Below are 45,961 nucleotides of genomic sequence, written 5' to 3'. Positions count from 1 at the left end.
GCCGACGTGCTCGACCGGCAGCAGCTCACTGTCGAAGGTACGCAACTCCCGGCCGTCCCGCTGGAGGTGAGCCCGAGATCGTCGACTGTCGACAATCTCACCGTCACGCTCGAGGGCACGCCGGTCGCCGACCAGCAGAGCGACCTGCACTTCCGATTCGAGGACAGCACCGGGAAGGTTGTCGACGATCTACAGCCCTACCTCGGCGCGGCCGGCCACGTCGTGGTCATGAGTGCGGACGGCGAGACGTTCGTGCACGGCCACGCCGAAGGCGACGAGCTGGCGGTCCCCGGCGCCTCGTTCGGGCCCGAGCTCGGGCTGCACCTGGACGTACCGAAGGCCGGTCTCTACCGCCTCTGGGCTCAGTTCCGCCTCGGCGACGGCGAGGTGATCACGGTGCCGTTCACGGTCGAGGCCGTGGATTCGGCCACCGAAACCGCTGGTTGATACCCTGACTCGTCCCTCTCCACAGACGGAGATGGGACATCGCATCAGCCCTCCTGCCATGGAGAGACCATGGCCGCCGAGTCCGTAGGAGGTGGAGAACGCTATGCGCGCCTATGAAGTAATGGTGATCCTCGAGCCCAGCCTCGATGAGCGCACCGTCGCCCCGACCCTTGACAAGTTCCTGAAGGTCGTCACCACTGATGGTGGCACCGTCGAGAACGTTGACGTCTGGGGACGCCGTCGTCTGGCCTATGAGGTCAACAAGAACGCCGAGGGCATCTACGCCGTCGTCAACCTGACCGCCGAGCCCAAGACCGTTCTGGAGCTCGACCGCCAGCTTGGCCTCAACGAGCAGATCCTGCGTACGAAGGTCATCCGTCCGTCCAAGTGACGCGGATGTCACCGTCGGAAAATGTCGGTGCGGGGTCCTATGTTGGGACCCACACGGCCAGTTCGAAATTTATTTGGAACTCCTGAACCGACACCGACACCCAGATCAGACTCAAGGGAGATCTCATGGCAGGCGACACCGTCATCACCGTGATCGGCAACCTCACCGACGACCCGGAGCTTCGCTTCACGCCGTCGGGTGCAGCCGTTGCCAACTTCACGATTGCTTCGACGCCCAGCAGCTTCAACCGTCAGACCAACGCGTGGGAGGACGGGGAGACCCTCTTCCTGCGCTGCTCGATCTGGCGCCAGGCTGCTGAGAACGTCGCCGAGTCCCTGCAGCGCGGCATGCGTGTCGTCGCTCAGGGTCGCCTGAAGTCGAGGTCCTACGAGACGCGTGAGGGCGAGAAGCGCACTGTCTTCGAGCTCGAGTGCGACGAGATCGGTCCCTCGCTCCGCTACGCGACCGCGAAGGTCACCAAGGCCAGCCGCCAGTCCGGCGGCCAGGGTGGCGGCGGCGGTTACAACCAAGGTGGCGGCGGCGGTGGCTACAACCAGGGCGGCGGCTACGGCGGCCCCCAGGGCGGTGGCCAGCAGGCTCCGGCCGGTGGCAACGACCCGTGGGCCTCGCCGGCTCCGCAGCAGCCCGCCAACGCGGGCGGCGGCGCGCCGGCCAACGACCCGTGGGCGACCCCGGGCGTGGGCAACGACGAGCCTCCCTTCTGATCAACAGATCCACATTCCGAATCCCTCAACCATTCCGGTACTCAACCCAGATGCCGCTCCGCGGCTGGGGCCGGGCTTCTAGAAAGGAAGCACCACAATGGCCAAGGCAGTGATTCGCAAGCCTAAGAAGAAGGTTTGCCAGTTCTGCAAGGAGAAGGCGACCGGTGTCGACTACAAGGACGCCACCCTCCTCCGTAAGTTCATCTCCGACCGCGGCAAGATCCGCGCCCGTCGTGTGACCGGCAACTGCGTCCAGCACCAGCGCGACGTGGCCATCGCCGTCAAGAACGCGCGCGAGGTTGCTCTGCTGCCCTACACCTCCACCGGTCGCTGAGGAGGATCGACATGGCTACCAAGATCATCCTTCAGCAGGAGGTCACCGGGCTGGGTTCCGCCGGTGACGTCGTCGAGGTCAAGGACGGCTACGCCCGCAACTACCTGATCCCGCGTGGCGACGCCATCCGTTGGAGCCGCGGCGCCGAGTCGCAGGCCGACTCGATCAAGGCTGCGCGCTCGGCTCGCTCCGTGCGCGACGAGGCTCACGCCGCCGAGATCAAGGGCAAGCTCGAGGCCAACACGGTCAACGTGAAGGTCCGCTCCGGCAAGGACGGCCGCCTCTACGGCGCCGTCACCGCCGCCGACATCGCCGCCGCGGTCTCCGAGACCACCGGCGAGTCGATCGACAAGCGCACCATCGCGCTGGGCAACCCGATCAAGGCGCTCGGTGCTCACGAGGTCTCCGTCAAGCTCCACGACGAGGTGTCCGCCAAGCTGGCCCTCAACGTGGTCCCCGCTTGATCTAGGGATTCCACACAGGCCCGCCTCCTCCGGGAGGCGGGCCTGTTCGTTTTCGCCGAGGCGTCAGGTACGTCGGCCGAGACGTCACTCAGGTCGCCCGACCAGTCACCTGAATGCCATCTCGGCCGACGCGAGTGACGCCTCGGCCGACCTGGGTGACGCTTCGCGTCAGAACTTGTTCGCGATGTCGGTCAGCTTCGCGACGTACGCCGTCCAGTCGTACTCCGGCGGGATGTTGTCGCCCGACTTGCGCCAGCCGACGGCGCCGTCGGCATCCTCGCGGAGGATGTCGGCCTGTCCGCCATGGCCGGCGAGGTCGGCGAAGAGGTGCACCAGCATCTGGTGCAGGGTGACTTCCTCGTTGCCCCAGTGCGGCACATGCCCGATGGCGTCCAGCGACAGCGCCTCGATCGTCTCGTCACCGTGGGCGATGACCCGACGGTAGAGGTCGATGATGCCCTCGATCGTCTCGTCCTCGGTGGCGTACCAGTCCGCCTGCGGGTCGATGTCCCACTGCTCCTCCGAGATCAGCTCCCCGGGATGCGGGAACGGGCGCCCGAACGTCGCCCCGAGATAGACGGCCTCGACCCCGGTGACGTGCTTGATGATGCCGAGAAGGTTGGTGCCGGTCGGCGTACGCGGCAGTCGCGCCTCCCGCTCCGAGAGGCCCTCGACCTTGGAGATCAGCGCCTCGCGGCGAGCGTCGATGTACGTCTTCAAGGTGGTCTTCGGGTCGGTCGCCATGGGATGACCTTGGCCTGCGTCCGGGCCGGGGCACAAGTGAGTATGTGGGACCGATGCCTGGAAACCGGGCTCAGGCGCCGGTGACCAGCCAGCGGTCGCTGCGCGCACGCAGCGTCAGGACCACGAAGCGGGCGCCCATGAAGCCGACCGCGAAGGTGATCCACACCCACACCAGCCCACCGCCGAGGGCAACGGCCAGCGCGACGAGGGGGACATAGGCGACGAGGGTCCAGACCCCACCCCAGGCCAGATAGCGTCCGTCGCCGGCACCGATGAGCACCCCGTCGAGCACGAAGACGACGCCCGCGATCGGCTGCGCGATCGCCGCCACGATCACCACCGGGACCAACAGCTCCCGCACCGCCTGGTCCTCGGTGAAGAGTGCGCCGAGGAACGGGGAGAGAGCAGCCAGGAGTACGCCGGCCACGACTCCGATCACCACGCCCCACCACACCATCCGGGCCGTGATGGCCCGGGTCTCTCGGGTGTCGCCGGCCCCCAGGGACCGCCCGGTCAGCGCCTGTGCGGCGATCGCGATCGCGTCGAGCACGAACGCCAGGAACGTCCACAGCGTGAAGGCGATCTGGTGGGTCGCCAGGGCGACGGCCTGGTCGCCGACGGCGAGGTGGGTGACGGCGTACGTCGTGACCAGCAGCGCCATACGCAGCGTCAGCGTTCGGACCACGAGGGCCACGCCGGCCCGCGCGGAGGCCCGGATCCCGGGCGCATCCGGGCGCAGCGGTACGCCTTGGCCGCGGGCGGCCCGCACCACGACGTACGTCAGCATCCCGGCGGCCAGCACCTGCGCGATCACCGAGCCGATCGCTGAGCCGGCGATGCCGAGCCCGGCGCCGTAGACGAGGGCGAGGTTGAGCACGATGTTGAGTACGTTGGCCACGACCGCCGCGACCAGCGGCGTCTTGGTGTCCTGCAGGCCACGGAGCACGCCGGTGGCCGCGAGCATCATCAGCAGCGGTGTCACCCCGAGGACGGCGATCCGGAGGTAGGTGGTCGCGGGGCCGACGACCTCGTCGCCCGCTCCGACCGCCCGGCTGAGCGGCTCGGCCAGGACCATCACCGGGATCGTGACGACGACCCCGATGATCACCGCGAGCCAGATCCCGTCGATGCCCTGCCGGAGCGCGCCGGCGGTGTCGCCGGCGCCGATGCGGCGGGCGACCGATGCTGTGGTGCCGTACGCGAGGAAGACGCAGAGCCCGACGATCGTCTGGAGCACGACGCCCGCGACGCCGAGGCCGGCGAGCTCGCGGGTGCCGAGGTGGCCGACGATCGCAGAGTCCGCCAGCAGGAAGAGCGGCTCGGCGACGAGGGCCAGAAAGGCGGGGATCGCGAGCCGCCAGATCTCCTTGTCGAGGCCTCGGCGGTCGGTCTTGGAGTAGCTCTTCGCATCCGCCCGGCTCGTCACGGTCTCAAGGTTAAACACCGCCCGCGCGGGGCGTTGTTCAGGGCAGGTGGAAAACCTGTGGAAAACGTCGTTGCGGCGCTATGTCGACAAAACGCCCAAGGGGGTACGACGATCTCGGCGGAGAATCCCGGCGGGGGGCCGACTTTCTTTCGTCCACAGCCTATGGATTGTAAAGTTGCAGGTCAGACCAACTTTACTGATCCTGCGGAACCAGTTATGCACAGGCACTTCCCCAGGCTGTTCACATTGACCAGGGTGTCGTCCACCGCTATCCCCCGGTTATCCCCAGGGCCTGTGGATAACCTGCTGTCGCCGATGTGGGATGCGACGTAAGGTCGCAGAGACTTGAGGGTGTCGTCGAGGGTCGGCCCAGGACTGCGCGAGCAGAACTGTCGGTGCCCGCCCGTAGCGTGGGACCGAATCGACCGAGGTCACGCCGCGACGATCCGCAGACCACGGAGGGCAAGGGAATGAGCGTCACTGAGACCGGCTCGATGGGCGGTCCGGGCGACTTCCCGGAGCCGCCGTTCGAGGAGTGGGGCGACGGCCCAGCGGCGTACGAACCGGGCAACGCCCCGCGCGCGGTCAACGACCGCACGCCACCGCAGGACATGGCAGCCGAGCAGGCTGTCCTCGGCTCGATGCTGATCTCGAAGGACGCCATCGCCGACGTCTCCGAGACTCTGCGGGGCACCGACTTCTACCGCCCGACGCACGAGACCATCTACGACGCGATCATCGACCTCTACGGTCGCGGCGAGCCCGCCGACATGGTCACCGTCGCCGACGAGCTGCGCCGCAAGGCTGAGTTGGAGCGCATCGGTGGGGCCCCTTACCTGCACACTCTTGCCTCCAACGTCCCGATCGCCGCCAACGCGGGCTACTACGGCGAGATCGTCCGCGAGAAGTCGGTCCTGCGCCGCCTGGTCGAGGCCGGCACCAAGATCGTGCAGATCGGCTACGCCGGCGAGGGCGAGGTCGACAACATCGTCGACGAGGCCCAGGCCGAGGTCTTCAAGCTCACCGACAAGCGCTCGGGTGAGGACTACTCCCCGCTCGCCGACATCATGGACGGCGTCCTCGACGAGATCGAGGCGATCTCCAACCGCGAGGCCGGTCTCTACGGCGTACCCACCGGCTTCGCCGACTTCGATGAGCTCACCAACGGCTTCCACGGCGGGCAGATGATCATCGTCGCGGCTCGTCCGGCTATGGGCAAGTCAACCCTCGCCTTGGACTTCTGCCGCGCGGCCTCGATCCACAACAACCTGACCAGCGTCTTCTTCAGCCTGGAGATGAGCCGCTCCGAGATCACCATGCGTCTCCTGAGCGCCGAGGCCAAGGTGCCGCTCAACCACATCCGCAACGGCAACATGTCCGACGACGACTGGAACAAGCTGGCCCGCAAGATGGGCGAGGTCTCCAGCGCGCCGATGTTCATCGACGACAGCCCCAACATGACGATGATGGAGATCCGGAGCAAGGCCCGAAGGCTCAAGCAGCGCCACGATCTCCGGCTCATCGTGATCGACTACCTCCAGCTGATGAGCTCCGGCAAGAAGGTCGAGTCCCGTCAGCTCGAGGTCTCCGAGTTCTCCCGCCAGATCAAGCTGCTGGCCAAGGAGCTCGAGGTCCCGATCATCGCGCTGTCCCAGCTCAACCGTGGTTCCGAGCAGCGCGCCGACAAGCGCCCGGCCGTCTCCGACCTCCGTGAGTCAGGCTCGCTGGAGCAGGACGCCGACATGGTCGTCCTCCTCCACCGCGACGACGTCTACGAGAAGGAGTCGACCCGCCCCGGCGAGGCCGACGTGATCATCGCCAAGCACCGTAACGGCCCCACCCGCGACCTCGTCGTCGCCTTCCAGGGCCACTACAGCCGCTTCGTCGACATGGCCCACTGACTCGGGCGAGGACTCGCCAGAGCCGCGCTTCAGTTCCGTTGCTCGAGTGGCACGTACTCGAAGGTCGGACCGGCGGTGGTCTTCCCGTCGCCGGTCGGCATCTTCATCAGCGCCATCGCCTGCTTGCGGAGCCCGAACATGGCGCCGACGGCGTCCTGCATCTGGCTGGGATCGCCATTGAAGGCCTGCTCGAGCAGGTACAGAACCAGGCTGTAGGTCTGGTTGAACTCCTCCTGGGCGACGCGGATGGGGCTGCCCTCCGGATAGTCGGCGGTACGCGGGTTGGGCCGCATCGGCAGGACACCGTCGAAGTCGATGGCGATCTCCTTGCCGGTCGGCCCGGACTGCGGTGTGTCGCCGGTCTGGTAGCGGCGGCCTAGGCGGAGCTCCTGGAACCTGTAGTAGTGCGCGACCTCGTCCCGGTCGGGGTGGAAGACGTCGCGGTCGCCGTCCCACACGTTCGTACGCGCGGCGCCCTCGCCCTGCTCGACGATCTCCGCCAGCGCGGCCGACGCGGATTTCAGGTCGACGACCGGCAGCACCCCGCCGCCTCCGCCCCGGAGGTGGAGCTCGCCGATCTGCCGGGCCGGGTCGCCGCTGAACACGTTCTCCTCGCCCAGCTGGTCGCACAGGGTGCGCAGGCCGGCCTCGATGGCGGCGTAGAACTGCCCGATCGTCTGATACTCGTCACCCTGCGGAGGCGCGTCGACCGACGCCGGCTGCTCAATGCGTAGGAACAGGTCGAGCGCTTCGGGGCCGAACGGGACGAGATGGACGTGGACGGATCGGTCGCCGTGAGGCAGCGGATGCGGGTACGCCGGAAGCAGCTCCGGTGCGTCCAGCTTGGGAGAGCCGCCGACGGCGTTGAGCAGGTTCGCGGCCAGCGCCAGATGGATCATCTCCTCGGCAAGGACCGTGCCCACGACCTGGGCGGCCTCGGGGTTGCGGGCCGGGTCCAGGGAGTAGAGCGCGCACAGGTAGGGAGGAATCGTCGCGTGCTCGAGCTCGATCGCCCACTGCAGGTGGCGGCGGAGATCGTCGATCGTGTCGATGGCGTGGGCGCCTGGGGTGTCCATTGCGTACCTCGGTTCGTCAGGTCGGTGTCTGCAATCAGGACCGGACCAGCCCTCGGTTTGTGACAGAGGTCCGGCGACGGGTGATCGCATCCGCCGTCGGACCTTCTGTCACAAACCGCAGGCCTGTCCGGTCCTGACTGATGAGCGACGTTCCGGATCGGCCGGGACGCGAGATGGAAGGAACACCATGAAGATCGTCGTGATCGGCGGAACTGGCCTGATCGGCTCGAAGCTCGTCCGGAAGCTGGCCGAGCACGGCCACGAAGCGGTGCCCGCGTCACCCGACTCGGGCGTGAACACCCTGACCGGCGAAGGGCTGGCCGAGGTGCTGGAGGGCGCTGACGTCCTGGTAGACGTCTCGAACTCACCTTCGTTCGCCGACGATGCCGTGCTGGACTTCTTCCGTACGTCCACCGGGAACCTCCTCGCCGCCGAGGAGAAGGCTGGGGTCGGACACCACGTGGCCTTGTCGGTGGTCGGCACCGAGCGTCTCGCGGAGAGCGGCTACTTCCGCGCGAAGATCGAGCAGGAGAGGCTGATCAAGGAGTCCGGACGGCCGTACTCGATCGTGCACGCCACGCAGTTCTTCGAGTTCGTGGGCAGCATCGCCCAAGCGGCCACCGAGGGAAACACGGTCCGTCTGTCGGATGCGCGGATCCAGCCCATCGCAGGCGAGGACGTGGCCGCCGCGGTTGGCCGAGTCTCCGTGGGTACGCCGCTGAACGGCACCGTCGAGGTGGCCGGCCCCGAGCAGTTCGGTCTCGACGAGCTGATCCGCACCGGGCTGAGCTCCCGCGGTGACGCCCGTGAGGTCGTCGCCGACCCGGAGGCGCGCTACTTCGGTGCCGTGCTGGACAAGGACATGCTCCTGCCGGGCCCGGACGCGCAGCTGTCGGACACCCGATTCGCCGACTGGCTGCCGCTGAACCCGCCGCCGGCGAAGTGACCATGAGCGATCACGATCGTCGTGCGGCAGCACTCTGAGAGCCTCTAGAGTTTGGCTGGTGCCGGACGGCGATCGAGGGACGACGGTGGGGGCGTGGGATGACGGATTCCGAGGTGCGTGAGCTCGGTGACGCGGAGGATCTCGAGGCGGCCACCGCTGTCTTCACGCAGGTGCGGCCGCGCCTGTTCGGGATCGCGTATCGCATGCTCAGCAGCGTCACCGAGGCCGAGGACCTCGTGCAGGACGTGTGGCTGCGCTGGCAGGCGTACGACCGGTCCACGGTGGTCAACCCGGAGGCGTTCTTGGCGACCACCACCACCCGGCTGGCCATCAACGTCCTCCAGTCGGCGTGGAAACGGCGCGAGACCTACATCGGGCCGTGGCTGCCCGAACCGGTTGACACCGGGGCGGACCCGTACCTGGGTGCCGAGCGGGCCGAGGCTCTGCAGTTCGCCTCCCTGCTGCTGATGGAGAAGCTCACCCCGAGCGAACGCGCCGCCTACGTCCTGCGAGAAGCCTTCGAATACTCCTACGCGCAGATCGCGGACATCCTGTCCTCGACCGAACCAGCCGTACGTCAGCTGGTCAGCCGGGCACGCAAGCACATCGCCAGCGAGCGGCGGGCGCCGGTGGCCGCGGAGGAGCAGCAGGAGCTGCTGACCACGTTCCTCACCGCTGCCCGCGCCGGCGACCTGACCGCGTTGGAGCGGCTCTTCACGCCGGACGTGACCAGCCTGTCCGACGGCAACGGCCGGACCGGTATCGCCCGTACGCCGCTCGTCGGCGCGGAGCGGGTGGCGAAGTTCCTCAAGGCGATCTCCACCTGGTTCTGGGACGGCGTCGAGGTGCGCTGGACGACCACGAACGGACAGACGTCCGCCGTACTCGTCCGCGACGGCTCCGCGTACGGCCTGGTCACCGTCGGCGCCACCGCCGAAGGCATCTATCAGGTGCTCTGGCTGGTCAACCCCGACAAGAACATGGGCGTGTCCGCCGCAGGCTGAGTCGCCGATGGACACACCTGCGACCGCGAGAGAACGGGGCACGATGTGCGTACATCCTGGGGTCCGCTCGATCGGCACGACGTGGTCGTCCGCAGGTTCGCCGAAGCCTGTGGCGGGGGAGACGTCACCGCACTCACCGCCGTCCTGGGCGTCGAGGTCGTCGGCACCTGCGACGCCGGCGGACTCGTACCCGGCCCTGACGAGCCTCTGCACGGTCAGGCGGAGGTCGCCCATTTGGTCACGACGCTGTGCGGGCAGGCCGGTGTCGACCTGGCCGTCGAGTCCGTCAACGGCCGCGCCGGGCTGGTCCTGCGCCATGGCTCTCGTGCTGTCGCGGTCATCGGCGCGGAGACGGCCGGGTATGAGATCGCGACGCTGTGGATCGTGGTCAACCCGGCCAAGCTGGGCGACTGGCATCGCAGCTGACCGGGCCCGTACGGCGTGTGCCGTACGGGCCCGGTCAGTTCAGCTCCGGTCAGTTCAGCTCCGCGACCATCCCTTCGCCTGGAGTTCTTGCTCGGACACGAACTCGAGCATCGGCTTGCCCGGTTCGCAGAGCATCGTGACGGTGAACCGCACCGGGATGTCGTCGCGGCTGTTGCCGTCCTGGTAGTGGATGACGTCGCCACCGGGCTCCCAGAAAGCCTCGCCGGCACGGACGACCCGCGGCGGCTCGCCCTCGAGCTCGAACACCATCTCGCCCTCCAGTACGTAGCCGAAGGCCGGTCCGGGGTGGCGGTGCGGCGGGGTGCCGGGGTCGCCCGGCGGGTACTCGATGACGATCGTCATCGCGTGCGCCCCCTCCGGGATGAAGGGCGGTTTCGCTTCCTGAAGCACGGTCAGTGACATGGGAGTCCTCCTCGATGAACGGTGCATTCGTTAGACCGGACAGCGAGGCGGTCTGTGACTCCCGGCTCCGCGACACCCACGGGGACCGGCCGCGTGGCGCAGGTGGCTGGTTCAGCTCGCCGGCGCTTCCTGGAGGGCGCGTACCTCCACCCGGCTGCCCAGCGCCCGCGAAGCCCGCTTCGTCCACTCGATAGCGTCGTCGTCGTTGTCGGCCTCGATGATCCAGAACCCACCGAGGTACTCGTCGGCCTTGACGAACGGGCCGGGGGTGAACGTGGGGCTGTCGGAGGTGGCGTCGACGGTGGTCGCGCTCGAGGGCGGCTGGAGGCCGCCGGCGAAGAGGAAGGCTCCGGTGTCCTGGAGCGCGGTGTTGAACGCGTCGACCTCCGCGATGAGCTTCTCCAGTTCGGCGGGGTCGATGTTCTCCATGGTCGGCTCCTCGCTGGAGTCGTGGGGGAGGCTGAGGAAGTACTGCGTCATGGTGACTCTCCTTGAGTGGTGCGAACGTTTCTTGGGCTGAATCCCTGTGGAGAACGCTAAGGAGAGTGAGCGAGACGGCGCATCAGTCACGATGACTGATCTCTGGGGCCGATGACCGGTGGAGGGTCAGCCGGAGGCATCGGAGCTGGTGAGCTTGGCCAGCTCGCTGCGGGCCGTGACCCCCAGCTTCGGATAGGCCTTGTAGAGGTGGTGGCCGACCGTGCGGGGGCTGAGGTAGAGCTTGGCGGCGATCTCCTTGTTGGTGTGCCCGGCCGCAGCCAGCTGGACGATCTGCCACTCCTGAGGGGTGAGCAGGGTGAGCGGACCGCCGGCGCGCTGCTCCTCCCGAGCTCCACCCAGCGCGGTCAGCTCGCTACGGGCGCGCTCAGCCCACAGCCGCGCGCCCAAGCGGTCGAACTCCGAGCTCGCGGCCTCGAGACGGGCTCGCGCCTCGGTACGGCGCCTGCGCCGGCGCAGCCACTCGCCGTAGACCAAGCGAGTGCGGGCGAGATCGTACGGCCCTGCGTGCGCTTCGTGGAGTCGCAGCGCCTCGGCGTACAGCCCGTCGGCTTCGGCGTCGTCGGTCAGGAGTGCGCGAGACCGCAGGAGGAGGCCGGTGGTGACCGGACGGTCCACGTGCTCTGCCCAGCGCGCGAACTCCGTCAGCGCTTCCCGGCACCGGTCCGGTGCGTCGCTACGGGCGGCAGCCTCCACGAGGTCGGGGACGGCCCGCCTGACCACATCTCGGCGGGCGGGTCCACGGCAGACCTCGTCGAGACCATCGAGAGCGGCGCCGAACCGGCGAGCCGAGAGGTCGAGCATGGCCATGCCCCAGCCCGCCAGCTCAGCGTTGACCCGATGACGGGTCCGCGCCTCAGGCAGCACCCGCGCGGCGAGATCGCGGCAGCGGTCCTCCTCACCCCGTACTGCGTGCAGCCAGACCTCGATCGACCGGTGCGCCAGACTCTCGGTCGAGTTGCCGAGCTCGTCCGCGATCTCGACGCCCTCGGCGACGCACGCGTGCGCATCGGCGAACTCCCCGCGCTGCAGCCTGGCCAGCGCGAGCGAGTTGAGTGCGTACGGCACCCACGCCAGCGCACCCGACGCGCGGACCTGCGCCAGCAGCTCCTCCATCTCGGCGACGACGTCGTCCTCGTCACCGATCAGGAGTCCGCCGATACCGGCGGTCATCCGGCGCATCAGGCTGGCCTCCTCGCCGCCACCGGCCGCTTGGAGGGCACGCATCGGTCCGACGGCCAGGTCCGGGCGGCCGGCGAACAGCTCCGCCCAGCCGACGAGAGCATCGACCACCGGTGCCCAGTGCGGTGGCGGGGTCAGGTCACGCATCAGCTCGGCAGCCTGATCCAGGAGATCGTGGGCGGCGCCGTGGCGAGCGGCGTGGACCGCCTCGTACAGGGTGAGCGCGGCGCGCTCGGGATCGGTCTCGCGGACGAGCGTGGCCGCTTCGATGGTCAGCTCCGCATCGGTCCGTGGCGACGCTCGCTCGTACGCCACGGCGCCTCGGACATAGATGGCCTCGGCCCGGACACCCGGGTCCGTCGCCAACGCCAGGGCTTCTGCGGCCAACCTGGAGGCCCGATCGGGTTTGCCGGCGTCGAAGGCGGCCTGCGCGGCTCCCGCGATGCGCCGGCCCATCGACTGCTGGCCGACGCTGAGTCGCCCAGCTCGCTCGAAGGCCGCCGACACCGCCATCGCAGCACCACGTCGCCGTGACCGCTCGGCGGCGGCCTCGAGCTCGGCGGCGACGGCTTCGTCAGGAGCGGTCGTGGCTGCGGCCAGGTGCCAGACGCGACGGTCTGCGTCGGTAGCGGCGGAGAGGACCGCGGCGTACGCGTGGTGCACCTCGATCCGCCGGTGCAGGGGCTCGCCCTGGTAGGCCGCCGCGCGCACCAACGGGTGCTGAAAGGTCACCTTGCTCCCGATCTGGATCAGGGCGGCCCGCTCGGCCGGCTCCAGATCGACGGCGGCGCCGCCCAGGTCCTCGATGACGCGCAGCATCGTCGTCAGCGGTGCCCCCGCGTCCGCGGCAACCACCAGGAGTGCGCGACGGGTGTCCACGGGCAGCGCTGCGATCTGCCGGCGGAACACGTCCTGGACCCGGTGCGCCACCGGCAGAGCGCCGACGCGTCCGGCCGCCTCGGCGTGATCGAGGACGTCGTCGTTGGCCGAGCTGAGCTCGAGGATCGCCAACGGGTTGCCGTGGGACTCCTCGATCACCCGGGCTCGCAGCGGATCGGCCAACCTCGGCGTACGCGCGTCGAGCAGCCGGCCGGCATCGTCGGCGTTCAGCCGCTGGAGGTGCAGCACATCGATGCTCGGGGTCTCGAACGGCAAGGAGGCCTCGCGTACGGCGAACAGCATGGCGACGCGATCGGCACTCAGTCGACGGGCCGCGAAGAGAAGAGCCGCCACCGACTCCTGGTCGATCCACTGGAGGTCGTCGACGACGCAGAGCAGCGGCGCCTCTTCCGCGAGGTCGGCGAGCAGGCCCAGCGTCCCGGCCGAGACCAGGAAGTGGTTCGCCTCGTCCCCCTCAGCCAGGCCCAGAGCGACCCGCAACGCCGCGGCCTGCGGTGCCGGCAGCGTCTCCACGCGGTCGAGGTGCGGGTAGAGCAGCTGGTGCAGGCCGCCGTAGACCAGCTTGGCATCGGACTCGACTCCCGTGCCCCGAACCACTGCCATCCCCTGCTGCTTCGCGACCGAGACCGCGTAGTCGAGCAGGACCGACTTGCCGATGCCCGGCTCTCCGCGCACCGTGAGGGCACCACCGTGCTCCTTGCAGGTCTCCGTCAGAAGCCGATCGACCTGCTGCTTCTCCTCGTCCCGGCCTACGAGCATGAGGCCACCCTAATGAGACCAACCCAGCCGGAAACACCGATATTCGCCGATCCGCTCATGGCGTGAAGAGCCGGTCCAGGTGCTGGTCGATGGCCGCGAGCGCGGCCTCGGATGTGACGACGCCGAGCTCCAGCAGCGGTGTGAATCCGGTCAGCGAGAGGATGAGGTCCGTCTCGATCGCAAGGTTGCGGTCGGCGGAGATGTGTCCATCGGCCATCGCCTCTCGGATGAGACGCTCGACCATGTCACGACCCTCGCGCAGGCCGACGCCGGCCATCTCGCGCAGCTCGGGGTCGTGCAGCGCCTCGAGGACGTACGCGGCGTTCATCCGGCTGGTGGCGCGCGCATCGGGATGCAGCGGGAGCATCTCGGTGAGCACCACCCGCAGTACGTCCCGGGGGTGTGGCGGCTGGTCGAGACCCGTCAGCCCGCGCGCGACCCGCTCTGAGGTCTGTTCAGCTGCGAACTCCATCGCGAACGTCAGCATCGCGGTCCGGGACGAGAAGTAGTGCTGAAGCTGCCCGAGAGAGACATCGGCTTCGCGGGCGACCTCGCGCATGGTCGCTCGGGGCCAGCCCTGTTGTTCGACCACCCGCCACAGCGCATGCGCGATCGCTTCTCGTCGCTCGCGGTGGTCGACCTGCTTCGGCATCGCCTGTCCCCTTCGTCGTTTCAATACGCGTGACATAATACAGGTGACTTATATCCGCAGTCGATGGAGTGGAGGTGACCAAAGGTGATGCACCACGACCCGTACGCCTTCGCGATCGACGACGCCGTCGCGGTCGCTCTGCTCGCCGACTTCCAGGTCCGCAAGGCGATCGCCCGCGGCGACTTCGACGACCTGCCCGGCAGCGGTGAGCCGATCGACCTACCGGACCAGCACGACCCGGAGTGGTGGATCAGGAGCCTCATCGAGCGTGAGCACGTTGTGCTGCTTCCGCCGTCGATCCAGCTCCGCAAGGATGACGCCGCACTGGACGGGCGCCTGGATCAGCTGGCAGACGAGAAGGCCGTACGTCGCGAGATCGACGACTTCAACGCACAAGTGATCCGCGCCCGATATGAACCCCCGGCGGGGCCGCCGCTGATCACGATGCCACGCGACCCCGACACCACGGTGGCCGAATGGGCCGCCCGCCGCGCGGCGCGAGCGAGGAGACCTCGCGAACCGGCAGGCGCGGATGGTCGGCGAAGCCGTCGGTTCCGGCTCTTCCGTCGCCGCTGAGCGCCTCGGCGAGCGCGATGCGTTCGGTACGCTCGCTCAATGGCCGACCTCGATGCCGTCGAAGACCGGATCTGGGCGCTCCTCGCCCGTTACCGCAACGAGCTCGAGGACGCGACGATCTACGGGATGCCGTCGTTGCGCTGGCCCGGGGCGGGCGCCCATGACTACTTCGCGGCGGTCAAGCGGAGCGCGCAGAAGGTGAGCCTCTACGCGATCGCTGTCGACACCTGGCCGGATGCGCTCGAGGGCTCATCGGAGGCCTTCCGCAAGCGGCGTACGGGCAAGGCGACCTTCTCCTTTCCCACGTTGGACGAGGAGATGGCCGCCGAGCTCGAAGGGTTCCTGGAGCGGCTCTACCGGCGCTACCGCGAGCATCACGCCGGCTAGCGGACCGCCCGCTTCACCAGCTCGGTGAGCTTCTTCTCGACGGCCGGGGTCATCGACGTGACGGCGAATACGGTCGGCCAGATGTCGCCGTCGTCGAGGTTCGCCCACTCCTGGAAGCCGACCTCGGCGTAGCGCATCTTGAACTTCCCGGCGCACTTGTAGAAGACCACGACCTTGCCGTCGGAGTTGGCGTAGGCGGGCATGCCGTACCAGGTCTTCGGGGCGAGGTCGGCCGCGTGCGTGGTGACGATCCGGTGGAGCGTCTCGCCGATCGCGCGGTCGTTGTCGTCCATGGCCTCGATCTTCTCGAGGCAGTCCGCGAGGTCGGCCGCGGCCTTCTTGCTGCCGGTCCCACGCTTGGCGGCCGTCCGGCGCTCGGCGGCGGCCTCCTTCATGGCGGCCTTCTCTTCCTCGGTGAACGTGGTGCTCTTCGCCATCGGTCTTTCCTTCCTATCGGGTCCGTTGAGACGAGCCTAAGGAGGCAGAGGCTCCCTACGCTTCTTCGTTCCTGATCAGTCGGGGAGAGGTTTCCGGGCGAAGACGATCGCGCCCGGGACCTCGTCGTCGGGTCGCATGAGGAGCTCGGCCTCGATGCTGAACCCGGCCTCGCGCAGCCGTTGGGAGATCTGCTCGGGCGTACGGCGATGGGTGTCGACGTTGATCGCGCGCCCGGTGTAGCCGGTGGTCGAACGCTGAGTCTCGTCGCCGACGTGGAAGCCGACCAGCACCGAACCGCCGGGCCGCAGCACCCGCCGGAACTCCTCGAACACTCCGGGCACCGCCGCGTCGGGGATATGGATGACGGACCAGAAGGCGAGTACGCCGCCGAGAGACCGGTCCGCCAGCGGCAGATCGGTCATCGACCCGACCTCGAACCCGAGATCGGGATGGTCCTGCCGGGCGATGGTGATCATCTCGGGGGAGAGGTCGATCCCGAACGCGTCGACGCCGAGGTCGTGCAGATGCCGGGTGACGTACCCCGGGCCACAGCCGACATCGGCCACCGGCCCGCCATCGCGCACAGCCTCGGCGAACACCGCCAGGCCGGCGCGGAGGTACGGACGATCGTCCAGCAGGCCGCGTACCTTCTCGGCGTAGCCGGCGGCATCGGTGTCGTACGACTCGCGGGTCTCGTTCAGCCAGTTGTCGGGCATCGAAAATGACTCTAGGGCACGGCGAAGCGCGAGATACTGAGGCGAGCCGCGTGGGGGCACGGCAGCCAGCCGGTCTGAGAGACGAACGGACACCACCATGACCACGCATGACCGCCCGAGCAGGGCCGAGCTCCACGACCGGCCCGGATCGCTACGGGGCACTTCCTGGGAGCTCTTTGAAGACCCGTGGCGCGGTACGCCGTCGTTCGCGGACGAGCAGTGCGTGGTGGCCGCGGCCGAACTCGTCCAGCTGGGCGAGACCTATGGGCTGGACTACCCGATCGACGCATTCATGCCCGGGATGTCCAGCACCGAGAAGCCGGCCGAGCACGTCATCTACGGCAACGACCCGGCTCACCGCGCCGACTATCTCGGCGGCTACTACCTCCAGTCCTCGACCCAGGTCGACGGGCTGCGGCACCGGCGCGCCGACGACGTCGGGTTCTACGGCGAGACCGCCGACGAGCTGATCATCCCGGGGACCGAGGAGATCGGCATCCAGGTCTGGGCCGACCGACCCATCGTCAGCCGGGGAGTCCTGGTGGACATCGCCGGCCTGCTCGCCCGGCGCGATGAGACTCTCGACCACGAGGCCGGCCAGCCGATCCCGTACGACTACATCGACCAGGCTCTCACCGCGCAGGCGATCGAGCTGCGTGCCGGCGACATCGTCATGCTCCACACCGGGTGGTGCGAGTGGTTCCTCGAGCTGACTGCCGAGCAGAAGCTGGCTCAGCATGCCCTCGGTCGCGCCACGGGGATCGAGCAGAGCGAGGAGGTGCTCGACTGGGCCTGGGACTCCGGTCTCGCCCTGCTCGCGGCGGACACCTTCGCGGTCGAGTGCCTGCCGGCCGTGCCCGGCTCGCCCTTCGTCCAGTCGGCGCCGAACGACCGCGGCATGATGCACCAGGAGTTCCTGGCCAAGCTCGGTATGCCGCTCGGTGAGCTGTGGCGGCTCGGGCCGTTGGCACGCCGGATGGACGCGCTGCAGCGGTGGGAGGCCTTCCTCAGCGTCAAGCCGCTCAACGTCACCGGCGCGACCGGCTCACCGGCGAACGCAGTCGCGATCATCTGACGTACGTTGGACGGGAACGCAGCACCGGAGCGAGGGGAGTGCCGTGCGCAGCTGGGTGCGCAGGTCCTTGTGGGACGTCGTGCCGCGCGATCACCGTCAGAGCGACGCCGGCTTGCGGCGCCGCCAGGCGGTCACGGTCGGATTCGTGGTGCTCGGTGCGTTGGTGCTCGGCGTATCGCTCCGCATCGAGCCGGGCAGCGTCTGGTTCTATCCGGCGACCTTCGCCCTGGCCGGTGTCTGGGCCGTCGGCGCCTTCGCGTCCGGGCCGCTGCACCTGGGACGGATCGGCACCTGGCGCCGGCAGGACGCCGAGGACAGACGGCGGCTCGTACGTCCGGTGCTGCCGCCGATCCTGCTCGGCCTCGGTCTGGCCGGGATCTTCGTGATCGGCGGTCTCGTCGTGCGCGAGATCCCGTGGCTGGACCGGCAGGTGCGCTCGGTGCTCGACTTCGCCGACCAGGGCTCGCTCCCGATCCTGGTCGTGGTGACGGCCGTCAACGGGGTGGCGGAGGAGCTGTTCTTCCGCGGTGCGGTCTACGCCGCCCTACCTCGCCATCCGGTCGTCTGGACGTCGGTGGCCTATGTGATCGCGACGCTCGCGACCGGCAACGTGATGCTGGCCTTCGCCGCGATCCTGCTCGGGGTCGTGGTCGGCCTCGAGCGGCGTGCGTCCGGCGGCGTACTCGCGCCGATCCTCACCCACTGTGCGTGGTCGCTGTCGATGCTGCTGGCGCTGCCGCTGCTCTTCGGCTGAGGTCTCAGACGCCCTTGCCCTCAGCCAGCCGCTCGGCCAGGGCACGTCGCACGGCCTCGCGGTAGGGCAACGGCTCGCCGGGCACGACCTCGAGGATGCGCCGGTCCTGCGCGACCACCTCGGTGGTCATCGAGTCGATCAGGTTGCGCCCTGTGGTCAGGTCGACATCGGTCACCAGCGCCAGCCAGTACGACGACAGTCGCGGTGTCAGCACCGGCACCGGGACGACGGGGATCGTTCGGCCGGTGGCCACCTCGGAGGCGACGGTCAGCATGTCGACGTAGGTCATCGCCTCGGGACCGCCGATCTCGAAGACCTCACCGAACGCGTCCTCGTTGTCGATGACACCCGCGAGGTAGCGGATCACGTCGTCGACGGCGATGGGCTGGGTCCGGGTGGCGGTCCACCTCGGCACGACCATGGCGGGGAGGTTCTTGACCAGCTGCCGGGTCAGCTCCCAGGAGACGCCGCCGTGGCCGACGACGATCGCGGCCCGCAGCACCGTGACCGGGACGCCGGCCTCGCCGAGCAGGGCCTCGACCTCGCGGCGAGAGCGCAGGTGGGGAGAGAGGTTCCCGTCATCGTCGCCGAGGCCGCCGAGGTAGACGATCTGGCGCACCCCGGCCCGAGCCGCGGCGGCTCCGAAGGACCGTGCGGCCCGGGCGTCGCGCTCCTCGAAGTCGTCGTGATCGAGCGAGTGCACCAGATAGACCGCCACGTCGACCCCGTCGAGCGCGGCCGACAGGGTGCTCGGGTCGTCGACGTCGGCACCCACCGGCTCACCGGGGCCGTCGTAGTCGTCCGGGCGCCGGGTCATCGCGCGCACCGTGGTGCCGGTTCGGGTCAGCTCCGCGACCAGCCGCCGACCGATGAAGCCGGTCGCGCCGGTGACGAGCACGGTGGGCGAGGTCTCCATGGGTCGAGCCTACGGACGCGGCGAGTCGACCGGTCGGCAGTCCTGCCCGCAACCGTCCTCGGAGACCGGCCCGGAAGCGTGCGATGCCGGCCGATGCAACACGGCACCGGTCGGCGTCACCAGGACGTCGGACCCCTCGACGCGGCCGGTGCCGTCGACGATCAGCGCGTGGTCGCGCGGCGTGAGCGGGGCGTACGTCAGGGTGAGCACCGGATTGGTGGCCAGGTTCGCACGGGTGCCGCCGCCGGGATCCGAGATCCGCAGCGTCGAGCCCTCGACGACCGGGTCCACGACCACGACCTTGATCCGCTCGCCCGCGGTGGTCAGCAGGAAACCGCTGCCGAACCGGTCGAGGGTCGAGGCGAGATCGGGCAACGCGACCGGGATGCTCATGTCTCTCACCCTAGTTCGCGGCGAGGACCGCGAGAGCTGCTTCCGTCGACGAGCCGGGTTCGGGGACGTACGTCACCAGGTTGGTGCTGCTGCCCGGATCGACGGAGAGCGACTCGAACGGCAGGTCGAGGTCGCCGACCACGGGATGGTGCAGCTTCTTCACCCCGGTCGTGTGGATGCGTACGTCATGCGCAGCCCAGCGCACCCGGAACTCTTCGCTGCGGGTGCTGAGCTCGCCCACCAGATCGGAGAGATCGCGGTCGTAGGGGTTGCGGCCTGCCTCCGCGCGCAGCAGGGCGACGGTGTCGTCGGCGGCGTTTCCCCACTCGCGGAAGAAGGTGCCGGCGGTCTCCTCGAGGAACACCATCCGGGCGGTGTTCACCGGCTCGCCGGACGCGTACCACGGAGAGAACACCGCTCGCCCCAGCGAATTGATGGCCAACACGTCGAGGTGCGCGTTGAGCACCATGGCCGGCACGCCGTTCATGGAGTCCACCAACCGCTCGATCGTCGGACGTACGCTCCGGGGCGCCGTGGACCGGCGGCGCCTGGCGACCTGCGCCGGACCGCCCGCGGTGCGGATCAGGTCCATCAGATGCGCGCGCTCGGCCTCGTCGAGCTCGAGTGCCTGGGCGATGCCGTCGACGACGCTCTCCGAGACCCCGGTGGCATCGCCGCGCTCCAGCCGGATGTAGTACTGCGGCGAGACCCCGACGAGGAGCGCGGCCTCCTCGCGGCGCAGGCCGGGCACTCGCCGCCGCTCGCCTCCGTAGCTCGGAAGACCCGCCTGATCAGGTGTGATCCGAGCACGACGCGTGCTCAGGAACTCCCGGATCTCGGCTCGCGCCGCATCGCGGCGACTGGGCACGTCGGAGGTCATGCCCTCCACTGTAGGAGCCTTCGAGCCCGCGTGAGGGTCACTGCCGGTGACCCCACCGAGCGGGCCTTCTTGCGACCCTTCCGTGCTGGTTCAGTGATAGGTGGCGCCCACCAGGGCGCCGACGAACGAGAAGGAAAGCGCATGACTGAGAAGACAGAGAAGACCGAGAAGAACGTCTGGCTCGTGACGGGTGCGGGCCGCGGCCTGGGCGTCGACATCACCCGCGCGGCCCTCGCCGCCGGGCACGCAGTGGTCGCCACCGCCCGGAACCCGAAGAGCGTCACCGGGGCGTTGGGCGAGCACGACGATCTGTTGCCCGTCGCCCTCGACGTCACCGACCCGGCAGCGGCCGAGGCCGCAGTCCAGGAGGCGGTCGAGCGATTCGGCCGTCTCGACGTACTGGTCAACAACGCCGGCAGCTTCCAGGCCGGCTTCTTCGAGGAGATGACGCCCGAGGCGTTCCGCTCCCAGATCGAGACCACGCTGTACGGCCCGATCAACCTCATCCGAGCCGCGCTGCCTCAGCTCCGGCTGCAGCGGGACGGCCTGGTGATGACGATCTCCTCGACGGCCGGCATCGCTCCGGCGGGTGACTTCCTCACCGCGTACGCCGCCTCGAAGTTCGGTGTCGAGGGGTTCATGGAGGCTCTCGGCCCGGAGATCGCTCCGTTCGGGATCCGGACCATGCTCGTCGAGCCCGGCTTCTTCCGCACCGAGCTGCTCACCCCGCAGTCCACCCATTACGCCGTGCCGTCGATCGCGGACTACGCCGACCGCTCGGCCGCGACCGTGGAAGCCTGGCGAGGCATGGACGGCAAGCAGGGCGGTGATCCCGCGAAGCTCGGCGCCGCGCTCGTTCAGCTGGCGGCTCTCGACGAGCCGCCGCTGCGCTTCGCTGCCGGTGCCGACGCCGTCGAGACGTTCGAGACCAAGGCTCGTACGTTGCAGGAGCAGGCTCACGCACACCTCGACCTCTCCACCAGTCTCGCCCACGAGATCGGGTGACGTGCGTCACCGAGCCACGCTTTTTGGAGCACTGCTCTGTTACTCTCGGTGGCCAACGGCCCGGTGCCGACGCCGGTCACGACTTTAAGGAGCAGCAGCATGGTCACCATCTCCAGCGACGGACCGGTATGGACACTCGACCTCGGGGACGGCGAGAACCGCTTCTCGCCCGACTGGCTCGAGGCGGTCGGCTCTGCCCTCGACCAGATCGAGTCGACGACCGAACCGGCGGTGCTGGTCACGATCGGTGGCGGCAAGTTCTACTCGAACGGGCTCGACCTGGAGTGGCTGGGGCAGAACCTCGACCAGCACGACACGTACGTCGCCCGGGTCGAGGACCTCTTCGCCCGCATCCTCACGTTGCCGGTTCCGACGGTCGCCGCGGTCAACGGACACGCGTTCGGCGCGGGCGCCATGCTGGCGATGGCGCACGACTACCGCGTGATGCGTGAGGACCGCGGCTACTTCTGCTTCCCCGAGGTCGACATCCACATCCCCTTCACCGTGGGGATGAATGCCCTCGTCACAAGCAAGCTGACCCCGCGCACGGCGCTCGACGCGATGGCGACCGGGCGCCGCTACGGTGGAGCTGACGGGACGGCGGTGGGCATCGTCGACGCCACCGCTTCGTCGGAGAAGCTGTTCGAGGCGGCCGCCGGCTTCGTGCGCGATCTGGCGGGCAAGGACCGCGCCACCCTCGGCACGATCAAGGCCCGGATGTTCGCGGATGTCGTCACGGCGCTCGGCGCCGGCAACGACGACCCTGCCTGATCGCGGTATGGGACGTCCACGGCAGTACGACGTCGACGACCTTCTGGCGCATGCCCGGGATCTCTGGATCGGGCGAGGCGTCGACGGCCTGACGATCCGAGCGCTGAGCGCGGCGTCGGGTGCGTCCAACGGAGCGGTCTACCACGCGTTCGGGTCCCGCGACGGCCTCCTGGTCCGGGTCTGGGCCGAGGAGGCCGGCCGCTTCCTCACGTTCCAGCGCGACCGTGTGGCGGAGGCGATGCGCGAGGGCGATGCGACGCGCGAGGGCGATGCGACCGCGGCGCTCGTCGCAGCCGCGCTCGCCCCCGCCGCGTACGCGAAGGACAACGAGGACGGCGCCCGGCTTCTGCTGGCTGCGACCGCGGACGATCTGCTGACCTCGGAGCTCGACGCGGAGGGACGTACGCAGTTGCTCGGGCTCCAGAAGGAGCTCGGTGCGCTCCTCGTCGCGCTCGCCTCCGCGCTGTGGGAGCGGCACGACCGTCCCGCGGTCACGATCGTGCGCCACTGCGTCGTCACCCTGCCTGGGGCACTGCTGCTGAACGCCGACCGCATCACCGACCCGCTTGCTCGGCACGCCCTGGAGCATGCGGTCCGCGGCATCGCGGCCGCGCCACCGGCCGGACCTACTCCGGGACCCCGATGATCCGCCGCATGCCCTGGTAGGCGCGGTCGGCGGCCCGGGTGTCGCCGTGGAGGAGGCGGGCCGGGGTGATGAACGAGGCGAGCGACTCGATTCCGAACACGACCGACTCGATGTCGGTGTCCTCGGGCAGATCACCGGCCTCGACAGCGGTGGTGAGATCGGCTCGTAGCGTCTCGCGCCACTGGTTGCGGCCCTGGAGCAGTCGCTCGTGGACGGCGCCGTCGCGCCCGTCGTAGTCGTAGGTCACCTGGGTCATCAGGCATCCGCCGGGGTAGCCGGGGTCGGCGGCGTACTCCGTCCAGGCGTCGCATGCCGCCAGGAGCCGGGGGAGACCGCGCGGGAACCGCTTGACCGTCTCCCAGACCCGGGTGCGGAAGTCGGAGAAGACCAGCTCGACCGTCTCCAGCTGAAGTGCCTCCTTGGTGCGGAACTGGCCGATCACCCCCGACTTGCTCATCCGGACGATCTCGGCCAGCCGCCCGATCGTCACGCTGTCCAGGCCCTCGACCGACGCGAGGTCGGCGGCTGCCTTGACCACGCTTCGTCGGGTCTCGAGTGCCGCCTGCGCGGATGCACGTCCTGCCATGCGCCGAGTTTAGCGCACGAACGATCGCTATTGCATAACGTACGATCGTGCGCTTAATCTGATCGAGCGTCCGCCAACCAGACCACGAAGGAGACGCCGATGACCGAGATCCGCGAGCTGCCCGACCGCTTCGACCTGGAGGCAGCAGATCCCTACTGCACCGACCCCGAGACCGCCACCGAACGGCTCCGCCACCTGCCCTGGCAACGGCTCGCCGTGCTGGGCGACAGCGTCACCGCCGGCGTGCGCGGCCCGCTCGACGGCTACCGCGACGAGTCCTTCGCCGAGCGCCTGGTGAGCGCGCTGGCGAGCACTCGCCCCGGCTTCGAGGCGGTGAATCTCGCCGTCCCGTACCTGACCGTCTCCGAGATCCGGGAGGTGCAGCTCGAGCCGGCCCTGGCCTTCGCCCCCGATGCGGTGCTCGTCAGCGCGGGCGGGAACGACGCCTTCAATCCGTACGATCCGGACCGGCTGCGCGAGGAGCTCGAGCTGCTCCTGGTGCCGCTGGCCGAGAGCGGCGCCGTCATTCTCACCGTCGGGCTCTTCGACCTCGCTCGGTCCGGGCTGGTGCGGGCCGAGGACGCCGCGGACATGGCCCAGCGCTTCGACACCCTCGACCGGATCACCGCCGAGATCACCCGGAGCCTGGGCGGCATCCACATCGACACCCATCACCACCCGCTGGCGGCCGACCCGGACATCTACGCCCGCGACCGCATCCACGGCAACGCTCGCGGCCACGCGGTCGCCTTCGCGGCCATCGTCGACGCGCTCGCCTGACCGACGTGCGGCTGCGGGAGGATGAGGAGGTGACCCGCCCCGACTCCGCGTACCGCTCGGACTGCTCCCGCTGCGCCGGCCTGTGCTGCGTCGCGCTGTCCTTCACCCGCTCGGCGGACTTCCCCGAGGACAAGGCGGCCGGCGATCCGTGCCGTCACCTCGGCCCCGACTTCGGGTGCGGGATCCACGACCGGCTGCGCGACCGCGGCTACAACGGATGCACGGTCTTCGAGTGCTCCGGCGCCGGTCAGCAGGTCACCCAGGTGACCTTCGGCGGCGCGGACTGGCGTACGGAGCCAGACCTGCGGCAGAGCATGTTCGACGTCTTCGACGTGATGCGGCAGCTCCACGAGATGCTGGCCCTGCTCGAGGAGGCGGCCTGGCGCGGCACCGCGACCGACCTCTCCGAGGCGACCGAGCTGGTGTCCGCGGCAACGGCCGGCGCTGCCGAGCAGGTCCTCGCCACCGACGTTCCCGCGCTCCGCACGGTCGTCGGGAATGCGCTCCGGCAGGTGAGTGGGGAGGTACGCCGCCCCGCCGGCCCGGCGCTGAGCGGTGCCGACCTCGTCGGCCGGGACCTGCGCCGGCGAGACCTGCGGCGCGCCGATCTCCGGAGCGCTCTCCTGATCTCCGTCGACCTGCGCGGTGTGGACCTGGCCGATGCCGACCTGCTCGGCGCCGACCTCCGCGATGCCGCGGTCGCCGGTGCGGACCTGTCCCGAGCGCTCTTCCTCGGCCAGGCGCAGGTCAACGCCACGCGTGGAGACGCGAGCACGCGCCTGCCGGACGGCCTCGCCCGCCCCGCGCACTGGGGATAAGCCGAAATGGCGAGAGCGGCAGCCGGACCTGGATCCGGCTGCCGCTCTCGCGTGGTCGTGAAGATCAGGCCAGCGTGGCCGTGTCGATCACGAAGCGGTAGCGCACGTCGGAGGCCAGGACCCGCGCGTACGCCTCGTTGATCTGCTCCGCCGAGATCACCTCGACCTCGGAGCCGATGCCGTGCTCGGCGCAGAAGTCGAGCATCTCCTGGGTCAGCTCGATGCCGCCGATCATCGAGCCGGCGAAGTTGCGCCGGTTGGTGATCAGCGAGAACACGTTGACGCTCAGCGGCTCCGCGGGGGCGCCGACGTTGACCATGGTGCCGTCCACGGCGAGCAGGCCGAGGTAGGCGTCCAGGTCGATCTTCGCGCTGACGGTGTTCACGATCAGGTCGAACGAGCTGGCCAGCTGCTCGAACGTCGCCGGGTCGGAGGTCGCGAAGTAGTGGTCCGCGCCGAGCCGCAGCCCGTCCTCCTGCTTCTTCAGCGACTGCGAGAGCACGGTGACCTCGGCGCCCATCGCGTGGGCGATCTGGACGCCCATGTGGCCGAGGCCGCCGAGGCCGACGATCGCGACCTTCTTGCCCGGGCCGGCGCCCCACTTCTTCAGGGGCGCGTACGTCGTGATGCCGGCGCAGAGCAGCGGCGTCGCGACCGCCGCATCCATGCCCTCGGGCACCTTGAGCGCGAAGTGGGCGTCGACGACGACGTGGGTCGAGTAGCCGCCCTGGGTGAACGAACCGTCGCGGTCCTTCGCGGCGTACGTCCCGACGCCGCCGCCCGGGGTCGAGCAGTGCTGCTCATCGCCGTTGCGGCAGTTGTCGCACTCGCGGCACGAGTTCACGAAGCAGCCGACGCCGACACGGTCGCCGACCTTGTGGTTGGTGACCGACGAGCCGACCTCGGTGACGCGGCCGACGATCTCGTGGCCCGGGACGACCGGGAACGGCTGCGGGCCCCAGTCACCGTTGACGGTGTGGATGTCGGAGTGGCAGATGCCGGCGTACTCGATCGCGATGAGGACGTCGTTGGCGCCCACCTCACGGCGCTCGATGGTGATCGGGGCCAGCGGCTCGCCGGCGGAAGGTGCTGCGTACGCGTTGACGCGCATGGGGGTTCTCCTGAGTCTGAGATGAGTGGTGGATCAGTGGTTCTCGCGGCTGCGGATCTGATCGGCCAGCGTGTGTGCCTGCTCGCCGATCTCCTCGGCGCGCGCCTCGTCGCCGGCCGCGACGGCTCGCCAGTAGTCGGTCTTGAGACCGACGTAACGCCGCCGCAGCTCGAGGTTCTCGGCCTCGCGGGCGAGGTGAGCGGCGTGCTCGGTGAGCATGTCGATCTGCTCGGCGGCACCGTCGCGACCGAGGCGGCTGTTCGTGACGTACGTCCTCATGTCGTCGATCGAGAGGCCGATCGCGGCCAGGCAGGCGACGCCGGTCAGCTGGTCCAGGTCGGTCTCGTCATAGACCCGGTGCCCGCTGCTGGCGCCGCGACTGACCGGCGAGATCAGCCCGATCGTCTCGTAGTAGCGCAAGGTGCTGGCCGGCAGTCCGGTCAGCGTCGCCACCTCTCGGATCGTGTACGTCCGAGTCGTTGATGCAGTCACGCCAAAGACGCTAAGAACTTCAAGTACTTGAAGTCAAAGGGATGATTTATCGACATGTGTATTTGGCTTGCCGGGCGCCCGCGGCCCGGGCGTACATTGCGATCATGGCCATCCGCACCCATGCCGGCGTCGACAGCTACCTCGACGGTCTGCCGGAGTGGCAGCGCGACATCTGCCGCGATCTGCGCGAGATCATCCACGACGCCGACCCGGAGATCGAGGAGACGATCAAGCGGACGGTCCAGCCCTACTTCGTGCTGCAGGGCAACGTGTGCGCGCTCCTCGCCACCAAGGACCACGTCAACCTGTTCCTCTACGACCCGACCGTCCCCGATCCGGCTGGGATCATCAACCAGGGTCACGGCAACGCCACCGGGCGAGCCATCCAGATCTACCGGGACGACCCGATCGACCGTCCGGCGCTGACCGAGCTGCTGCGCGCCATCGTCGCCAACAACCGGGCCGGTGGCTGGCGCCGCCTGCAGAAGGAATGACCGCGCGACCAGCGCATTTCGCACTCCTGTCGGGTCTGATCAGGCCCAGCGGAAAAGATCCAAACTTCCGCTTGACCTTGACCCAGCGTCAACCCTCGACGCTATTCGACATGAACCCGACACCAGCAATCGAGATCGCCGGACTGACCAAGTCCTACGGCGACGTACACGTCCTCCAGGGCGTCGACATGAGCGTCGAGAAGGGGAGCATCTTCGCCCTCCTCGGCTCCAACGGCGCCGGCAAGACCACGACCGTGAAGGTCCTGACCACGCTGCTCAAGGCGGACGGTGGCCAGGCGACGGTCAACGGCTTCGACGTCGCGACCCAGGCCGACGACGTACGTAGTTCCATCAGCCTCACCGGCCAGTTCGCCGCCGTCGACGAGATCCTGACCGGTCGCGAGAACCTCATCCTGATCGCCAAGCTGCTCCGCCAGAAGAACCCGGGCGCGGTCGCCGACGAGCTCCTCGCCCGGTTCTCGCTCACCGAGGCCGGCAACCGCAAGGTCGCGACGTACTCCGGTGGCATGCGCCGCCGCGTCGACATCGCGATGAGCCTCATCGGCAACCCGTCGGTGATCTTCCTCGACGAGCCGACCACCGGTCTCGACCCGGAGGCCCGGCTCGAGGTCTGGCAGACGGTCAAGGAGCTCGCCGACAGCGGCACGACGGTCCTGCTCACCACGCAGTACCTCGAAGAGGCCGAGCAGCTCGCCGACCGGATCGCGATCCTCCACGAGGGCCGCATCATCGCCAACGGAACCCTCGCCGAGCTCAAGGCGATGTTCCCGCCGGCCAAGCAGGAGTACATCGAGAAACAGCCGTCCCTCGAGGACATCTTCCTCGCCATCACCAGCAAGTCCAACGGCAAGTCCGCCAGCACGAACAACCTCAAGGAGTCACGATGACCACCCGATTCTTCGGCGACACCGCCATCTTGACCGGCCGCTCCCTTCGACACATCGGCCGCAGCCCCGACACCATCGTCACCACCGCGATCACCCCGATCGCCATGATGCTCTTGTTCGTGTACGTCTTCGGCGGTGCGATCGACACCGGGTCCACCGAGAGCTATGTCACCTATCAGCTACCCGGCATCCTGTTGATCACCATCGCCTCCGGCATCGCCTACACCGCCTACCGTCTGTTCCAGGACAAGAACGGCGGCATGTTCGACCGGTTCCAGTCGATGCCGATCGCCCGGTCCGCGGTTCTGTGGGGTCACGTGCTCACCTCGGTGGTCGCGAACATGATCTCGCTGGTCGTGGTGGTGCTCGTCGCCCTGCTGATGGGCTTCCGCACCGGCGCGAGCGTGCTCGACTGGCTCGCGGTCGTCGGCATCCTGGCCCTGTTCACCCTGGCGCTGACCTGGCTCGCGGTGATCCCGGGCCTGACTGCCGGCACGGTCGAGGGAGCCAGCGCGTTCTCCTACCCGCTGATCTTCCTGCCCTTCCTCAGCTCGGCGTTCGTGCCGACCGACACCATGCCCGGCCCGGTGCGAGCCTTCGCCGAGCACCAGCCGGTCACCTCGATCGTCGACTCCATCCGGGCGATCTTCGCCGGTCAGCCGCTGGGCAACGAGCTGTGGATCGCGCTGGCCTGGTGCGTCTGCATCCTGGTCGTCGCGTACGTCCTGGCCACCGCTGCCTACCGTCGCAAGTTCGCCTAAACCACGCGACAAACCCGGGCGTTCCCGCCACTATTCGGGGATGCTCACGATCAGCCAGGTGGCTGCCGCCGCCGGAGTCACCGTCCGGGCAGTGCGTCACTACCACGCCAAAGGGTTGCTACTGGAGCCCGAGCGCGACCACTCGGGCTACCGACGCTACGACGCAGCTGCCGTCGTCGACCTGATCAAGATCCGCATCCTCGCCGACGCCGGCGTCCCGCTCTCCCGTGTCAAGGAGCTGCTGGACGCCGGCGACGACGATTTCAAGAAGGCGGTCGCCGAGATCGACAAGCGCCTCCGTCTCGAGATCCGCGAGCGCCAGGGCCACCGCGAGCGGATCGCCCGGCTCGTCCACGGCGACGGACTGGCCCTCCCGCCCGAGGCGGTCGCCTATCTGGAACGGATGCGGGAGCTCGGCATCCCGCAGCGGATGATCGACGGCGAGCGCGACGCCTGGATCCTCGTCGCGGCCCAGCAGCCGCGGAGCATGGAGGCCTTCATCCGCAGCAAGGTCGGCCAGCTCGACGACCCTTCGGTCGTGGAGACCTACCAGGAGCTGGATGCCATGCTCGACTGGCTGCCCGGTGACCCCCGCCTGGAGGCCATGGCCGACCGGATCGTCTCGCAGCTCGAAGCGATCTCTCCCGAGGACTGGGCCGCGTACGTCGAGGACGACCAGGCCATGCCCACCGAGCTCGTCTCCCTGCTCGACGCCATGTTCGTCGAGCAGGTCCCCGTCGCCCACGACCTCATGCGCCTGGTCGAGAAGCGCGGCTACACCGGCTGGACCAAGCTCGAGCGGATCCAGAAGTAGAGGACGTACGCCGGCTGGTCGAGTCTGCAACTAGAAGGTTGCAGATGGGTCGTCGAAGTGCAACACTGAGGTTGCACTTCCACTACCCGAGGAGGACCCATGGTTCACAGCACCGAAGAGCTCGCCGAGCTCGACAGCATCCGACGCCAGATCGACATCGACGCCAGCGCCGAGAAGGTCTGGTCCCTGATCACCCGCCCCGGGTGGTACGTCAACGACGGCACCGTCCTCGACGACCCGGACACCCGCGTCGAGACCGCCGATGACGGCACCGAGATCGCCGTGGTCACCCACCCGACGATGGGCGAGTTCCGGTTCCGCACGATCGAGCTCGACGAGCCGCGCTACGCCGCGTTCCGCTGGCTCGGCACGCCCTACCGCGACGCCACCGAGGGCACGCTGGTGGAGTTCCGGATCGAGGAGAACCCGGCCGGCGGCGTGACCCTCGAGGTCCTGGAGAGCGGCTTCTCCACCCTGTCCGAGGACCCCGCGGTCTGGCTCAAGGAGCGCGAGGGCAACGACGGCGGCTGGGCCCAGGAGCTCGAAGCGGCCAAGACGTACGTCGAGGCGCGCGCGTGAGCGCGACGCCCACCCTCCCCGAGATGTGCGCGGCGCTGGGCGACCAGACCCGCTGGGACATCCTCACCCGGCTGGGGCAGGAGACCATGTCCGCCTCCGCCCTGGCCCGGGTGCTCCCGGTCAGCCGCCAGGCGATCGTCAAGCACCTCGACGTACTCTCCGAGGCCGGCCTCGTCACTGCCGAGCGCCGCGGCCGCGAGATCGTCTACGCCGCCCTCGGCTCCCGCCTCAACGCCCTCGCCCACGAGCTCGACCGCATCGGCAACGCCTGGGACACCAGGCTCCGCGCCCTCAAGTCCCTCGCCGAGTCAGCGGACGACTGAGGCCGGGGTCTGGCTCCTGGTTGGGCACTCGCGTTCCTTACCCGTGGGTGTAGGTGAACTGCAGGTCGAGAGCGCCCGTCTCGGTCGGCCCGGCGTACACGAAGTAGTACTGCCGCCACGGGTAGGACCAGCTCTTCCTCGACCAGAGCCGATCGAAAGGCACCGGACCGACGTACGTGGACGTGGTGAAGGCATTCGGAGGGAAGCCATACGCGGCCCAGTAGGGGTTCTGGTCGGAGAAAGTCGAGCGGGTCGCCCGCATCTCGACCTCTCCCAGCTGCGTTCCTGGGCTGTAGTCCACGAGCATGACCTGCCCCGGTTGTGCTGCCTCGACGGTGACCTCATGGGTGTCGACGGTCCTGCCGGCCCCGTCGACGGTCGAACCTGTCAGTGACGGTGTCGCCATGGTGACGGGATTGAGCCGGATGCTTCCTGTAGTCGAACACAGGCGTGCCCGGAGCACGATCTCGGCTGTGTTGGCAACCTTGAAGACGGCCGGGTGGTCGCCGTTCATGATCCACTCGAACCCGCTCCAGTCGGACTCGACGCTCGCGTCGCCGGAGCAGTACTGGCCGGCATCGTCGAGGATCTCGAAGCTGAGCAGCTGTCCGGCGGTGACGGGGATCGTGACATTGGCGTTTCGACGGGGAGCCGGCCCGCGGACGTACGGTGTGGTGGCCTCCGGGGACGCGGCTATGTCGAGAGGAGTGCTGGCATAGAACTCGAGCTCAACCGGGACCGTATTCGATACGAAGAGGGTGTAGGTGCCCGCCTTGGTCGAGCGAATCTCGTGACTGTTGGAGGAGTGGCCCGACACCTCCTGGCCGTCGGGGTCGTAGAGCGACTGACTGGGACCCGAATCTCCGTTGCGCGAGACGAGAAGATCGATCCCGGCCGGCACTTCCACGGTCACGATCCCTACGCGACCCGGGCCGTCGAGACTGACCGGCGCGGGAGACCCGTCGAGGACCATGGCGCCTTTCCTGGCCGACAGGACTTGCTCGCCTGGTCTCGTGAACCTGTCTCCTGCATTGGGAGCGAACCGGATCGTGTATCGGCCCGTCTCGTTCAGGTTCCCGATCCGCCGGTAGTAACCGTCCCATCCGGCGACGACGTCGCCGGATGGATCGATAAGCGTTTCCGACGATCGCCTCGGGCCCTGAGGTGTGTATTCGGAGATCGTCGAGCCTGCAGTGCCATCGAACCGGAGGTCGACGACCTGCCCGGGCAGCTCATTCGCCAGGTCCATGGCCGGTGCATCGATCGCGGAGTCGATCACGAGCGGAGTGCTGAGCGTGATATCGACCGACTCGGCGTCCCAGTACGCCGACTTGGTCAGCGTGATGATGTAGTCGCCCGTGAGGGGAGCGACCCGCGTCGTTCCGTGGTCGGACGGACCGAAGGCCGGCACAGTGTTCCCAGAGGGGTCGGTGACGCTCTCCGTCACCACGTACCAGCTGTAATAGGTGAACGTCTGACCCTTCTCGAGCGCGACGACCAGCTGTCGCCGGGTCGCCTCGCTCGGAAACACTACGGGTGTAGTGGTGTTGAGCTCGACGCGAGTGGGACTGCCCTGAGCAACCTCGAACGGCGCTGACGTGGCGGCTCTCCGGAGACCGTCACCGGGGGCGTAGACACGGTACGACAGGGACATGTTCGGCTGGAACGTCATGGAGAAGGTGCCGTCTGCAGCGACGGTGGCTCCAGCGTCGAGAGAGTGCCATCCGTCGGAATAGAGCACCTGCAGGCGTACCCATGCGTCACCGGTCAGACCCGTGGAGTCACCGCGCAGCGACGCGTCGCCGGTCTGAGGAACGAGTGCGGCGAATGCCGTGACGGTCGGAGTCCAGTGCCCGTCGACGACGAACGAGCTGCTCGCCTTCGCGAGCCGGGATCCATAAGCAGGAGCCACGTAGCGGAAACGCTGGCCGTGGCGGCTGGAGAAGCGGTCACGCCAGGTCTGGTCGGACGCGACGCGCACACGACCGTGCAGCGCCCACGTTCCGTCCGAGCGCTGCAGTTCCCGGCGCAGCTCGAAGCCGGCGCTCAACCGTGTCGTTCGACCGTTGGTGCTGGTCGTGACCGCGCCGGTGGAGTAGTCGACGACCTGGTGCTTCACGGTCCCGAGCGTGACCGCGGGACGCCAGGTCACCTTGATGGTCTTGGTCGCGGACACCCTGCCGGGCTGACGCAGCTGAGCCGGCTTCACGACCCGGTACTTCTGATAACCACGCGGAGGAGTGGTGGTGAAGCGGTATCGCCGGGTGTCCACCAGTTTGCGGGACGCCACGACCGCCCAGCTCCCGTCGGTGCGCTGACGCTGAAGACGTACGACGCTGCCCAGGCGCGCGTCGATCGCTCTGCCGGTGAAGGTGACCGCGGAGCCTTCGGGCACGGTCGATGCCGAGGCGTAGATGGTGACCGACAAGGCGGCGTGCGCCGGCGGGCTCACCAGCGCCAGGCCGGTCAGAGCTCCCGCCAGAACAAGCAGGGACGAGGCCAAGCGACGCATTCTGTCTCCCGATGATGAGGCACCCACATGCTGAACATGCCCCCACAGGAGCCCCCGAGACCCGAATTGGACCATGAACTGCCACGGGCGACAACCCACCCGATGGCGAGGCGACCTCTACTCCTGGATCCCGATCGTCGTCCCGCTTGTCGGTGGACTCAGCGGTGCCGGAGCGTACAAGGTGTTGATCACACGCTTCTTGCCCACCGAGGAGGAGGCTGAGGAGACCAGCGACCTGCCTGCCGCCGCCTGACCACCGATCCCGGAAACAGGAACCGAAAGGACCGACATGCCCGACTACGTCGCAGCCATCGACCAAGGCACCACGAGCACCCGCTGCATGATCTTCGACCACGGCGGCAAGGAGGTGGCCCGCCACCAGCTGGAGCACCAGCAGATCCTGCCCAAAGCGGGCTGGGTCGAGCACAACCCGGTGGAGATCTGGGAGCGCACCAGGGCGGTGATCCAGATCGCGCTCGGCAGCAAGGGCCTGACGGACAAGGACATCGCCGCGCTCGGCGTCACCAACCAGCGCGAGACCACCGTGGTGTGGAACAAGAGGACCGGACGGCCCTACTACAACGCGATCGTCTGGCAGGACACCCGCACCGACCGGATCGCCTCCGCCCTCGACAAGGACGAGCGCGGCGACATCATCCGCCGCAAGGCAGGGCTCCCGCCCGCGACGTACTTCGCCGGAGGCAAGATCCAGTGGATCCTGGAGAACGTCGACGGTGTCCGCGAGGCCGCGGAGAACGGCGAGGCCATCTTCGGCACCACCGACACCTGGATCGTCTGGAACCTGACCGGCGGTCCCAGCGGGGGCGTGCACGTCACCGACGTCACCAACGCCAGCCGCACGATGCTGATGGACCTCGAGACCCTCGACTGGGACGACGAGCTGCTCGGATTCTTCGACATCCCGCGCCAGATGCTCCCCGAGATCCGGCCCTCCTCCGATCCCAACGCCTACGGCACCACGCTGGAGAACGGTCCGCTCGGCGGCGAGATCCCGATCACCGGCATCCTCGGGGACCAGCAGGCCGCGATGGTCGGCCAGGTCTGCCTGGACGCCGGCGAGGCCAAGAACACCTACGGCACCGGCAACTTCCTCCTCCTCAACACCGGCCAGGAGCTCGTACGCTCCCAGAACGGTCTCCTCACCACGGTCTGCTACCAGTTCGGCGACCAGCCACCGACGTACGCCCTGGAGGGTTCGATCGCCGTCACCGGCTCCGCGGTGCAGTGGCTGCGCGACCAGCTGCGGGTGATCAGCAACGCCACGCAGGTCGAAGCCCTGGCCAAGGAGGTCGAGGACAACGGCGGGGTCTATTTCGTCCCGGCCTTCTCCGGTCTCTTCGCCCCCTACTGGCGCTCGGATGCGCGCGGCGTGATCGTCGGCCTGTCCCGGTTCAACAACAGCGGCCACATCGCCCGCGCGGCCCTGGAGGCGATCTGCTACCAGAGCCGTGACGTCGCCGAGGCGATGGAGAAGGACTCCGGCGTACGCCTCGAGGTCCTCAAGGTCGACGGCGGCATCACCGCCAACGAGCTGTGCATGCAGATCCAGGCCGACGTCCTCGGCGTCGAGGTCAGCCGCCCGGTCGTCGCCGAGACCACCGCGCTCGGAGCCGCGTACGCCGCCGGGCTCGCCGTCGGTTTCTGGAAGGACACCGACGAGCTCCGCCAGAACTGGAACGAGTCCAAGCGCTGGACGCCGGCCTGGAACGAGGAGCAGCGCGAGACCGGGTACGCCGGCTGGCGGAAGGCCGTCGACCGCACGCTCGACTGGGTCGACGTCGACTGACGGCGTCGTTTCAAAAACGCCCTGTTTGGGGTATGTGCGGGGGAACCCTTCGGACGTACGTTGCGAGAGGGCCTGGCCGGGGCCCGGCTACCGCCTCGACCGGTCCGTTGGCACACCAACGACCGAGGAGGCAGCAATGTTCATCCAGATGATCCAGGGTCCCTGCACCCGGCAGGACGAGGCCCGCCAGTTGCTCGACGAGTGGCGGCGCGACCTGGCGCCGGGCGCGACCGGGTGGCTGGGCGGCACCAACGGATTCACCGACGACGGTCAGCTCATCGGGGTGGTCCGCTTCGAGTCCCGCGAGGCGGCGATGGCCAACTCCAACCGTCCCGAGCAGGGGGAGTGGGCCGCGAAGATGGCCGAGGTCATGGACGGGCCGATGGAGTTCCACGACTGCGACGACGTCACGCTGCTCTTCGACGGCGGCTCCGACGACGCCGGGTTCGTGCAGATCATCCGCGGCCGCGTCGACGACCCGAGCCGGCTCAAGGCGATGATGACGACCGACACCACCCAGCTGCACGAGATGCGCCCCGAGATCCTCGGCGGCACCCTCGCGATCGAGGCGGACGGCAGCTTCATCGAGACCGTCGCGTTCACCAACGAGGCCGACGCCCGTAAGGGCGAGCAGATCGAGCCCCCGGAAGACGTGCGCCGCGAGCTCGACTACGCGATGCAGGGCGCGACGTACTACGACCTCCACCGCCCCTGGTTCGAGAGCGCCTGAGGAGGCCGACGATGTTGACCGAAAGCAGTGTGAGGGCGAACATCCCGGCCGCCGACCTCGGCCGGGCACGCCGTTTCTACGCCGACAAGCTCGGGCTCGAGCCGAGCGAGGAGAGCGAAGGCTGGCTGGTCTACTCGACCGGCGGTGGCACGTCCTTCCACCTCTACGAGACCGAGCAGGCGGGCAAGGCCGGGCACACGATCGCCCAGTTCCACGTGGCCGACGTCCGCAAGGAGACCGAAGACCTGCGCGCCAAGGGGGTCAGTTTCGAGCACTACGAGATGCCCGGACTGACCTGGGACGGTGACGTCGCCGGCATGGGCGAGGCTGGTCACGCAGCCTGGTTCAAGGACAGCGAGGACAACATCCTCTGCATCGACGACGCGGTGCCTGCCTGACGGAAAGCACGGAAGGGCCCGGCTCAGCCGGGTCCTTCACCTGCGCCGACGTGCTGAGCCAGGTAAGCCTGGAGGCCGACGCGATCGATCGCGTCGAGCTGGGACTCGAACCAGTCGGCGTGCTTCTCCTCGTCGCGGACCATCTCCTCGAAGACGGCGGCGGTGCCGTGGTCACCGAGCTGGTGGCACTCCTCGCCGCCGGCGTTGAACTGGGCGACCGCGGCGCGCTCGCTCGCCAGGGCGAGGGAGAGCATCTCCTCGGCGGTCTCGCCGACCTGGATGGCGTTGAGGCGCTGCACGTTGGGATGGCCGTCGAACATCAGGATCCGGTTGATCAGCTCGTCGGCGTCGCGCATCTCGTCGATGGAGAGGTCGTAGAAGACCTTGCCGAGCTTGGGCAGCCCCCAGTTGTCGAGCATCCGAGCATGCAGGAAGTACGTGTTGGTGACCGTGAGCTCGAACGTGAGCGCCTCGTTGAGGAGCTCGACGACGCGTGGATCGACTGGCTGCATGACCTACCTCCGGTAACGGGATCTGTCCCGATACTCGCACGGCACCCCGGGAGTGAGGACAGACTCAGTTTGTGACCGGTTGCGTACGTCAGCTCGCGGCGCCGTCGGCCACGAGGTGCGAGCACTCCTGCTCGAGATGCCGGCTGACCTGCTTCTTCACCGAGAAGATGCACGAGCCGCAGTCCTGAGCGGCTCCCGTCGAGCGGCAGATCGCGCTGACCGTACGCGCCCCGTCGGCCAGCGCGGCATCGACGTCACGGTCCGTGACGACTCGGCACTGGCAGACGATCATGGGTTTAGGTTAGCCGAACCTAATCCCGAAGACGAGCGGGCGTCCCACTTCTTACCTTTCGGTCCTCTCGCGGCCATTCACATTTTGCCGGTCACATTCTCCCGGTATGGTCCAGGTCACACCGTCGCTCCCGGCCCTCGGAGGATCTCTTGCGCATCGCAGTCATCGGCACCGGCTTCGGCGGCCTGGCCGCCACGATCGAGCTCAAGAAGCGCGGCCACGACGACATCGTCGTGTTCGAGAAGGCAGGAGACGTCGGCGGTGTCTGGCGCGAGAACACCTACCCGGGCGCCGCCTGCGACGTACCCTCCAGCCTCTACTCCTACTCCTTCGAGCCCAACCCGCACTGGCCCCACAAGTTCTCCCGCCAGCCCGCGATCCTCGACTACATCCACCGGGTCGTCGACAAGTACGACGTACGCCGCCACATCCGGTTCCACACCGAGGTGACCGCCGCCCGCTGGGACGACGAGTCGAAGACCTGGCGGCTCGAGCTCAGCACGGGGGAGACGGAGACGGTCGACCTGTTCGTACCTGCCGTCGGCCAGCTCTCCCGGCCCTCGGTCCCGAACATCCCCGGCGCCGACACGTTCCAGGGAGAGGCCTTCCACTCCGCCGAGTGGAACCACGACCTGAGCCTCCACGACAAGCGGGTGGCGGTGATCGGCACCGGGGCCAGCGCCATCCAGTTCGTGCCCGAGGTGCGCAAGGACGCAGCGCAGGTGCTCCTCTTCCAGCGCTCGGCGCCCTACATCGTCCCCCGCAAGGACTTCGAGCGCACCGACGCCGCCGGCCCGATCCCGCAGCTCCTCAACCGCGCGAAGATCTGGGTCCAGGCCGAGTGGCTCACCACGTCCTTCCACGTCAAGCCGTTCGGTGCGGTCATGCGCGCCTGGTCCAAGCGCCACATGAAGGCGCAGACCGCGGCGAAGCCGGGGCTCTTCGAGAAGGTCTGGCCGGACTACCCGTTCGGCTGCAAGCGCATCCTCTTCGCCGACGACTACCTGCCGGCCCTCGCCCAGCCCGACGTGGACGTGATCACCGACGACATCGTCGAGATCACCCCGACCGGCGTGACGACCGCCGACGGGCAGCAGCACGAGGTCGACGTGATCATCTGGGGCACCGGGTTCAAGGCCACCGACTTCCTCGCTCCGATGACGATCACCGGCACCCAGGGCCGCGACCTGCACACCCATTGGAAGGACGGCGCCCACGCCTACCACGGCATGACCGTCCCGGGCTTCCCCAACCTGCTGATCATGTACGGCCCCAACACCAACACCGGTGGTGGCTCGATCATCTTCTTCCTGGAGACGCAGGCCCGCTACCTCGGCCGGTACGCCGATCACGTCGCCGACGCCGGCCCGCTCGAGGTGCGGGCGGAGGTCGAGGAGGCCTACGACGCGCGGATCCAGGACAAGCTGGCCGACAGCGTCTGGAGCAAATGCACCTCCTGGTATCGCGAGCGGAACGGCCGCATCACCACCAACTGGCCAAGCATTTCGGCCCATTACCGCCGCAGCGCCAGCTACGACAAGGCCGACTACACGCCGGCCTGAAACGATCTGATAGGCCATTGTGACCAACCTGTGCATTCCCTTATTCGTGTCTGAGGCCACATACTCGAAGGGATGACTACCTCAACCCCCCGGCGGCGACACTTCGCCGCGAGTCCTTTCAAGGCAGATCCCGAGCCGGTCATTGAGCAGTTCGAGTCAGGGGACCTGGTTTCCCACGACTCCTTCGGCCTGGGTCGGGTCGTCAACAAAGAAACGGCCGCAGTCACTGTCGACTTCGGTCCCCGACTGGTGCGTATCGCCAGCCCCTTCCCCAAGCTTTCCAAGCTCTGACAACCGTCTGAGCTGCACGAGAATCGCCCTCCCCGAGCACTGCTCGGAGAGGGCGATCTCGTTTTCGGGGCCTACTTCCTCTTCACCGGATAGGCCGCGTCCACCTCCACCTCGACGAGCCATCCGTCGACGGGCAGGTTCTCGATCTCGAGCGCGAACCGCGACGGCCGGGCGGGGTTGACGACCATCGGAGCCGCCGGCGCAGCTGTGCCCAGCGGCACCGGGATCGCCTCGCCGGTCGAGACCGATGTGTTCGCGAAGAACTGCCGATAGGCCCGGTTCCAGCCCGCGAAGTCCATCTTCGCCTCGCCCGCGGGGTTCTGCAGGAAGACGCGCATCGTGATCACGTCGTCGTAGGAGAGACCGGCCGCCTCGAGGTTCTCCCCGATCCGGCGCAGCACGTTGATCCCCTGGGCCTCGGTGATGGTCACGCCCGGCGGCAGCTCGCCACCCGGGAACACCGCGGTGTCGATGTAGGCCGCCTCGCCGCTCGCCCCGGTGTTGAGCCGCGACGGACCGAGCCCGCTGGTCTTGTAGATCGCGGCCTCCGGCCCGATCGCGACGCCGTTGGCGATCGACGGGTTGTCCTGCCCCGCGGGCAGCACCGAGATCGTCTCCCCACCTCGCGGCGGGAAGTCGGACCATCTGCTCCCAGCGACCGCCGCCGTCGGAGCGACCAGCGCCGCGGTCAACCCGACCACAGCCAGCACCTTCGTACGCGGCGACATCATGCCGTCACCCGCGCGTGCAGCTTCTCGACGGCTGCCCGGGCGGCAGTGATCGCGCCGTGCTGCCACGCCACGGAGTGGCTGAGGTGGTCACCGGCGAAATACGTGTTGCCGGTGGCGTCCAGCAGCCGTGTGTAGAGCGGATCGGTGTCGGCCGTCGTCGAGTAGGCCCAGGCTCCCTCGGAGAACTTCTGCGTCTTCCAGTCCTGGCTGTAGGAGGCGGTGATGCCCTCGCCGTAGACGTCCCCGAAGATCTGCTTGCCCATGTCCACCGCCCGCGAGAGCCGCTGGGCGGGGCTGAGCACGCCGTAGGTGTCGGCCGCACTACCGGTGTTGTAGTAGCCGATCATCGTGCCCTTGTCCCCGTTGAACCCGTACGACGGATGCCACATGTTGCGCAGGTCGAGGCGGGTGTTGGTGATGCCGCCGTAGATCCGGAAGTCCTCCTCCCACCAGCGCCGGTCGTACTCGATCCCGATCTTGCCGGCGTTCGAGGGCCCGAAGGACTTCAGGCTCGCGGTGATGTCGGCGCCGAGGTTGTGCTGGACCTTGGCCGCGATGTTCGGCGGCATGCAGTTGATCGCGAAGTCCGCCTTGATGGTCTCGGTCCTCCCGCGAGCCTTGTAGGAGACGGAGACGCCGGTCGAGGTGTTGTTCCACTCGACGACCTCGGCGCCGTAGCGGATGTTCCGCGCCCCGACGGCCTGGGCGAAGGCGTTCGGAATCGCGTCCATGCCACCGACCGGCTGATACATCATCATCGCCTGGTCGTAGCCGAACTCGAAGGAGAAGTACTGACCCAGCCCGGCGGCGAGGACAGCACTCATGGAGTTCGGGGCGACCTCGGTGCCCGACTCCTGCCCGGCCCCGGGCTCGACCGTGTAGCCCGCGCGGCTGGAGCCGGTGTAGGCGTACCCCTCCGCCTTGGAGCCGAGATCGCCGAAGTTCCTCAGGAAGGCGATCAGCGCCTCCTTGTCGGCGGCCGTCAGCTCCTCGTCCAGGGCGCCCTTGTCGGTCGCCTTCGCGAGCAGCTCGGAGACATAGCCGTACGTGTCCGCCTTCGCCTGACGCATCTGCACCGCGCCGATGCCGTGGTCGCCGGGGTAATAGAGCAGTGCGTTGGCGTTCTGGTTGGTGAACGCCTCGATCGGGACGCCCAGCTCCTTGCAGTAGTCGAGCGTGATGTGGCTCTGCGGCAGGCGCCCGGGCCCGGCGTTCATGTACTGACCCTTGGAGAACCCGGCCACCTGCGTGACCCCGTTCAGATCGGTCACCCGGGTCCCGCCGCGCACGGTGAAGTTGCGACCGCCCGGCCGCTCGCGCCCCTCGAGCACGGTGACCTTGTAGCCACCCTTGAGCAGCTCGTACGCAGCGGTGAGCCCGGCGATGCCGCCGCCGAGGATCACGACCGACTTGCTGCCGGCCCGGGCGAGATCGGAAGGCTTGGGAGGAGTGAAGCTGGGGGTCTCCGCGGCGTGAGCCGAGGTGAGCCCGAGAGCACCCATGCTGTGCAACATGACTCCCGCGCCGCCGGCGAGGCCGACGTTGCGCAAGAAGTTCCGACGTGACTGAGTCTGAGTCATGTGGGGGTATCCAATCTGTTGGGGACGCCCCGAAACGTAGGAAGCCTTTGTTGCATCGTGATTGCGTTTGCGTCTCACTGGAATGCGCATTCCTGAACTGGCGAGTAGTCCTAGGATCGACCCGTGACCGTCACCATCCGCGATGCAGCGCCCGCCGACGTACCCGAGATCCTCCGCCTCGTCCACGCCCTGGCCGTCTACGAGAAGGAGCCCGACGCCGTCGAGGCGACGGAGACGGACTTCACCGCGGCGCTCTTCCCCGAGTCCGGCACCCCGACCACCCGCTGCCTCATCGCCGAGCTCGACGGCACGGTCATCGGCATGGCGGTCTGGTACGTCACCTTCTCCACCTGGACCGGCCGCAACGGCATCTGGCTCGAGGACCTCTTCGTCGACCCGGCGCACCGCGGCGCCGGCGCAGGCAAGGCGCTCCTCGTACGCCTCGCCGAGATCTGCGTCGAGAACGACTGGCGCCGCCTCGAGTGGTGGGTGCTGACATGGAACGAACCGTCGATCGCCTTCTACCGCTCTCTCGGCTCGGTCCCGCAGGACGAGTGGGAGGTCCACCGCATCGACGGCGCCGCGCTGAAGGAGCTGGGCGCCGCCGGCGGTAGCTGACCCTCAGGCCCGAACTCAGGCCCCGTACGCAGCGGCGAACCGCCGAGCCCACTCCCCGAAACCGCGGGCCGGCCTGCCCAGCACTTCCTCGACGTGCGGGCTGACCGCCTGCTCGTCGGCGGTCGCGTGCCCGAGGATGGCGAGCGTCCCCTCGACGACGGCCGGCGGCATGAACTCCAACATCTGGCTCCGGGCCTCCTCCGGGGTCAGCTCGACGAACTCCAGCGGACGCCCGATCGCCGAGGCGATCTCCTCGACCCGATCCCGCGGCGTGGTCGCGGCAGGACCGGTGATTTCGTACGTCCGCCCCGCGTGACCGTCCTCGGTCAGGGTCGCCGCGGCGACCTCGGCGATGTCGAGAGGGTCGACCACGGGAAGCGCGACATCTCCGTACGGTGCGTGCACGGCGTTCATCTCCTTGATCATCGGCACCCAGGCGAGCGCATTGCTCGCGAAGCCGCCGGGGCGCAGGATCGTCCACTCCATCGCCGAGCCCCGCACCGCCTCCTCGAGGTCGGCGAGCGGTGCGTGCGACGGAGTCCCAGGCCGGGTGCCGACCGCCTGCGAGGACAACAGGACCACGCGACGTACGCCTGCCGCCTCGGCATGCTTCATCAGTGCCGGCCCGTCGACATGCGCGCCGGCGCCGCTGACGATCAGGAACAGCGCGTCGGCGCCGGCCAGCGCCGGCGCCAGGGTCGTGACGTCGGAGAGGTCAGCCACCGCGGTGGCGACTCCCGCCCGGGTCGGCAGCGGTGCCGACATCCCGCGCGAGACGGCGGTGACGGTGTGCCCGGCGTCGGCCAGCAGCTCGACGAGCGGTTGTCCGACATTCCCCGTCGCTCCGGTGATGACGATCATCGAGGTCTCCATTCATAGGTCGTGGATCTGGGTTCGGAACGACGTTAGATCCCTCGATACAGTGGGTTCCCCAAGGTAAGTATTGGAGCGATATGACCTGGCGTCCGAGCACTGACGAGCCGGTGGCGGCCTGTCCGATCACCCCGGCGGTGGAGCTGATCTTCAGCCGATGGACCACCCCGATCCTGTGGACGCTGCACGAGTTCGGCACCCAGCGCTTCGTAGAGCTGGAGCGCCGCCTCGGCACGATCTCCTCGAAGGTGCTGACCCAGCGCCTGCGCCAGCTCGAGCGCGACGGTCTCGTCGAGCGCCGCTACCACGCCGAGGTGCCACCCCGGGTGGAGTACGACATCACCGACCTCGGCCGCAGCCTGCAGCCGGTCTTCGCGGCCGTCGGCAACTGGTCGGAGGCGAACATGCCAGCCGTGGAGACGGCGCGGCAGGCCTACACCGGTCCGCTACCCCGCTGAGGCCGGCTCCGGCGCAGCCCCCGGCCCGGGCAGCACGTCGATGTCGTCGGCATGCATCGGCTCGCCGCAGTGCGAGCACCGCAGATCGACCCGCCCGATCTCGCCGCACGCGTGATGCCGATAGAGCACCGGCGGCCCGGCCTCGCCCGCGAGCCACTTGTCACCCCAGCCGACCATGACCATCAGCACGTCGACGAGCTCGCGCCCCTTCTCCGTCAGCACGTACTCATAGCGCGGCCGGTTGTCGTACGCCTGCTTCTCCACCACCCCGTGCTCGACCAGATGCCCGAGCCGCTCGGTGAGCACCTTCCGAGAGATCCCGAGATCCGCCTGGATCTGATCGAAGCGGTTCATACCCACCCAGATGTCGCGCAGCACGAGAGGCGACCACGGCTCCCCGATCACGTCGAGCGTCCTCGCGATCGAGCAGGCCATGTCACCGAAGTTCGTACGTTGCATGACCCGAATCTACCATTTGGGGTTCCCTGAAGGAACTCAGAGTGTTACGGTCACAGAGTCTCTTCAGGAAACTCCGACCCTCAGGGAGCGATCATGAGCAAGGTCCTCGCAGCACTGTCGGTCTCCGTCGACGGCTTCATCACCGGCCGTGCTCCCGGCCCGGGGCGCGGCCTGGGGGACGGCGGCGTCCTCTTCGACTGGTACTTCGACGGCGACACCCCCAGCCAGGTCTTCGACGGCTTCAAGCTCTCCGAGCCGAGCGCCCGCGTCTTCGACGCCCTAGCCGTACGCGACGGGGTCAGCCTCGCCGGCCGCAACACCTACGACGACTCCGGTTGGGACGACGGAGGAGCGCCGCATCCCACCGCTCCTCTGGTCGTCCTCTCCCATCGTCCCGCTCCCGCGATCCACGACCGCCAGACCTTCGCCACCACCATCGACGACGCGATCGCCCTCGCCAAGGAGCAGGCCGGCGGCAAGGACGTCGGACTCATGGGCGGCGGTGTCGTGACGGAAGCACTGAGGGCCGGCCTGGTCGACGAGATCGTCCTCCACCAGGTCCCGGTGCTCCTCGGCGCCGGCCGCCGCTTCTTCAACGAGCTCCCTGAGCACATCTCGCTCGAGATCGTCGACGTCGTCCCCGCACCGGGCGTCACCCACCTCCACTACCGCGTCATCCGCTGACCACCGAAGCAAGGAGAAGACCGATGATCAACCCCGACGTACGCCCCTTCCTCGAGGGAACCGCCCTGGCGCATGTCGCCACGATCGGACCCGACGGCGCCCCGCGCACCTCCCCGGTCTGGATCGGAACCCACGGCGACCACGTCGTCTTCCTCACCGGCAACCGTGGCCGCAAGTACCGCAACCTCCACACCGACCCGCGCATCGCACTCTCCCTGGCGCCGCAGGAGAACGACTTCATGCCGGTCATCCTCCGGGGCCGCGTCGTCGGCTGGGTCGAGGACGAGACCCGCTGGGAGATCATCGACGAGCTCGCCACCCGATACACCGGCGCGCCCTACCCCCGCGAGGTCGATGCGTACGGAGACCGTGCCGTCGCCCTGATCGACCTCGACTACCAGCACATCGGCGTCGGCTGAGCCCGTTGCAGGATCACTTCTCCCCGAGCACGGTCGCCACCAAACCCTCGACCTCATCCGTACGCAGCGGCACCGAGGTCATCAGCCGCCGATAGAACACCGCCCCCGCCAGCGCCTCCGCCGCCCGCTCCGGATCCCCAACATCGTGCCCCGAGTCCCGCAGCCTGGTGAGTGCATCGACCAGCCGCGTACGGCGCTGCGCGCTGTAGCGGTGGTGCAGCTCCCGCAGGCCCGGGTCGCGCTCTGCGCCGTCGAGCACGGCGGGGAGACAGTCGGACATCAGCGACGACTGCATGGCGGAGGCGAGGTGGGCGACGATCGCCACCACATCGGCGCGCGGGTCCTGTCCGCCGGCTTCCGGGCGTGGCTGCACGTTGAGCGTCTCCATGGCCGCGGCGACCAGGCTGAGCCGGTCGTGCCCCAGTCGATAGATCGTGCTCCGGGCGACGCCGGCACGGGTCGCCACCCCGTCGATGCTGAATCCGCCGTATCCCCGCTCGGCGAGCTCCGCGAGCGCCGCTTCGAGCACTCTTTCCCGGCTGCGCACCACTCGGGGGTCCGTACGCCCTTGACGAGAAGCCATGCCCGGAGCCTACTATGCAACAGTAGTGTTGCAGAAAGGAGAGACAGATGATTCCCGGATTCCGCTACATCGTCGACGACATCACTGCCGCCGTCGCCTTCTACCGCGAGCTCGGGTTCGAGGACGTCGGTCCGAGAGCCGGCGGCTTCGCGATGCTCGAGGGCCACGGCCTGCGCCTGATGCTGAACACCCCCGGTGCCGGAGGCGCCGGGCAGGCCGCCGACGACGGCAAGGTTCCGAGCCCCGGTGGCTGGAGCCGTATCCAGCTCGAGGTGCCCGATGTCGACCAGGAGCTCCGGCGCCTGAGCGAAGCCGGCGCTCGCGTACGCACCAGCCGCATCGATGGCCGGGGCGGAGCCCAGGCCGTGATCGAAGACCCGGCCGGCAACCCGGTCGAGCTCTTCGCCCCCGCCTGACCGGCGGGTCACGAGGCCCCTGGCGCCGGGTGGAGCAAACGGCCCATGGGCCTTGTCTCGGGGGTCTAGAGTGAGGCCCAGAACATCGCACGAAAAAAGTTGCCCTGGCGATTTGAAACGGCGCCAGGGTGTGTGTAGTGTTCTCCGAGTCGCCAGGGTGCGGCGGGAAGCAAGCGCGAGTCTTCGTGCGGGCTTCCGGCCCCGGAGCGGCCACCTCCACTCTTTCGAGCATCGCTCGATTCCAGGGTGTTCTGGCAGCGGGTCTCAGGATCTGCCGAAGAACTCAAGATCTGATTCACATCAGATCGTCATGGCTGTGTAGGTGTGGATATTGCTTTTATCCGAATCCGGTGTGAATTCGCCGAATTGGACAACAAAGCGAGATCCGATAAAGTCCTCCAGGACGAGGCAGAAACACAACTGCTAAACCAGGGAAAGCGCGGAACGCGCCGAATTGGGAAAGCGAAAGTGAGTCTGCTAAAGTCTGAAAGGCAAGGAGCCGATAAAGGTTCTGG

56 protein-coding genes and 1 pseudogene are annotated in these 45,961 nt (G+C 68.4%); 34 read left to right on the top strand and 23 right to left on the bottom strand.

Annotation, left to right across the window (positions count from 1 at the left end; all coding sequences use genetic code 11):
- The 5 genes and pseudogenes from ABZY89_RS25855 to rplI all read left to right on the top strand — a co-directional run.
- Positions 1–447: pseudogene (locus tag ABZY89_RS25855) on the top strand (ATPase P); the annotation flags it as partial.
- Positions 448–550: 103 nt separating this feature from the next.
- Positions 551–838, top strand: coding sequence for a 30S ribosomal protein S6 (rpsF, locus tag ABZY89_RS25850; RefSeq protein ID WP_091044123.1), 288 nt, complete (start codon positions 551–553; stop codon positions 836–838).
- 125 nt (positions 839–963) lie between these two features.
- The gene (locus ABZY89_RS25845; RefSeq protein ID WP_355231844.1) at positions 964–1,563 is read left to right on the top strand and encodes a single-stranded DNA-binding protein; all 600 of its coding nucleotides are present in this window, start codon (positions 964–966) and stop codon (positions 1,561–1,563) included.
- A 97-nt stretch (positions 1,564–1,660) separates the two neighbouring features.
- Positions 1,661–1,897 carry a 30S ribosomal protein S18 gene (gene rpsR, locus ABZY89_RS25840; RefSeq protein ID WP_008355445.1) on the top strand — a complete coding sequence of 79 codons (237 nt, stop codon included), beginning with the start codon at positions 1,661–1,663 and terminating at the stop codon, positions 1,895–1,897.
- Positions 1,898–1,908: 11 nt separating this feature from the next.
- Entirely contained in the window at positions 1,909–2,361 is a 453-nt protein-coding gene (gene rplI / locus ABZY89_RS25835) for a 50S ribosomal protein L9 (protein ID WP_141801967.1), read from the top strand.
- 168 nt (positions 2,362–2,529) lie between these two features.
- Here the strand turns inward: rplI and ABZY89_RS25830 are convergent, their stop codons facing one another.
- Together ABZY89_RS25830 and ABZY89_RS25825 are read right to left on the bottom strand one after the other, a co-directional pair.
- The gene (locus tag ABZY89_RS25830) at positions 2,530–3,105 is read right to left on the bottom strand and encodes a DinB family protein (RefSeq protein ID WP_355231842.1); all 576 of its coding nucleotides are present in this window, start codon (positions 3,103–3,105) and stop codon (positions 2,530–2,532) included.
- Positions 3,106–3,175: 70 nt separating this feature from the next.
- Complete coding sequence (locus ABZY89_RS25825; RefSeq protein ID WP_355231840.1) at positions 3,176–4,531, bottom strand: MATE family efflux transporter; 1,356 nt, start codon at positions 4,529–4,531, stop codon at positions 3,176–3,178.
- Positions 4,532–5,001: 470 nt separating this feature from the next.
- Here ABZY89_RS25825 and dnaB point away from each other — a divergent pair, with 470 nt between their 5' ends.
- Positions 5,002–6,432: a replicative DNA helicase gene (dnaB, locus tag ABZY89_RS25820; protein ID WP_350665421.1), complete on the top strand. Its 1,431-nt coding sequence runs from the start codon at positions 5,002–5,004 to the stop codon at positions 6,430–6,432.
- Positions 6,433–6,461: 29 nt separating this feature from the next.
- Here dnaB and ABZY89_RS25815 read toward each other — a convergent pair whose 3' ends face one another.
- Positions 6,462–7,508: a ferritin-like protein gene (locus tag ABZY89_RS25815; protein ID WP_355231839.1), complete on the bottom strand. Its 1,047-nt coding sequence runs from the start codon at positions 7,506–7,508 to the stop codon at positions 6,462–6,464.
- A 187-nt stretch (positions 7,509–7,695) separates the two neighbouring features.
- Between ABZY89_RS25815 and ABZY89_RS25810 the strand changes: the two genes are divergently transcribed.
- The 3 genes from ABZY89_RS25810 (at position 7,696) to ABZY89_RS25800 (ending at position 9,884) form a co-directional block, all read left to right on the top strand.
- Positions 7,696–8,454 carry an SDR family oxidoreductase gene (locus ABZY89_RS25810; protein ID WP_355231837.1) on the top strand — a complete coding sequence of 253 codons (759 nt, stop codon included), beginning with the start codon at positions 7,696–7,698 and terminating at the stop codon, positions 8,452–8,454.
- A 98-nt stretch (positions 8,455–8,552) separates the two neighbouring features.
- Entirely contained in the window at positions 8,553–9,458 is a 906-nt protein-coding gene (locus ABZY89_RS25805; RefSeq protein WP_355231835.1) for an RNA polymerase sigma-70 factor, read from the top strand.
- Between the two features lie 45 nt (positions 9,459–9,503).
- A complete protein-coding gene (locus tag ABZY89_RS25800; RefSeq protein ID WP_355231833.1) occupies positions 9,504–9,884 on the top strand; it encodes a hypothetical protein in 381 nt (126 codons plus the stop codon).
- Positions 9,885–9,938: 54 nt separating this feature from the next.
- Here the strand turns inward: ABZY89_RS25800 and ABZY89_RS25795 are convergent, their stop codons facing one another.
- The 4 genes from ABZY89_RS25795 to ABZY89_RS25780 all read right to left on the bottom strand — a co-directional run bounded on the left by ABZY89_RS25795 (position 9,939) and on the right by ABZY89_RS25780 (position 14,298).
- Positions 9,939–10,307: a cupin domain-containing protein gene (locus tag ABZY89_RS25795; RefSeq protein ID WP_355231831.1), complete on the bottom strand. Its 369-nt coding sequence runs from the start codon at positions 10,305–10,307 to the stop codon at positions 9,939–9,941.
- A 111-nt stretch (positions 10,308–10,418) separates the two neighbouring features.
- Entirely contained in the window at positions 10,419–10,787 is a 369-nt protein-coding gene (locus ABZY89_RS25790) for a YciI family protein (protein ID WP_355231829.1), read from the bottom strand.
- A 126-nt stretch (positions 10,788–10,913) separates the two neighbouring features.
- On the bottom strand, positions 10,914–13,646 hold the full coding sequence (locus ABZY89_RS25785; RefSeq protein ID WP_355231828.1) for an AAA family ATPase: 2,733 nt from the start codon (positions 13,644–13,646) through the stop codon (positions 10,914–10,916).
- A gap of 55 nt (positions 13,647–13,701) precedes the next feature.
- Positions 13,702–14,298, bottom strand: coding sequence for a TetR/AcrR family transcriptional regulator (locus ABZY89_RS25780; RefSeq protein WP_355231826.1), 597 nt, complete (start codon positions 14,296–14,298; stop codon positions 13,702–13,704).
- Positions 14,299–14,385: 87 nt separating this feature from the next.
- Between ABZY89_RS25780 and ABZY89_RS25775 the strand changes: the two genes are divergently transcribed.
- A complete protein-coding gene (locus tag ABZY89_RS25775) occupies positions 14,386–14,874 on the top strand; it encodes a DUF1992 domain-containing protein (protein WP_355231846.1) in 489 nt (162 codons plus the stop codon).
- 39 nt (positions 14,875–14,913) lie between these two features.
- Positions 14,914–15,261 (top strand): hypothetical protein, encoded by a 348-nt coding sequence (locus ABZY89_RS25770; protein ID WP_355231824.1) that lies wholly within the window; start codon positions 14,914–14,916, stop codon positions 15,259–15,261.
- On the opposite strand, the gene ABZY89_RS25765 is transcribed toward ABZY89_RS25770, so the two are convergent.
- A complete protein-coding gene (locus ABZY89_RS25765; RefSeq protein WP_355231822.1) occupies positions 15,258–15,698 on the bottom strand; it encodes a hypothetical protein in 441 nt (146 codons plus the stop codon). The genes ABZY89_RS25770 and ABZY89_RS25765 overlap by 4 nt on opposite strands.
- A gap of 75 nt (positions 15,699–15,773) precedes the next feature.
- Positions 15,774–16,415, bottom strand: coding sequence for a methyltransferase domain-containing protein (locus tag ABZY89_RS25760; RefSeq protein WP_355231821.1), 642 nt, complete (start codon positions 16,413–16,415; stop codon positions 15,774–15,776).
- Positions 16,416–16,512: 97 nt separating this feature from the next.
- On the opposite strand from ABZY89_RS25760, the gene ABZY89_RS25755 reads away from it, so the two are divergent.
- Together ABZY89_RS25755 and ABZY89_RS25750 are read left to right on the top strand one after the other, a co-directional pair.
- Positions 16,513–17,490 carry a cyclase family protein gene (locus tag ABZY89_RS25755; RefSeq protein WP_355231819.1) on the top strand — a complete coding sequence of 326 codons (978 nt, stop codon included), beginning with the start codon at positions 16,513–16,515 and terminating at the stop codon, positions 17,488–17,490.
- 43 nt (positions 17,491–17,533) lie between these two features.
- Entirely contained in the window at positions 17,534–18,244 is a 711-nt protein-coding gene (locus tag ABZY89_RS25750) for a type II CAAX endopeptidase family protein (RefSeq protein WP_355231818.1), read from the top strand.
- Positions 18,245–18,248: 4 nt separating this feature from the next.
- Here the strand turns inward: ABZY89_RS25750 and ABZY89_RS25745 are convergent, their stop codons facing one another.
- The 3 genes from ABZY89_RS25745 to ABZY89_RS25735 are packed head-to-tail and all read right to left on the bottom strand — an operon-like array spanning position 18,249 to position 20,433.
- Positions 18,249–19,160 carry an NAD(P)H-binding protein gene (locus tag ABZY89_RS25745; protein ID WP_355231816.1) on the bottom strand — a complete coding sequence of 304 codons (912 nt, stop codon included), beginning with the start codon at positions 19,158–19,160 and terminating at the stop codon, positions 18,249–18,251.
- A gap of 9 nt (positions 19,161–19,169) precedes the next feature.
- On the bottom strand, positions 19,170–19,553 hold the full coding sequence (locus tag ABZY89_RS25740; protein ID WP_355231814.1) for a pyridoxamine 5'-phosphate oxidase: 384 nt from the start codon (positions 19,551–19,553) through the stop codon (positions 19,170–19,172).
- A 10-nt stretch (positions 19,554–19,563) separates the two neighbouring features.
- Positions 19,564–20,433, bottom strand: a complete 870-nt coding sequence (locus ABZY89_RS25735; RefSeq protein ID WP_355231812.1) for a helix-turn-helix transcriptional regulator — start codon at positions 20,431–20,433, stop codon at positions 19,564–19,566.
- A 141-nt stretch (positions 20,434–20,574) separates the two neighbouring features.
- Between ABZY89_RS25735 and ABZY89_RS25730 the strand changes: the two genes are divergently transcribed.
- The 3 genes from ABZY89_RS25730 to ABZY89_RS25720 all read left to right on the top strand — a co-directional run bounded on the left by ABZY89_RS25730 (position 20,575) and on the right by ABZY89_RS25720 (position 22,855).
- Positions 20,575–21,438 (top strand): SDR family oxidoreductase, encoded by an 864-nt coding sequence (locus ABZY89_RS25730; protein WP_355231811.1) that lies wholly within the window; start codon positions 20,575–20,577, stop codon positions 21,436–21,438.
- Between the two features lie 99 nt (positions 21,439–21,537).
- Positions 21,538–22,209 (top strand): enoyl-CoA hydratase-related protein, encoded by a 672-nt coding sequence (locus tag ABZY89_RS25725; RefSeq protein WP_355231809.1) that lies wholly within the window; start codon positions 21,538–21,540, stop codon positions 22,207–22,209.
- Positions 22,210–22,216: 7 nt separating this feature from the next.
- Entirely contained in the window at positions 22,217–22,855 is a 639-nt protein-coding gene (locus tag ABZY89_RS25720) for a helix-turn-helix domain-containing protein (protein WP_355231807.1), read from the top strand.
- Here ABZY89_RS25720 and ABZY89_RS25715 read toward each other — a convergent pair.
- The gene (locus tag ABZY89_RS25715; protein WP_355231805.1) at positions 22,836–23,441 is read right to left on the bottom strand and encodes a TetR family transcriptional regulator; all 606 of its coding nucleotides are present in this window, start codon (positions 23,439–23,441) and stop codon (positions 22,836–22,838) included. The two genes, ABZY89_RS25720 and ABZY89_RS25715, sit on opposite strands and share 20 nt — an antisense overlap.
- 99 nt (positions 23,442–23,540) lie before the next feature.
- On the opposite strand from ABZY89_RS25715, the gene ABZY89_RS25710 reads away from it, so the two are divergent.
- Positions 23,541–24,221, top strand: coding sequence for an SGNH/GDSL hydrolase family protein (locus ABZY89_RS25710; protein WP_355231803.1), 681 nt, complete (start codon positions 23,541–23,543; stop codon positions 24,219–24,221).
- A gap of 29 nt (positions 24,222–24,250) precedes the next feature.
- Positions 24,251–25,039 (top strand): pentapeptide repeat-containing protein, encoded by a 789-nt coding sequence (locus tag ABZY89_RS25705; protein WP_355231801.1) that lies wholly within the window; start codon positions 24,251–24,253, stop codon positions 25,037–25,039.
- 64 nt (positions 25,040–25,103) lie between these two features.
- Here the strand turns inward: ABZY89_RS25705 and ABZY89_RS25700 are convergent, their stop codons facing one another.
- A complete protein-coding gene (locus ABZY89_RS25700; protein WP_355231799.1) occupies positions 25,104–26,150 on the bottom strand; it encodes an NAD(P)-dependent alcohol dehydrogenase in 1,047 nt (348 codons plus the stop codon).
- A 33-nt stretch (positions 26,151–26,183) separates the two neighbouring features.
- On the bottom strand, positions 26,184–26,642 hold the full coding sequence (locus ABZY89_RS25695) for a MerR family transcriptional regulator (RefSeq protein ID WP_355231797.1): 459 nt from the start codon (positions 26,640–26,642) through the stop codon (positions 26,184–26,186).
- A 104-nt stretch (positions 26,643–26,746) separates the two neighbouring features.
- Between ABZY89_RS25695 and ABZY89_RS25690 the strand changes: the two genes are divergently transcribed.
- The 6 genes from ABZY89_RS25690 (at position 26,747) to ABZY89_RS25665 (ending at position 30,521) form a co-directional block, all read left to right on the top strand.
- Entirely contained in the window at positions 26,747–27,136 is a 390-nt protein-coding gene (locus ABZY89_RS25690; RefSeq protein ID WP_355231795.1) for a DUF1801 domain-containing protein, read from the top strand.
- 110 nt (positions 27,137–27,246) lie between these two features.
- Positions 27,247–28,044, top strand: coding sequence for an ATP-binding cassette domain-containing protein (locus tag ABZY89_RS25685; RefSeq protein WP_355231793.1), 798 nt, complete (start codon positions 27,247–27,249; stop codon positions 28,042–28,044).
- A complete protein-coding gene (locus ABZY89_RS25680) occupies positions 28,041–28,805 on the top strand; it encodes an ABC transporter permease (RefSeq protein WP_355231791.1) in 765 nt (254 codons plus the stop codon). The genes ABZY89_RS25685 and ABZY89_RS25680 overlap by 4 nt, the downstream gene beginning before the upstream one ends.
- Before the next feature lie 40 nt (positions 28,806–28,845).
- Positions 28,846–29,619: a MerR family transcriptional regulator gene (locus ABZY89_RS25675; protein ID WP_355231789.1), complete on the top strand. Its 774-nt coding sequence runs from the start codon at positions 28,846–28,848 to the stop codon at positions 29,617–29,619.
- A gap of 99 nt (positions 29,620–29,718) precedes the next feature.
- Positions 29,719–30,198: an SRPBCC domain-containing protein gene (locus ABZY89_RS25670; protein WP_350665473.1), complete on the top strand. Its 480-nt coding sequence runs from the start codon at positions 29,719–29,721 to the stop codon at positions 30,196–30,198.
- Positions 30,195–30,521 (top strand): metalloregulator ArsR/SmtB family transcription factor, encoded by a 327-nt coding sequence (locus ABZY89_RS25665; protein ID WP_355231787.1) that lies wholly within the window; start codon positions 30,195–30,197, stop codon positions 30,519–30,521. The genes ABZY89_RS25670 and ABZY89_RS25665 overlap by 4 nt, the downstream gene beginning before the upstream one ends.
- Positions 30,522–30,558: 37 nt before the next feature.
- On the opposite strand, the gene ABZY89_RS25660 is transcribed toward ABZY89_RS25665, so the two are convergent.
- Positions 30,559–33,024: a hypothetical protein gene (locus ABZY89_RS25660; RefSeq protein ID WP_355231786.1), complete on the bottom strand. Its 2,466-nt coding sequence runs from the start codon at positions 33,022–33,024 to the stop codon at positions 30,559–30,561.
- Between the two features lie 82 nt (positions 33,025–33,106).
- On the opposite strand from ABZY89_RS25660, the gene ABZY89_RS25655 reads away from it, so the two are divergent.
- The 4 genes from ABZY89_RS25655 (at position 33,107) to ABZY89_RS25640 (ending at position 35,968) form a co-directional block, all read left to right on the top strand.
- The gene (locus ABZY89_RS25655; protein ID WP_355231784.1) at positions 33,107–33,286 is read left to right on the top strand and encodes a hypothetical protein; all 180 of its coding nucleotides are present in this window, start codon (positions 33,107–33,109) and stop codon (positions 33,284–33,286) included.
- Positions 33,287–33,322: 36 nt separating this feature from the next.
- Positions 33,323–34,840, top strand: coding sequence for a glycerol kinase GlpK (gene glpK, locus ABZY89_RS25650; RefSeq protein ID WP_355231782.1), 1,518 nt, complete (start codon positions 33,323–33,325; stop codon positions 34,838–34,840).
- Between the two features lie 136 nt (positions 34,841–34,976).
- Positions 34,977–35,570: a hypothetical protein gene (locus ABZY89_RS25645; protein ID WP_355231780.1), complete on the top strand. Its 594-nt coding sequence runs from the start codon at positions 34,977–34,979 to the stop codon at positions 35,568–35,570.
- An 11-nt stretch (positions 35,571–35,581) separates the two neighbouring features.
- On the top strand, positions 35,582–35,968 hold the full coding sequence (locus tag ABZY89_RS25640; protein WP_355231778.1) for a VOC family protein: 387 nt from the start codon (positions 35,582–35,584) through the stop codon (positions 35,966–35,968).
- A gap of 23 nt (positions 35,969–35,991) precedes the next feature.
- On the opposite strand, the gene bfr is transcribed toward ABZY89_RS25640, so the two are convergent.
- The gene (bfr, locus tag ABZY89_RS25635; RefSeq protein WP_355020442.1) at positions 35,992–36,480 is read right to left on the bottom strand and encodes a bacterioferritin; all 489 of its coding nucleotides are present in this window, start codon (positions 36,478–36,480) and stop codon (positions 35,992–35,994) included.
- Between the two features lie 88 nt (positions 36,481–36,568).
- Positions 36,569–36,772, bottom strand: a complete 204-nt coding sequence (locus ABZY89_RS25630; RefSeq protein WP_350665493.1) for a (2Fe-2S)-binding protein — start codon at positions 36,770–36,772, stop codon at positions 36,569–36,571.
- Positions 36,773–36,921: 149 nt separating this feature from the next.
- Between ABZY89_RS25630 and ABZY89_RS25625 the strand changes: the two genes are divergently transcribed.
- Entirely contained in the window at positions 36,922–38,334 is a 1,413-nt protein-coding gene (locus ABZY89_RS25625; RefSeq protein WP_355231776.1) for an NAD(P)/FAD-dependent oxidoreductase, read from the top strand.
- 362 nt (positions 38,335–38,696) lie between these two features.
- On the opposite strand, the gene ABZY89_RS25620 is transcribed toward ABZY89_RS25625, so the two are convergent.
- A complete protein-coding gene (locus ABZY89_RS25620; RefSeq protein WP_355231774.1) occupies positions 38,697–39,353 on the bottom strand; it encodes a Rid family hydrolase in 657 nt (218 codons plus the stop codon).
- Positions 39,353–40,936, bottom strand: coding sequence for an FAD-dependent oxidoreductase (locus ABZY89_RS25615; protein ID WP_355231772.1), 1,584 nt, complete (start codon positions 40,934–40,936; stop codon positions 39,353–39,355). Before ABZY89_RS25615 ends, ABZY89_RS25620 begins: the two co-directional genes overlap by 1 nt.
- Before the next feature lie 123 nt (positions 40,937–41,059).
- On the opposite strand from ABZY89_RS25615, the gene ABZY89_RS25610 reads away from it, so the two are divergent.
- A complete protein-coding gene (locus ABZY89_RS25610) occupies positions 41,060–41,554 on the top strand; it encodes a GNAT family N-acetyltransferase (protein ID WP_355231771.1) in 495 nt (164 codons plus the stop codon).
- A gap of 15 nt (positions 41,555–41,569) precedes the next feature.
- Here ABZY89_RS25610 and ABZY89_RS25605 read toward each other — a convergent pair whose 3' ends face one another.
- Positions 41,570–42,415, bottom strand: a complete 846-nt coding sequence (locus tag ABZY89_RS25605; protein WP_355231769.1) for an NAD(P)H-binding protein — start codon at positions 42,413–42,415, stop codon at positions 41,570–41,572.
- Between the two features lie 92 nt (positions 42,416–42,507).
- Between ABZY89_RS25605 and ABZY89_RS25600 the strand changes: the two genes are divergently transcribed.
- A complete protein-coding gene (locus tag ABZY89_RS25600) occupies positions 42,508–42,885 on the top strand; it encodes a helix-turn-helix domain-containing protein (protein WP_350717688.1) in 378 nt (125 codons plus the stop codon).
- Here ABZY89_RS25600 and ABZY89_RS25595 read toward each other — a convergent pair.
- Positions 42,874–43,344, bottom strand: coding sequence for a helix-turn-helix domain-containing protein (locus tag ABZY89_RS25595; RefSeq protein ID WP_355231767.1), 471 nt, complete (start codon positions 43,342–43,344; stop codon positions 42,874–42,876). The two genes, ABZY89_RS25600 and ABZY89_RS25595, sit on opposite strands and share 12 nt — an antisense overlap.
- 93 nt (positions 43,345–43,437) lie before the next feature.
- Between ABZY89_RS25595 and ABZY89_RS25590 the strand changes: the two genes are divergently transcribed.
- Positions 43,438–44,028 carry a dihydrofolate reductase family protein gene (locus tag ABZY89_RS25590; RefSeq protein WP_355231765.1) on the top strand — a complete coding sequence of 197 codons (591 nt, stop codon included), beginning with the start codon at positions 43,438–43,440 and terminating at the stop codon, positions 44,026–44,028.
- Between the two features lie 23 nt (positions 44,029–44,051).
- Positions 44,052–44,447 carry a TIGR03618 family F420-dependent PPOX class oxidoreductase gene (locus ABZY89_RS25585; protein WP_355231764.1) on the top strand — a complete coding sequence of 132 codons (396 nt, stop codon included), beginning with the start codon at positions 44,052–44,054 and terminating at the stop codon, positions 44,445–44,447.
- 13 nt (positions 44,448–44,460) lie between these two features.
- Here the strand turns inward: ABZY89_RS25585 and ABZY89_RS25580 are convergent, their stop codons facing one another.
- Positions 44,461–45,030 carry a TetR-like C-terminal domain-containing protein gene (locus ABZY89_RS25580; protein WP_355231762.1) on the bottom strand — a complete coding sequence of 190 codons (570 nt, stop codon included), beginning with the start codon at positions 45,028–45,030 and terminating at the stop codon, positions 44,461–44,463.
- Between the two features lie 47 nt (positions 45,031–45,077).
- On the opposite strand from ABZY89_RS25580, the gene ABZY89_RS25575 reads away from it, so the two are divergent.
- Positions 45,078–45,446, top strand: a complete 369-nt coding sequence (locus ABZY89_RS25575) for a VOC family protein (protein WP_355231760.1) — start codon at positions 45,078–45,080, stop codon at positions 45,444–45,446.
- Positions 45,447–45,961 lie beyond the last annotated feature (515 nt).

Origin of the sequence: Nocardioides sp. NPDC006303 (assembly GCF_040613175.1) — a bacterium.
Taxonomy (GTDB): Bacteria; Actinomycetota; Actinomycetes; order Propionibacteriales; family Nocardioidaceae; genus Nocardioides.
This window is presented reverse-complemented; position numbering and strand designations above follow the sequence as displayed.

What these genes read in the sequence shown, in the direction of transcription:
- ABZY89_RS25775 (WP_355231846.1), top strand. Translation starts at nt 14,386, where the DNA reads ATGCACCACGACCCGTACGCCTTCGCGATCGACGACGCCGTCGCGGTC.
- ABZY89_RS25585 (WP_355231764.1), top strand. Translation starts at nt 44,052, where the DNA reads ATGATCAACCCCGACGTACGCCCCTTCCTCGAGGGAACCGCCCTGGCG.
- ABZY89_RS25795 (WP_355231831.1), bottom strand. Translation starts at nt 10,307, where the DNA reads ATGTCACTGACCGTGCTTCAGGAAGCGAAACCGCCCTTCATCCCGGAG.
- rpsR (WP_008355445.1), top strand. Translation starts at nt 1,661, where the DNA reads ATGGCCAAGGCAGTGATTCGCAAGCCTAAGAAGAAGGTTTGCCAGTTC.
- ABZY89_RS25590 (WP_355231765.1), top strand. Translation starts at nt 43,438, where the DNA reads ATGAGCAAGGTCCTCGCAGCACTGTCGGTCTCCGTCGACGGCTTCATC.
- glpK (WP_355231782.1), top strand. Translation starts at nt 33,323, where the DNA reads ATGCCCGACTACGTCGCAGCCATCGACCAAGGCACCACGAGCACCCGC.
- ABZY89_RS25805 (WP_355231835.1), top strand. Translation starts at nt 8,553, where the DNA reads ATGACGGATTCCGAGGTGCGTGAGCTCGGTGACGCGGAGGATCTCGAG.
- ABZY89_RS25630 (WP_350665493.1), bottom strand. Translation starts at nt 36,772, where the DNA reads ATGATCGTCTGCCAGTGCCGAGTCGTCACGGACCGTGACGTCGATGCC.
- ABZY89_RS25735 (WP_355231812.1), bottom strand. Translation starts at nt 20,433, where the DNA reads ATGACCTCCGACGTGCCCAGTCGCCGCGATGCGGCGCGAGCCGAGATC.
- ABZY89_RS25845 (WP_355231844.1), top strand. Translation starts at nt 964, where the DNA reads ATGGCAGGCGACACCGTCATCACCGTGATCGGCAACCTCACCGACGAC.
- ABZY89_RS25690 (WP_355231795.1), top strand. Translation starts at nt 26,747, where the DNA reads ATGGCCATCCGCACCCATGCCGGCGTCGACAGCTACCTCGACGGTCTG.
- ABZY89_RS25600 (WP_350717688.1), top strand. Translation starts at nt 42,508, where the DNA reads ATGACCTGGCGTCCGAGCACTGACGAGCCGGTGGCGGCCTGTCCGATC.
- ABZY89_RS25615 (WP_355231772.1), bottom strand. Translation starts at nt 40,936, where the DNA reads ATGACTCAGACTCAGTCACGTCGGAACTTCTTGCGCAACGTCGGCCTC.
- rplI (WP_141801967.1), top strand. Translation starts at nt 1,909, where the DNA reads ATGGCTACCAAGATCATCCTTCAGCAGGAGGTCACCGGGCTGGGTTCC.
- rpsF (WP_091044123.1), top strand. Translation starts at nt 551, where the DNA reads ATGCGCGCCTATGAAGTAATGGTGATCCTCGAGCCCAGCCTCGATGAG.
- ABZY89_RS25815 (WP_355231839.1), bottom strand. Translation starts at nt 7,508, where the DNA reads ATGGACACCCCAGGCGCCCACGCCATCGACACGATCGACGATCTCCGC.
- ABZY89_RS25595 (WP_355231767.1), bottom strand. Translation starts at nt 43,344, where the DNA reads ATGCAACGTACGAACTTCGGTGACATGGCCTGCTCGATCGCGAGGACG.
- ABZY89_RS25760 (WP_355231821.1), bottom strand. Translation starts at nt 16,415, where the DNA reads ATGCCCGACAACTGGCTGAACGAGACCCGCGAGTCGTACGACACCGAT.
- ABZY89_RS25765 (WP_355231822.1), bottom strand. Translation starts at nt 15,698, where the DNA reads ATGGCGAAGAGCACCACGTTCACCGAGGAAGAGAAGGCCGCCATGAAG.
- ABZY89_RS25725 (WP_355231809.1), top strand. Translation starts at nt 21,538, where the DNA reads ATGGTCACCATCTCCAGCGACGGACCGGTATGGACACTCGACCTCGGG.
- ABZY89_RS25730 (WP_355231811.1), top strand. Translation starts at nt 20,575, where the DNA reads ATGACTGAGAAGACAGAGAAGACCGAGAAGAACGTCTGGCTCGTGACG.
- ABZY89_RS25770 (WP_355231824.1), top strand. Translation starts at nt 14,914, where the DNA reads ATGGCCGACCTCGATGCCGTCGAAGACCGGATCTGGGCGCTCCTCGCC.
- ABZY89_RS25830 (WP_355231842.1), bottom strand. Translation starts at nt 3,105, where the DNA reads ATGGCGACCGACCCGAAGACCACCTTGAAGACGTACATCGACGCTCGC.
- bfr (WP_355020442.1), bottom strand. Translation starts at nt 36,480, where the DNA reads ATGCAGCCAGTCGATCCACGCGTCGTCGAGCTCCTCAACGAGGCGCTC.
- ABZY89_RS25575 (WP_355231760.1), top strand. Translation starts at nt 45,078, where the DNA reads ATGATTCCCGGATTCCGCTACATCGTCGACGACATCACTGCCGCCGTC.
- ABZY89_RS25745 (WP_355231816.1), bottom strand. Translation starts at nt 19,160, where the DNA reads ATGGAGACCTCGCCCACCGTGCTCGTCACCGGCGCGACCGGCTTCATC.
- ABZY89_RS25685 (WP_355231793.1), top strand. Translation starts at nt 27,247, where the DNA reads ATGAACCCGACACCAGCAATCGAGATCGCCGGACTGACCAAGTCCTAC.
- ABZY89_RS25670 (WP_350665473.1), top strand. Translation starts at nt 29,719, where the DNA reads ATGGTTCACAGCACCGAAGAGCTCGCCGAGCTCGACAGCATCCGACGC.
- ABZY89_RS25810 (WP_355231837.1), top strand. Translation starts at nt 7,696, where the DNA reads ATGAAGATCGTCGTGATCGGCGGAACTGGCCTGATCGGCTCGAAGCTC.
- ABZY89_RS25675 (WP_355231789.1), top strand. Translation starts at nt 28,846, where the DNA reads ATGCTCACGATCAGCCAGGTGGCTGCCGCCGCCGGAGTCACCGTCCGG.
- ABZY89_RS25645 (WP_355231780.1), top strand. Translation starts at nt 34,977, where the DNA reads ATGTTCATCCAGATGATCCAGGGTCCCTGCACCCGGCAGGACGAGGCC.
- ABZY89_RS25715 (WP_355231805.1), bottom strand. Translation starts at nt 23,441, where the DNA reads ATGGCAGGACGTGCATCCGCGCAGGCGGCACTCGAGACCCGACGAAGC.
- ABZY89_RS25740 (WP_355231814.1), bottom strand. Translation starts at nt 19,553, where the DNA reads ATGAGCATCCCGGTCGCGTTGCCCGATCTCGCCTCGACCCTCGACCGG.
- ABZY89_RS25710 (WP_355231803.1), top strand. Translation starts at nt 23,541, where the DNA reads ATGACCGAGATCCGCGAGCTGCCCGACCGCTTCGACCTGGAGGCAGCA.
- ABZY89_RS25755 (WP_355231819.1), top strand. Translation starts at nt 16,513, where the DNA reads ATGACCACGCATGACCGCCCGAGCAGGGCCGAGCTCCACGACCGGCCC.
- ABZY89_RS25620 (WP_355231774.1), bottom strand. Translation starts at nt 39,353, where the DNA reads ATGTCGCCGCGTACGAAGGTGCTGGCTGTGGTCGGGTTGACCGCGGCG.
- ABZY89_RS25720 (WP_355231807.1), top strand. Translation starts at nt 22,217, where the DNA reads ATGGGACGTCCACGGCAGTACGACGTCGACGACCTTCTGGCGCATGCC.
- ABZY89_RS25655 (WP_355231784.1), top strand. Translation starts at nt 33,107, where the DNA reads ATGAACTGCCACGGGCGACAACCCACCCGATGGCGAGGCGACCTCTAC.
- ABZY89_RS25580 (WP_355231762.1), bottom strand. Translation starts at nt 45,030, where the DNA reads ATGGCTTCTCGTCAAGGGCGTACGGACCCCCGAGTGGTGCGCAGCCGG.
- ABZY89_RS25700 (WP_355231799.1), bottom strand. Translation starts at nt 26,150, where the DNA reads ATGCGCGTCAACGCGTACGCAGCACCTTCCGCCGGCGAGCCGCTGGCC.
- ABZY89_RS25790 (WP_355231829.1), bottom strand. Translation starts at nt 10,787, where the DNA reads ATGACGCAGTACTTCCTCAGCCTCCCCCACGACTCCAGCGAGGAGCCG.
- ABZY89_RS25680 (WP_355231791.1), top strand. Translation starts at nt 28,041, where the DNA reads ATGACCACCCGATTCTTCGGCGACACCGCCATCTTGACCGGCCGCTCC.
- ABZY89_RS25785 (WP_355231828.1), bottom strand. Translation starts at nt 13,646, where the DNA reads ATGCTCGTAGGCCGGGACGAGGAGAAGCAGCAGGTCGATCGGCTTCTG.
- ABZY89_RS25640 (WP_355231778.1), top strand. Translation starts at nt 35,582, where the DNA reads ATGTTGACCGAAAGCAGTGTGAGGGCGAACATCCCGGCCGCCGACCTC.
- ABZY89_RS25780 (WP_355231826.1), bottom strand. Translation starts at nt 14,298, where the DNA reads ATGCCGAAGCAGGTCGACCACCGCGAGCGACGAGAAGCGATCGCGCAT.
- dnaB (WP_350665421.1), top strand. Translation starts at nt 5,002, where the DNA reads ATGAGCGTCACTGAGACCGGCTCGATGGGCGGTCCGGGCGACTTCCCG.
- ABZY89_RS25605 (WP_355231769.1), bottom strand. Translation starts at nt 42,415, where the DNA reads ATGATCGTCATCACCGGAGCGACGGGGAATGTCGGACAACCGCTCGTC.